Origin of the sequence: Vibrio nigripulchritudo ATCC 27043, from assembly GCF_000222685.1 — a bacterium.
Lineage (GTDB): Bacteria > Pseudomonadota > Gammaproteobacteria > Enterobacterales > Vibrionaceae > Vibrio > Vibrio nigripulchritudo.
The window spans coordinates 1-57,538 of sequence record NZ_AFWJ01000057.1 but is presented as its reverse complement, the minus strand read 5'-3'; the positions used below and the strand labels follow the sequence as shown (position 1 = coordinate 57,538).

56 protein-coding genes (1 of these 56 cut by a window edge) are annotated in these 57,538 nt (G+C 45.6%); 22 read left to right on the top strand and 34 right to left on the bottom strand.

Annotated elements, in window-relative coordinates:
* The 8 genes from sucD to sdhC all read right to left on the bottom strand — a co-directional run.
* Positions 1-530, bottom strand: the 5' portion of a protein-coding gene (gene sucD, locus RH89_RS06965) for a succinate--CoA ligase subunit alpha (protein ID WP_004400579.1). 343 nt of this gene lie to the left of the window's left edge; the window shows 530 of its 873 coding nt (coding positions 1-530); its start codon is at positions 528-530; its stop codon lies off the left edge, out of view.
* Positions 530-1,696: an ADP-forming succinate--CoA ligase subunit beta gene (gene sucC, locus RH89_RS06960; RefSeq protein WP_004400577.1), complete on the bottom strand. Its 1,167-nt coding sequence runs from the start codon at positions 1,694-1,696 to the stop codon at positions 530-532. The genes sucD and sucC overlap by 1 nt, the downstream gene beginning before the upstream one ends.
* A gap of 208 nt (positions 1,697-1,904) precedes the next feature.
* Positions 1,905-3,113, bottom strand: a complete 1,209-nt coding sequence (odhB, locus tag RH89_RS06955) for a 2-oxoglutarate dehydrogenase complex dihydrolipoyllysine-residue succinyltransferase (RefSeq protein ID WP_004400575.1) — start codon at positions 3,111-3,113, stop codon at positions 1,905-1,907.
* Between the two features lie 28 nt (positions 3,114-3,141).
* Positions 3,142-5,949 carry a 2-oxoglutarate dehydrogenase E1 component gene (gene sucA, locus RH89_RS06950; protein ID WP_004400574.1) on the bottom strand — a complete coding sequence of 936 codons (2,808 nt, stop codon included), beginning with the start codon at positions 5,947-5,949 and terminating at the stop codon, positions 3,142-3,144.
* A gap of 107 nt (positions 5,950-6,056) precedes the next feature.
* Positions 6,057-6,770, bottom strand: coding sequence for a succinate dehydrogenase iron-sulfur subunit (locus RH89_RS06945; RefSeq protein WP_004400572.1), 714 nt, complete (start codon positions 6,768-6,770; stop codon positions 6,057-6,059).
* A 15-nt stretch (positions 6,771-6,785) separates the two neighbouring features.
* The gene (gene sdhA, locus RH89_RS06940) at positions 6,786-8,552 is read right to left on the bottom strand and encodes a succinate dehydrogenase flavoprotein subunit (protein ID WP_004400570.1); all 1,767 of its coding nucleotides are present in this window, start codon (positions 8,550-8,552) and stop codon (positions 6,786-6,788) included.
* Positions 8,553-8,897: a succinate dehydrogenase, hydrophobic membrane anchor protein gene (sdhD, locus tag RH89_RS06935; RefSeq protein WP_004400569.1), complete on the bottom strand. Its 345-nt coding sequence runs from the start codon at positions 8,895-8,897 to the stop codon at positions 8,553-8,555.
* On the bottom strand, positions 8,891-9,283 hold the full coding sequence (sdhC, locus tag RH89_RS06930) for a succinate dehydrogenase cytochrome b556 subunit (protein ID WP_004400567.1): 393 nt from the start codon (positions 9,281-9,283) through the stop codon (positions 8,891-8,893). The genes sdhD and sdhC overlap by 7 nt, the downstream gene beginning before the upstream one ends.
* Positions 9,284-9,678: 395 nt before the next feature.
* Between sdhC and RH89_RS06925 the strand changes: the two genes are divergently transcribed.
* Complete coding sequence (locus RH89_RS06925; RefSeq protein WP_004400564.1) at positions 9,679-10,968, top strand: citrate synthase; 1,290 nt, start codon at positions 9,679-9,681, stop codon at positions 10,966-10,968.
* Between the two features lie 99 nt (positions 10,969-11,067).
* Here RH89_RS06925 and RH89_RS06920 read toward each other — a convergent pair whose 3' ends face one another.
* A complete protein-coding gene (locus tag RH89_RS06920; protein WP_004400563.1) occupies positions 11,068-11,826 on the bottom strand; it encodes a Nif3-like dinuclear metal center hexameric protein in 759 nt (252 codons plus the stop codon).
* A 79-nt stretch (positions 11,827-11,905) separates the two neighbouring features.
* Here RH89_RS06920 and RH89_RS06915 point away from each other — a divergent pair, with 79 nt between their 5' ends.
* Positions 11,906-12,670 (top strand): DUF1853 family protein, encoded by a 765-nt coding sequence (locus RH89_RS06915; protein WP_004400561.1) that lies wholly within the window; start codon positions 11,906-11,908, stop codon positions 12,668-12,670.
* 80 nt (positions 12,671-12,750) lie between these two features.
* On the opposite strand, the gene pgm is transcribed toward RH89_RS06915, so the two are convergent.
* Complete coding sequence (gene pgm, locus RH89_RS06910) at positions 12,751-14,397, bottom strand: phosphoglucomutase (alpha-D-glucose-1,6-bisphosphate-dependent) (protein WP_004400560.1); 1,647 nt, start codon at positions 14,395-14,397, stop codon at positions 12,751-12,753.
* Between the two features lie 91 nt (positions 14,398-14,488).
* Positions 14,489-15,022: a replication initiation negative regulator SeqA gene (gene seqA / locus RH89_RS06905; RefSeq protein ID WP_004400558.1), complete on the bottom strand. Its 534-nt coding sequence runs from the start codon at positions 15,020-15,022 to the stop codon at positions 14,489-14,491.
* Positions 15,023-15,114: 92 nt separating this feature from the next.
* Here seqA and RH89_RS06900 point away from each other — a divergent pair, with 92 nt between their 5' ends.
* The 3 genes from RH89_RS06900 to fldA all read left to right on the top strand — a co-directional run bounded on the left by RH89_RS06900 (position 15,115) and on the right by fldA (position 16,785).
* Positions 15,115-15,882 (top strand): alpha/beta fold hydrolase, encoded by a 768-nt coding sequence (locus RH89_RS06900; RefSeq protein WP_004400556.1) that lies wholly within the window; start codon positions 15,115-15,117, stop codon positions 15,880-15,882.
* Between the two features lie 94 nt (positions 15,883-15,976).
* Complete coding sequence (locus RH89_RS06895; protein ID WP_004400554.1) at positions 15,977-16,198, top strand: DUF2788 domain-containing protein; 222 nt, start codon at positions 15,977-15,979, stop codon at positions 16,196-16,198.
* A gap of 53 nt (positions 16,199-16,251) precedes the next feature.
* The gene (gene fldA, locus RH89_RS06890) at positions 16,252-16,785 is read left to right on the top strand and encodes a flavodoxin FldA (protein WP_004400552.1); all 534 of its coding nucleotides are present in this window, start codon (positions 16,252-16,254) and stop codon (positions 16,783-16,785) included.
* Between the two features lie 31 nt (positions 16,786-16,816).
* Here the strand turns inward: fldA and RH89_RS06885 are convergent, their stop codons facing one another.
* On the bottom strand, positions 16,817-17,299 hold the full coding sequence (locus RH89_RS06885) for a DUF4442 domain-containing protein (protein WP_004400550.1): 483 nt from the start codon (positions 17,297-17,299) through the stop codon (positions 16,817-16,819).
* A gap of 176 nt (positions 17,300-17,475) precedes the next feature.
* Here RH89_RS06885 and fcrX point away from each other — a divergent pair, with 176 nt between their 5' ends.
* Positions 17,476-17,928, top strand: a complete 453-nt coding sequence (fcrX, locus tag RH89_RS06880; protein ID WP_004400548.1) for a ferric iron uptake transcriptional regulator FcrX — start codon at positions 17,476-17,478, stop codon at positions 17,926-17,928.
* 140 nt (positions 17,929-18,068) lie between these two features.
* Here fcrX and glnS read toward each other — a convergent pair whose 3' ends face one another.
* Positions 18,069-19,739, bottom strand: coding sequence for a glutamine--tRNA ligase (gene glnS, locus RH89_RS06875; RefSeq protein WP_004400540.1), 1,671 nt, complete (start codon positions 19,737-19,739; stop codon positions 18,069-18,071).
* Positions 19,740-19,914: 175 nt separating this feature from the next.
* Positions 19,915-21,480, bottom strand: coding sequence for an N-acetylglucosamine-specific PTS transporter subunit IIBC (gene nagE, locus RH89_RS06870; RefSeq protein WP_038145181.1), 1,566 nt, complete (start codon positions 21,478-21,480; stop codon positions 19,915-19,917).
* Positions 21,481-21,736: 256 nt separating this feature from the next.
* On the opposite strand from nagE, the gene nagB reads away from it, so the two are divergent.
* From nagB to RH89_RS06850, 4 genes are all read left to right on the top strand, one after another.
* Positions 21,737-22,540, top strand: a complete 804-nt coding sequence (gene nagB / locus RH89_RS06865; RefSeq protein WP_004400538.1) for a glucosamine-6-phosphate deaminase — start codon at positions 21,737-21,739, stop codon at positions 22,538-22,540.
* 13 nt (positions 22,541-22,553) lie between these two features.
* On the top strand, positions 22,554-23,690 hold the full coding sequence (gene nagA, locus RH89_RS06860; RefSeq protein ID WP_004400537.1) for an N-acetylglucosamine-6-phosphate deacetylase: 1,137 nt from the start codon (positions 22,554-22,556) through the stop codon (positions 23,688-23,690).
* Between the two features lie 2 nt (positions 23,691-23,692).
* Positions 23,693-24,907: a DNA-binding transcriptional regulator NagC gene (gene nagC, locus RH89_RS06855; protein WP_004400536.1), complete on the top strand. Its 1,215-nt coding sequence runs from the start codon at positions 23,693-23,695 to the stop codon at positions 24,905-24,907.
* A gap of 272 nt (positions 24,908-25,179) precedes the next feature.
* Positions 25,180-26,763: a cation:proton antiporter family protein gene (locus RH89_RS06850; RefSeq protein WP_004400535.1), complete on the top strand. Its 1,584-nt coding sequence runs from the start codon at positions 25,180-25,182 to the stop codon at positions 26,761-26,763.
* Positions 26,764-26,802: 39 nt separating this feature from the next.
* Here the strand turns inward: RH89_RS06850 and RH89_RS06845 are convergent, their stop codons facing one another.
* The 10 genes from RH89_RS06845 to RH89_RS06800 form a co-directional block, all read right to left on the bottom strand.
* On the bottom strand, positions 26,803-28,254 hold the full coding sequence (locus tag RH89_RS06845; RefSeq protein ID WP_004400534.1) for a flavin-containing monooxygenase: 1,452 nt from the start codon (positions 28,252-28,254) through the stop codon (positions 26,803-26,805).
* 33 nt (positions 28,255-28,287) lie between these two features.
* Positions 28,288-29,046, bottom strand: coding sequence for an SDR family NAD(P)-dependent oxidoreductase (locus tag RH89_RS06840; protein WP_004400533.1), 759 nt, complete (start codon positions 29,044-29,046; stop codon positions 28,288-28,290).
* Between the two features lie 32 nt (positions 29,047-29,078).
* A complete protein-coding gene (locus RH89_RS06835) occupies positions 29,079-30,029 on the bottom strand; it encodes a carbohydrate kinase family protein (RefSeq protein ID WP_004400532.1) in 951 nt (316 codons plus the stop codon).
* A gap of 11 nt (positions 30,030-30,040) precedes the next feature.
* Positions 30,041-31,024, bottom strand: a complete 984-nt coding sequence (locus RH89_RS06830; RefSeq protein WP_004400531.1) for an ABC transporter permease — start codon at positions 31,022-31,024, stop codon at positions 30,041-30,043.
* Between the two features lie 10 nt (positions 31,025-31,034).
* The gene (locus tag RH89_RS06825) at positions 31,035-32,039 is read right to left on the bottom strand and encodes an ABC transporter permease (RefSeq protein ID WP_004400529.1); all 1,005 of its coding nucleotides are present in this window, start codon (positions 32,037-32,039) and stop codon (positions 31,035-31,037) included.
* Positions 32,036-33,550: a sugar ABC transporter ATP-binding protein gene (locus tag RH89_RS06820; protein WP_004400527.1), complete on the bottom strand. Its 1,515-nt coding sequence runs from the start codon at positions 33,548-33,550 to the stop codon at positions 32,036-32,038. The genes RH89_RS06825 and RH89_RS06820 overlap by 4 nt, the downstream gene beginning before the upstream one ends.
* Positions 33,551-33,625: 75 nt before the next feature.
* Positions 33,626-34,624: a sugar ABC transporter substrate-binding protein gene (locus tag RH89_RS06815; RefSeq protein WP_004400525.1), complete on the bottom strand. Its 999-nt coding sequence runs from the start codon at positions 34,622-34,624 to the stop codon at positions 33,626-33,628.
* 67 nt (positions 34,625-34,691) lie between these two features.
* Entirely contained in the window at positions 34,692-35,348 is a 657-nt protein-coding gene (locus RH89_RS06810) for an L-fuculose-phosphate aldolase (protein ID WP_022551343.1), read from the bottom strand.
* 7 nt (positions 35,349-35,355) lie between these two features.
* Positions 35,356-36,144, bottom strand: a complete 789-nt coding sequence (locus RH89_RS06805) for an SDR family NAD(P)-dependent oxidoreductase (protein WP_004400521.1) — start codon at positions 36,142-36,144, stop codon at positions 35,356-35,358.
* 367 nt (positions 36,145-36,511) lie between these two features.
* The gene (locus RH89_RS06800) at positions 36,512-37,372 is read right to left on the bottom strand and encodes a GntR family transcriptional regulator (RefSeq protein WP_004400519.1); all 861 of its coding nucleotides are present in this window, start codon (positions 37,370-37,372) and stop codon (positions 36,512-36,514) included.
* Positions 37,373-37,674: 302 nt separating this feature from the next.
* Between RH89_RS06800 and asnB the strand changes: the two genes are divergently transcribed.
* Entirely contained in the window at positions 37,675-39,339 is a 1,665-nt protein-coding gene (gene asnB, locus RH89_RS06795; RefSeq protein WP_004400517.1) for an asparagine synthase B, read from the top strand.
* Between the two features lie 36 nt (positions 39,340-39,375).
* On the opposite strand, the gene rfaH is transcribed toward asnB, so the two are convergent.
* Complete coding sequence (gene rfaH / locus RH89_RS06790) at positions 39,376-39,873, bottom strand: transcription/translation regulatory transformer protein RfaH (protein WP_004400515.1); 498 nt, start codon at positions 39,871-39,873, stop codon at positions 39,376-39,378.
* 297 nt (positions 39,874-40,170) lie between these two features.
* Here rfaH and RH89_RS06785 point away from each other — a divergent pair, with 297 nt between their 5' ends.
* A complete protein-coding gene (locus RH89_RS06785; protein ID WP_004400514.1) occupies positions 40,171-41,562 on the top strand; it encodes a peptide MFS transporter in 1,392 nt (463 codons plus the stop codon).
* Positions 41,563-41,611: 49 nt separating this feature from the next.
* Here the strand turns inward: RH89_RS06785 and hemH are convergent, their stop codons facing one another.
* The 3 genes from hemH to htpG all read right to left on the bottom strand — a co-directional run bounded on the left by hemH (position 41,612) and on the right by htpG (position 45,690).
* Positions 41,612-42,577 carry a ferrochelatase gene (gene hemH, locus RH89_RS06780; protein WP_004400513.1) on the bottom strand — a complete coding sequence of 322 codons (966 nt, stop codon included), beginning with the start codon at positions 42,575-42,577 and terminating at the stop codon, positions 41,612-41,614.
* A gap of 280 nt (positions 42,578-42,857) precedes the next feature.
* Complete coding sequence (adk, locus tag RH89_RS06775) at positions 42,858-43,502, bottom strand: adenylate kinase (RefSeq protein ID WP_004400512.1); 645 nt, start codon at positions 43,500-43,502, stop codon at positions 42,858-42,860.
* Positions 43,503-43,785: 283 nt separating this feature from the next.
* Entirely contained in the window at positions 43,786-45,690 is a 1,905-nt protein-coding gene (htpG, locus tag RH89_RS06770; RefSeq protein ID WP_004400511.1) for a molecular chaperone HtpG, read from the bottom strand.
* A gap of 270 nt (positions 45,691-45,960) precedes the next feature.
* Here htpG and RH89_RS06765 point away from each other — a divergent pair, with 270 nt between their 5' ends.
* The 4 genes from RH89_RS06765 to RH89_RS06750 are packed head-to-tail and all read left to right on the top strand — an operon-like array spanning position 45,961 to position 48,464.
* A complete protein-coding gene (locus RH89_RS06765; protein WP_004400510.1) occupies positions 45,961-46,824 on the top strand; it encodes a winged helix-turn-helix domain-containing protein in 864 nt (287 codons plus the stop codon).
* Positions 46,824-47,366 (top strand): regulatory protein ToxS, encoded by a 543-nt coding sequence (locus RH89_RS06760; protein WP_004400509.1) that lies wholly within the window; start codon positions 46,824-46,826, stop codon positions 47,364-47,366. Before RH89_RS06765 ends, RH89_RS06760 begins: the two co-directional genes overlap by 1 nt.
* 45 nt (positions 47,367-47,411) lie before the next feature.
* Positions 47,412-48,176: a sulfite exporter TauE/SafE family protein gene (locus RH89_RS06755; protein WP_004400508.1), complete on the top strand. Its 765-nt coding sequence runs from the start codon at positions 47,412-47,414 to the stop codon at positions 48,174-48,176.
* A gap of 9 nt (positions 48,177-48,185) precedes the next feature.
* The gene (locus tag RH89_RS06750; RefSeq protein WP_004400507.1) at positions 48,186-48,464 is read left to right on the top strand and encodes an Rdx family protein; all 279 of its coding nucleotides are present in this window, start codon (positions 48,186-48,188) and stop codon (positions 48,462-48,464) included.
* A 55-nt stretch (positions 48,465-48,519) separates the two neighbouring features.
* Here RH89_RS06750 and yfcE read toward each other — a convergent pair whose 3' ends face one another.
* The 5 genes from yfcE to RH89_RS06725 all read right to left on the bottom strand — a co-directional run bounded on the left by yfcE (position 48,520) and on the right by RH89_RS06725 (position 51,436).
* The gene (gene yfcE, locus RH89_RS06745) at positions 48,520-49,065 is read right to left on the bottom strand and encodes a phosphodiesterase (protein WP_004400502.1); all 546 of its coding nucleotides are present in this window, start codon (positions 49,063-49,065) and stop codon (positions 48,520-48,522) included.
* 104 nt (positions 49,066-49,169) lie between these two features.
* The gene (locus RH89_RS06740) at positions 49,170-49,574 is read right to left on the bottom strand and encodes a CBS domain-containing protein (RefSeq protein WP_004400500.1); all 405 of its coding nucleotides are present in this window, start codon (positions 49,572-49,574) and stop codon (positions 49,170-49,172) included.
* Positions 49,571-49,921, bottom strand: coding sequence for a P-II family nitrogen regulator (locus RH89_RS06735; protein WP_004400499.1), 351 nt, complete (start codon positions 49,919-49,921; stop codon positions 49,571-49,573). The genes RH89_RS06740 and RH89_RS06735 overlap by 4 nt, the downstream gene beginning before the upstream one ends.
* Positions 49,911-50,705, bottom strand: coding sequence for a DUF1538 domain-containing protein (locus tag RH89_RS06730; protein WP_004400498.1), 795 nt, complete (start codon positions 50,703-50,705; stop codon positions 49,911-49,913). Before RH89_RS06730 ends, RH89_RS06735 begins: the two co-directional genes overlap by 11 nt.
* Positions 50,702-51,436 (bottom strand): DUF1538 domain-containing protein, encoded by a 735-nt coding sequence (locus RH89_RS06725; protein ID WP_004400496.1) that lies wholly within the window; start codon positions 51,434-51,436, stop codon positions 50,702-50,704. The genes RH89_RS06730 and RH89_RS06725 overlap by 4 nt, the downstream gene beginning before the upstream one ends.
* 334 nt (positions 51,437-51,770) lie before the next feature.
* Here RH89_RS06725 and RH89_RS06720 point away from each other — a divergent pair, with 334 nt between their 5' ends.
* From RH89_RS06720 to RH89_RS06700, 5 genes are all read left to right on the top strand, one after another.
* Positions 51,771-52,685, top strand: a complete 915-nt coding sequence (locus RH89_RS06720; RefSeq protein WP_004400495.1) for a TIGR01777 family oxidoreductase — start codon at positions 51,771-51,773, stop codon at positions 52,683-52,685.
* A gap of 45 nt (positions 52,686-52,730) precedes the next feature.
* Complete coding sequence (locus RH89_RS06715; RefSeq protein ID WP_004400494.1) at positions 52,731-53,558, top strand: SDR family oxidoreductase; 828 nt, start codon at positions 52,731-52,733, stop codon at positions 53,556-53,558.
* Positions 53,559-53,880: 322 nt separating this feature from the next.
* Complete coding sequence (locus tag RH89_RS06710; RefSeq protein ID WP_004400493.1) at positions 53,881-54,735, top strand: co-chaperone YbbN; 855 nt, start codon at positions 53,881-53,883, stop codon at positions 54,733-54,735.
* Positions 54,736-54,883: 148 nt separating this feature from the next.
* Positions 54,884-55,801, top strand: coding sequence for an SPFH domain-containing protein (locus RH89_RS06705; protein WP_022591377.1), 918 nt, complete (start codon positions 54,884-54,886; stop codon positions 55,799-55,801).
* Between the two features lies 1 nt (position 55,802).
* Positions 55,803-56,255 (top strand): NfeD family protein, encoded by a 453-nt coding sequence (locus RH89_RS06700; protein WP_004400491.1) that lies wholly within the window; start codon positions 55,803-55,805, stop codon positions 56,253-56,255.
* Positions 56,256-56,290: 35 nt separating this feature from the next.
* Here RH89_RS06700 and cueR read toward each other — a convergent pair whose 3' ends face one another.
* Complete coding sequence (cueR, locus tag RH89_RS06695) at positions 56,291-56,686, bottom strand: Cu(I)-responsive transcriptional regulator (RefSeq protein WP_004400490.1); 396 nt, start codon at positions 56,684-56,686, stop codon at positions 56,291-56,293.
* A 152-nt stretch (positions 56,687-56,838) separates the two neighbouring features.
* Here cueR and RH89_RS06690 point away from each other — a divergent pair, with 152 nt between their 5' ends.
* Positions 56,839-57,495, top strand: a complete 657-nt coding sequence (locus tag RH89_RS06690; protein ID WP_004400489.1) for a YccT family protein — start codon at positions 56,839-56,841, stop codon at positions 57,493-57,495.
* Positions 57,496-57,538: the final 43 nt, after the last annotated feature.

Here is a 57,538-nt window from a genome sequence, read left to right as displayed (position 1 = left end):
CCAACACACGTTGATTGACCGAAGCCTTCATCGGTTGTTTGCTTAACTGCTTCGTAAGTTAGCGTACCTGAACGTGATACGATGCCCACTTTACCTTTCTTGTGAATGTGACCAGGCATGATACCAATCTTACATTCGTCAGGAGTGATAACACCCGGGCAGTTAGGACCGATCATGCGAACGCCAGTTTCTTCTAGCTTCACTTTCACATCGATCATGTCAGTAGTTGGAATGCCTTCAGTGATGGTCACGATTAGCTCGATACCTGCATCGATAGCTTCCAGAATCGCATCTTTACAGAAAGGTGCTGGTACGTAGATAACCGTTGCTGTTGCGCCAGTCGCTTCGACAGCTTCACGCACAGTGTTAAATACTGGAAGACCAAGGTGAGTTTGACCACCTTTACCCGGAGAAACACCGCCAACCATTTGCGTGCCATAAGCGATTGCTTGCTCAGAGTGGAACGTACCCTGACCACCAGTGAAACCTTGGCAGATTACTTTGGTGTCTTTATTAATTAGTACAGACATTATTTGCCCTCCACAGCAGCAACAACTTTCTGAGCAGCGTCAGTTAACGACTCAGCAGCAATGATATCAACATCAGAATTTGCAAGTACTTCACGACCTAGGTCAGCGTTAGTACCTTCAAGACGAACAACTACAGGTACGCTTACACCTACCTCTTTAACCGCACCGATAATACCTTCAGCGATCATGTCACAGCGAACAATACCACCGAAGATGTTTACCAATACCGCTTTCACGTTGTCATCAGACAAGATGATCTTGAATGCTTCTGCCACGCGTTCTTTTGTCGCACCGCCACCTACATCTAGGAAGTTAGCTGGCTTACCACCGTGCAAATTTACGATGTCCATCGTACCCATAGCCAGACCAGCACCGTTAACCATACAACCAACGTTGCCGTCTAGTGCTACGTAGTTCAGTTCCCACTGAGCTGCATGTGCTTCACGCTCATCTTCTTGAGATGGATCGTGCATTTCACGAAGCTTTGGCTGACGGTACATTGCGTTAGAATCAATGTTGATTTTGCCGTCAAGACACAGAAGGTCGCCTTCACCAGTCACTACTAGAGGGTTGATTTCCAGAAGCGCTAGGTCGTGCTTAGAGAACATAGAACCAAGACCCATGAAGATCTTAGTGAACTGTTTGATTTGGTTACCTTCAAGACCAAGTTTGAAAGCAAGCTCGCGACCTTGGTATGCTTGAGGACCTACAAGTGGATCGATAGCAGCTTTGTGAATCAACTCTGGCGTTTCTTCCGCTACTTTCTCGATTTCAACACCACCTTCAGTGGATGCCATGAATACGATTTTACGAGTCGCACGGTCTACAACCGCACCCAGGTAAAGTTCGTTAGCAATGTTAGACGCTTCTTCAACCAAAATCTTAGTAACTGGCTGACCGTTAGCATCTGTTTGGTATGTCACTAGGTTTTTACCTAGCCACTTTTGCGCAAATTCTTTTACGCCATCTTTTGTATCGTGCAGTTCAACACCGCCCGCTTTACCACGTCCACCAGCGTGAACCTGACACTTTACAACTTTCTTCTCAGTACTGATGCGACCTGCAGCTTCGAAAGCTTCCTGAGGTGTGTCACATGCGTAGCCTTCCGGCACAGGCAAACCGAATTCTGCAAACAGCTGTTTGGCTTGGTATTCATGCAAATTCATTGTGTTATTCCGTTTGTTTATCCCTTAGGGGATTTATTATTTCCATAACGCCGTCTATTAAACGGACGTCTGTAGGGTCTTCTCAAATAAATCTCGCTGTGCACTCAAGGCAAACGAGATTCAAGTGAAGGCCAGACAGTTGAGCCAGTCTAGCCTTGAAAACTAATACACGTCTAGCAACCGGAGGTCACTAGACGTTTTAGCGATATTAAACGTCTAACAGCAGACGTGCTGGATCTTCTAGCAACTCTTTAATTGTTACTAGGAAACCAACCGACTCACGACCATCAATCAGACGGTGATCGTAAGACAGCGCTAGATACATCATAGGCAAGATTTCAACTTTGCCATCCACTGCCATTGGACGTTCCTGGATTTTGTGCATACCAAGAATAGCAGATTGAGGCGGGTTGATGATTGGCGTAGACATAAGAGAACCAAACACACCACCGTTTGTGATAGTGAAGTTGCCACCCATTAATTCGTCAACTGTCAGCTTGCCATCACGACCTTTCACGGCCAGTTCTTTGATGCCTTTTTCAATTTCAGCAAAACCTAGCGTGTCACAGTCTTTCAGTACCGGAGTAACTAGACCACGAGGAGTCGATACTGCCATGCTGATATCGAAGTAGTTGTGGTAAACAATATCATCACCGTCGATAGACGCGTTCACTTCAGGGAAACGCTTCAGAGCTTCAGTTACTGCTTTCACATAGAAAGACATGAAGCCTAGGCGAGTACCGTGGCGCTCTTCGAACTGATCTTTGTACTGCTTACGAAGATCCATGATTGGTTTCATGTTAACTTCGTTAAACGTAGTCAGCATTGCTGTACTGTTCTTCGCTTCAAGCAGACGATTTGCCACCGTTTTACGCAGACGCGTCATAGGTACACGTTTTTGCGTACGAGCTGCTGCAGGCACTTCAACCTCTGGCTGTGCCGCTGCTGCCGGAGCAGATTTCGCTGCTGCCAGATGCGCATCAACATCTTCACGAGTGATACGACCACCAACACCTGTGCCCTTCACTTGGCTAGCTTCAAGATTGTGCTCAGCCAGAAGGCGACGAACCGCAGGGCTAAGTGCATCGTTAGATTCTTCGGTTAGTGAAGCCTTGTGACGTTTGTCAGGCGATGCTTCCGTACCGTCTGTGCTATCCGCTGTTGGCTCACCGGCAACAGCACCAGGTTTTAGTTTACCGATGATTTGACGACCAAGAACTGTCGCACCTTCTTCTTCAACAATAGCCTCAAGAACACCCGCTTCAGGAGCCGGTACTTCAAGTACTACTTTATCTGTTTCAATATCAACAATGACTTCGTCACGCTCAACAGCTTCACCAGGTTTTTTGTGCCACGTTGCAACCGTCGCATCAGCTACAGATTCAGGTAAGTCTGGAACCAGAATTTCAATTGTCATATCTGTTTCGTCCTTTTTCTTCTAGTTCTTAATCTAGGGTAAGTGCGTCGTTCACCAACGCTTTTTGTTGTTTCATGTGTACGGACATATAGCCTACTGCCGGTGATGCCGACGCCGGGCGACCTGCATATTTCAGATCAGCTCCTGCCGGAATCGCGGCACGGAAGTTGTGCTGGCTTGAATACCAGGCACCCTGGTTTTGAGGCTCTTCCTGACACCACACGAAGTCTTCAACGTACTTGTATTGAGAAATCGCAGCTTGTACTTCTTCCAGAGGGAACGGGTAAAGCTGTTCAATACGAACGATTGCAACATCGTCTTGCTCATTGTTGCGGCGTTGTTCCAGCAAATCGTAGTAAACCTTGCCCGAACAGAATACGACACGTTTCACTCTTGTCGGATTCAGTTTGTCAATTTCACCGATTGCAGCCTGGAATGTGCCTTCTGCCAGCTCTTCGAGTGTAGAAGTACACAGAGGATGACGCAGTAGCGACTTAGGTGACATAACCACCAATGGACGACGCATCGGACGCACAACCTGACGGCGAATCATGTGGTAAACCTGTGCGGGTGTAGATGGAACAACAACCTGCATATTTTGTTCAGCACACAACTGAAGGTAACGCTCTAGACGTGCAGAGGAGTGTTCAGGTCCTTGCCCTTCATAACCGTGTGGCAGAAGCATAGTCAAGCCACATAGACGCGCCCATTTCTGCTCACCAGAAGAAATGAACTGGTCGATTACAACCTGAGCACCGTTAGCGAAATCACCGAACTGCGCTTCCCAAAGAGTCAAACCGCCCGGCTCTGCTGTCGCGTAGCCATATTCAAAGGCAAGAACCGCCTCTTCAGATAGTACTGAGTCGAATACCTGGAAAGGACCTTGCTTATCGTGAATGTTCGCAAGAGGCACATAAGTGCTGGCATCGTTTTGGTTGTGCAACACAGAATGACGGTGGAAGAACGTACCACGACCTGAATCCTGACCGGAGATACGAATGCGCTTACCATCATCTACCAAGGTTGCGTATGCCAAGGTTTCTGCCATACCCCAGTCCAAGGCTTTCTCGCCATTGATCATGGACGTACGGTCATTGTATAGCTTGTTAACACGGCTATGCAGCTTGTGGCTTTCCGGGAACTGGCACAAACGCTGACCCAGCTCTGTAAGACGCTTGATATCAAACGTAGAGTCCCAATCTGTATCCCAGTCGTGACCGATATACGGAGACCAGTCCACAGAATGCAACGCCATCGGACGCCACTCTTTCACCACGACTTCACCGTGGTCAAGTGCATCACGGTATTCATTAATTTGAAGTGTTGCTGTTTCAATGTCTAACTCGCCACGCTCAATCAGCACATCAGCGTAAAGCTTACGCGGTGTTGGGTGCTTCTTGATTTTCTGATACATCAGCGGCTGAGTTGCATTCGGTTCATCTGCTTCGTTGTGACCATGACGGCGATAACAAACCAGATCAATCACAACATCACGTTTGAACGTGTTGCGGTAATCCACTGCAAGACGAGACACAAAAGCGACTGCTTCTGGGTCATCAGCATTCACGTGGAAAATTGGTGCCTGTACCATCTTCGCGATGTCTGTACAGTACATTGTGGATCGCGTATCGCGTGGGTTAGACGTTGTGAAACCAACCTGGTTGTTCACAACGATACGTACCGTACCGCCCACACAGAAACCACGAGCCTGAGACATGTTAAATGTCTCCTGCACCACACCTTGCCCAGCAATCGCTGAGTCACCATGAATGGTGATAGGCAGAACGCTACTGCCGTCTTTGTCGCCCAAACGATCCTGACGAGCACGTACAGAACCGATAACCACAGGGTTAACAATTTCAAGGTGAGATGGGTTGAACGCCAGCGCAAGGTGAACATCACCGCCTGGAGTTGCGAAATCAGCTGAGAAACCTTGGTGATACTTAACGTCACCGGTACCCCAAGTTTCATCGTGTTTGCCAGCAAACTCGTCGAACAAATCTTGAGGCTTCTTACCAAGAACGTTAACCAACATGTTCAGACGACCACGGTGGGCCATTCCGATTACCACTTCTCGAATGCCTTGAGAGCCCGCTGCACGAATAATTTCTTTCGTCATCGGAATCATGGCGTCACCACCTTCAAGGGAGAAACGCTTCGCACCAGGGAATTTCGCCCCTAGATAACGCTCAAGACCTTCAGCAGCAGTCAGTTCATGTAGGAATGTTTGCTTTTCTTCTGAACTGAAACTCGCTTGACCGGATACAGATTCCAGACGTTGTTGGATCCAACGTTTTTGCTCTGTATTGGTCATGTGCATGTATTCAGCACCGATAGAACCGCAGTAAGTTTGTTGTAGGGCTTTGTGAAGGTCTCTCAGAACCATGGTTTCTTGCCCAATAGCAAAAGAACCTACGTTGAAAGTTTCATCAAAATCATCTTCGGTAAGAGTATGGAAATCAGGATTCAGTTCAGCGACTGTATCTCGTTTCCAAAGACCTAGGGGGTCGAGGTTGGCAGCTTCATGACCGCGGAAGCGGTAAGCATTGATAAGCTGTAGTACTTTTACTTGTTTAGCATCGACATCAGGATCACTAACTTGGACATTGTAATGCTTTGTCTCTTTCGCTAATCGACGGAAGTAATCACGGACACGAGAATGCGGTTGTTCTGCCGCGTCAGATTGCTTGGGCAATCCTTCAAAAACTCGTTTCCACTCCTCACTTACCAGGTCGGGGTCACTAAGATACAGTTCGTAGAGTTCTTCTACATAAGTTGCATTGGCGCCAGCCAAGTGTGAAGACTCGAGCCATGCCTTCATCACGCCGTTGTGCATATTTTCCCTTAACCAGTAGTTTTCACGTTCGCTTCGGTCTTATGCCGAGCTATTAATAAAGCCGACCCTGGTACATTGCGCAACTTGGGTCGGCAATTTTTATTCAATTAAACCGAGCGGTTCAATAGCATGGTCTTAATATGACCGATTGCCTTCGTAGGATTTAATCCCTTAGGACAAACACTTACACAATTCATGATGCCATGGCAACGAAAAACGCTAAAAGCATCGTCAAGATTAGATAAACGTTCATCTGTAGCGGTATCGCGGCTATCAATCAGCCAACGATAAGCTGCAAGCAAGCCTGCCGGTCCAATGAATTTATCCGGGTTCCACCAGAATGACGGGCACGAAGTTGTGCAACATGCGCACATAATACATTCATACAGACCGTCCAGATGTGCGCGATCTTCCGGAGCCTGAAGATTTTCTCGCGCTGGCGGTAAGTTGCCGTCTGAAATCAAGAACGGCTTCACTTTCGCGTAGTTGTCATAGAACTGGGTCATATCAACAATCAAGTCACGAACAACTGGCAACCCCGGAAGCGGTCGGATAACAATCTTGTCTTTGCCAGACAGCGCCGACATCGGTGTAATACACGCCAGACCATTCTTACCGTTCATGTTCAAACCATCAGAACCACAAACACCTTCACGGCATGAGCGTCTGAAAGCGATTGACGGATCTTGCTCTTTCAGCAGAATAAGAGCATCCAGAACCATCATGTCTGAACCATCTTCCACTTCAAGGACATAGTCCTTCATGTAAGGCTTTTTGTCTGTATCCGGATTGTAGCGGTAAAGAGAGAAATTAAGTTTCATAGTATGTACCTCCCTTTAGTATGTACGTGCTTTCGGCGGAAATGCTTCACGATGAACTGGTGTCATGTTCACATCACGCTTAGTCATTGCTTCAGAATCCGGATTGTAGATGGAGTGGCATAGCCAGTTTTCATCATCACGGTCTGGGAAGTCAAAACGAGCATGCGCACCACGACTCTCTGTACGATAGTTTGCAGCTACCGCTGTCGAGAATGCAGTTTCCATCAGGTTGTCCAGTTCAAGACACTCGATTCGCTCTGTGTTGAATTCTGTTGACTTGTCAGCCAGGTGAGCATCCTTCAGGCGCTCACGAATAACTTTAAGCTCTTCAAGCCCTGTTGCCATTGCTTCACCTTCACGGAATACCGAGAAGCTGTTTTGCATGCATCTTTGCAGGTCTTTACGGATTTGAGCAGGATCTTCACCGCCGGTGCTGTTTTCCCAACGCATAGTACGAGACAGAGATGCTTCGATGTCAGAATCTGTTGCTGGGCGCGCTTCGGCTTGTGCTTCCAGAGTTTCACCAAGGTGAAGACCTGTTGCACGTCCGAATACCACTAAGTCGAGTAGCGAGTTACCACCCAGACGGTTAGCACCGTGTACCGATACAGATGCGATTTCGCCACAAGCAAACAAACCTTGGACTTCAACATCAGTGCCGTCGGCATTTTGTTTAAGCGCTTGACCAGATACCTGAGTCGGAACACCACCCATCATGTAGTGACAGGTTGGGATAACTGGAATTGGTTCTTTCACAGGATCGACGTGAGCAAAGGTACGAGAAAGCTCACAAATACCCGGCAGACGAGATTCCAGAACTTCTTGACCAAGGTGATCCATCTTCAGCTTGATGTGTGGACCCCATGGACCATCACAACCACGACCTTCACGGATTTCGATCATCATCGAACGAGCAACAACGTCACGGCCCGCAAGGTCCTTCGCGTTAGGAGCATAACGCTCCATGAAGCGCTCGCCATCTTTATTGAGAAGGTAACCACCTTCACCACGACAACCTTCGGTTACCAGCACACCCGCGCCTGCGATACCAGTCGGGTGGAACTGCCACATTTCCATGTCTTGCATTGGAACACCAGCACGCAATGCCATACCAACGCCATCACCCGTGTTGATGTGAGCGTTAGTTGTCGATGCGTAGATTCGGCCGGCACCACCAGTCGCAAGCACAGTCGCTTTCGACTTGAAGTAGCACATTTCGCCCGTTTCCATACAAATTGCTGTACAGCCAAGAATTGCACCATCTTGGTTTTTCACTAAATCAAGGGCATACCACTCAGAGAAGATGGTGGTTTTGTGTTTGATATTTTGCTGATAAAGCGTGTGAAGCAGTGCATGCCCGGTACGGTCAGCAGCAGCAGCAGTACGTGCCGCCTGCTCACCACCGAACTCTTTAGACTGTCCACCAAACGGACGCTGGTAGATGCTGCCGTTTTCAAAGCGAGAAAATGGTAAGCCCATTTTTTCAAGCTCGATAACAGATTCAGGACCGGTTTTACACATGTACTCGATCGCATTCTGGTCACCGATGTAATCAGAGCCTTTAACGGTGTCGTACATGTGCCACTGCCAGTTATCTTTATGGGAGTTGCCAAGTGCTACCGTAATACCGCCTTGAGCTGAAACAGTATGTGAGCGAGTAGGAAATACTTTAGAAAGCAGAGCACAAGACAGCCCCTGCTCAGAAATTTGTAGAGCAGCGCGCATGCCCGCGCCACCTGCGCCGATTACAACGGCATCGAATTCACGAACTGGAATAGTCACTTACGCACCCCACAATACAAACAAACCAGAGAAGAAATAGGCGATTAGAACGGCAATAATTGCGACTTGTAATACACCACGTAACATTATGTGTTTAATGTAGTCTGTTAATACTTGCCACAAGCCAATCCACGCGTGCACAAGCACACAGACTAATGCAAGCATAGTAAAGACTTTGGTAAAGGTGCCGCCAAAAAATGCCGTCCATGACATGTAAGTGATTTCATTGAAGGCACAAAAGCCAACAATGTAGATGGTGTAAAGCGTAAGGATGATCGCACTGGCGCGGATCAGTAGAAAGTCGTGAACGCCATTGCGCCCCAACGAGGAAACATGTTTTACCATACCAAAACCCCTGCTAGTAGAGACAATACTACTGTTACGGCAAATGAGACTTTTGCGCTCACTGCGCCAGTATCTAACTCTTCAAAATACCCCATATCCATGAATAAATGGCGAATACCGCCTACTATGTGATATGCGAGTGCAGTTAGAATGCCCCAAAGGATAAAAGAGACGATAAAGCTGTCTACTATGTCAGCGGCTTTAGCGAATCCTAGTGGGGAAGAGAGGGATATGGATAGTAACCAAATTAAAATTCCAATTGCTACAAACGTAATAACACCTGAAATTCGATGCAGGATGGATGCGATTGCAGAAATCGGAAAGTGGACTGTCTGTAAATCTAGATTAACAGGTCTTGACTTTCTTTCTTTCACGGGCTTGCTCACTCAGCTCCTTAGAGCATTTATAGTTATAAACCAAATTTTAGTAGGAACCCTACAAAAATTAACATTTATTTAACTTATTTCGCCCAATATTGGCGAGATAAATGTAAATGAATTGTTATCTTTTTCTTTTTTATTATAGGCCAATATTTGTTTCTAGCCTTGAATTTATAAGGATTCCACAAAAATTTTCAGCGCCACTATACGGGCGGTAACATATTAATACAATTGACGTAACAAATAATGCTACACAGAACAGATTTTTAACTTTTTTCATATGAAAAATCAAAACGAGTGCACACAAAAAGGGAGAAAAATTGACTTTACTTTAGATACTCAGTAAAAAAACGGCACACAAAATATCCTGGATGGATTAATAATAAACAAAGGAGAATGTTATGGCAGATAAGAAAGCGACCCTTCACATCGAAGGTAAAGCGCCAATCGAGCTGCCGATTATGGAGGGTACAGTTGGACCTGAAGTAATCGATGTTCGTAAACTCGGAGCCAATGGTTACTTTACTTTTGACCCCGGTTTTCTTGCCACTGCATCTTGTGAATCCCAAATCACTTATATTGACGGTGCGAAAGGCATCCTTCTTCACAGAGGATTCCCTATCGACCAACTTGCCAATAACGCAGATTACCTGGAAGTATGTTACATCCTACTGTATGGCGAAGCCCCAGATCGTAAGCAATATGAACAATTCAAAGAGACCGTAACGCGTCACACCATGGTCCATGAGCAAATCGCAAGTTTCTTCCACGGTTTCCGCCGTGATGCTCACCCAATGGCTGTTATGTGTGGTGTGGTTGGTGCATTAGCTGCCTTCTACCACGACTCTCTAGACATCAACAACGACGAACACCGTGAGATCGCAGCCTACCGTCTGCTTTCTAAAATGCCGACTCTGGCAGCAATGTGTTACAAGTACTCCATCGGTCAACCATTCATCTACCCTCGTAATGAATTGAGCTATGCAGAAAACTTCCTACACATGATGTTCGCAAACCCATGTGAGGAGTACAACGTTAACCCTGTTGTTGCTCGCGCAATGGACAAGATCTTTACGTTGCACGCAGACCACGAACAAAACGCTTCAACGTCTACGGTTCGTCTGTCTGGTTCTTCTGGTGCAAACCCATTCGCATGTATCGCAGCGGGTATCGCCTCTCTATGGGGTCCTGCACACGGTGGTGCAAACGAAGCTTGTTTACGTATGCTTGAAGAGATCGGCAGTGTTGACAACATCCCTGAATACATCGAACGTGCGAAAGACAAAGAAGACCCGTTCCGTCTTATGGGCTTCGGTCACCGCGTTTACAAAAACTACGACCCACGTGCAACAGTAATGCGCGAAGCATGTCACGAAGTACTAGAGGAATTGAACATCCAGGATCCTCTACTCGACGTGGCAATGGAGCTTGAGCGTATTGCGTTGTCTGACGAGTACTTCGTAGAGAAGAAACTGTACCCGAACGTAGACTTCTACTCAGGTATTATCCTGAAAGCGATTGGTATCCCAATCTCTATGTTCACAGTAATCTTCGCGATGTCTCGTACCATTGGTTGGATTGCTCACTGGAATGAAATGCACAGTGATCCAAACAACCGAATTGGTCGTCCACGCCAGCTATACACTGGTCAGAAATCACGCGACTTCCAACCTCTTCACGAAAGAGAGTGATGATCAATATTCTGACTATTGGTTACTGAGTAGTAAAAAGGTCGAAGCATTCGCTTCGACCTTTTTCTATGCGTTTAATCTAAAAATTGTAGCTTTCGACTAAACCGGGTTATCGATATCAATAAAGGTCACGTCAAAGCCATGCTCTGCTTCCAGCCATTCGCCAAGTGCCTTAACACCATAACGCTCCGTTGCATGGTGACCTGCTGAAAAGTAATGGATGTCCTGTTCACGAGCCGAATACGTAGTGCGCTCTGAAATTTCACCGGAAATAAAAGCATCCAAACCTTTTGCCGCTGCAAGCTCGATGAAATCCTGACCGCCACCAGTACACCAACCCACAGTTTCAATCAATTTGTCACTATTTTCCGGAGCAATATGAAGTGGAGTTCGATTCAAAGCAGTTTCGATTCTCTTGGCAAATTCAACACCCGAAACGGGTTTAACAAGCTTGCCATACATAGAAACCGACTGAGGGTGCCCTTCCAAGCCACCATCAATTTCAATATCCAGCAACTCAGCCAGCTTAGCGTTGTTACCAAGTTCCGGGTGAATATCCAGAGGTAAGTGGTAACCATAGAGATTAATGTCGGCTTTAATCAGACTGCGAATTCGCTTGCCTTTCATTCCCTTGATAGGTTCTGGCTCACCTTTCCAAAAGTAACCATGGTGTACCAACAGAGCATCTGCGTTAAGCTCGATCGCTTTTTCAATTAGGGCTTGAGATGCCGTAACCCCTGTCACGATACGCTGAACTTCGGGCTTACCCTCTACCTGCATACCATTTGGGCTGTAATCTTTAATCAGTTGTGGCGACAGCTTGTCATTGAGGATCGACTCGAGCTGAAAGTTATTCATCATGCGTATCCGTGTTATCTCTTTTAGCGCGTTTATAACAATTTAAAGGTAGAATGTCGAAACCAAATGGAGAATTTCAATGCAATCAAAACAAGAACTAAATAAACTTTTGAAATGGGTCATACAAACCCCCGCTCTGTTTAAGCAGGCTGATCCTATTGTTGAAATTCCCCCTTTTTCAGCCTCAATCACGAAAAATATTGAAGAATATGAAGGAAATGCTCGATTAGGCTTTGTTTATCAATACCTTTGCCAGCAGCTTTTTGAAAATAACCCACAGTACTTAGTCAAAGATGAGGAAATTCAGCTAAACCAAAATGGTAGAACTCTCGGCGCGATAGACTTCATCATTCAAAACCAGCTTAAAGACGAAATCGAACACTGGGAAGTAGCGATCAAGTTCTACCTTTTCCACAACGGGCTGTGGTTTGGTCCTAACGCAAAAGACCGGCTGGATATTAAGTTAGAGCACATGCTCACGCATCAGCTAAAAATGTCATCCTCTGAAGCTTTCAAATGTCAATTTCCTCAATCGCAACACCTTCAGGAACGTTTGCTTATGCAGGGCAGGCTTTACATCAATCCATTTTTAGATAATGAAGTACCCACTCACTGTTGTGAGAAAGAAATCAATAAAGAACGTATAAAAGGCTACTGGTGTTATGAGAATCAAAAACACCGCATTGAAGAGCCATTGTATGTATTAGAAAAGAAAAACTGGATAACGGGCAGAACGAGCACTTCTTCATTGCTTGAAGAAGAGACGAATATTGGAAAGTTCATTCATTGCCAATCTGAAAGTGGACAATACTGGTTTATCGTGAATCAAGGTTGGCCAAACTAGTCATTCGGCGGGCGAAAGAGTAAGGACAAAAGGTAAAAAGGCGGCAAGCGCCGCCTTTATCCACTAAAAACCGTTAGGCATTAAAAACCGGCATTCTTGAACACCTGATTAACGATTTCCTGAGCTTCTGCTTCAATAGCTTTCAAATGTTCTTCACCTTTGAAGCTCTCACAGTAAATCTTATAGATGTCTTCTGTGCCAGACGGACGAGCAGCAAACCAACCATTCGCTGTGGTCACTTTAAGGCCGCCGATTGCCGCGCCATTGCCTGGAGCATGTGTCAGGCGCGCCGTGATTTCGTCACCTGCCAATGTCGTTGCCGATACCATTTCAGGAGAAAGCTTCTTAAGCACATCTTTCTGTTCACTGTTTGCGACAGCCTGAATACGGTTGTATTTTGATTCGCCGTGCTTGGCAGCCAGTTCTTCGTAATATTCCTGAGGATTTTTACCCGTCACGGCTGTAATTTCTGCCGCCAACAGACACAAAATAATGCCGTCTTTATCCGTTGACCATGGTGTGCCGTCTTTACGAAGGAAGGAAGCACCTGCGCTCTCTTCACCACCGAAGCCAAACTGACCAGAATACAAGCCATCTACGAACCATTTGAAACCAACCGGAACTTCACAAAGCTCACGACCAAGATCAGCCACAACACGGTCAATCAGCGCACTGGATACCAGAGTCTTCCCAACCGCTACGTTTTTGTTCCATCCTTCACGGTGACGGTAAAGGTAATCGATACATACCGCCAGGAAATGGTTAGGGTTCATGAGCCCTTTTGGCGTCACAATACCATGGCGGTCGTAATCCGGGTCGTTACCAAACGCCAGATCATAATCGTCTTTTAGTGCCAATAGGCTTGCCATGGCGTAAGGCGAAGAACAGTCCATTCGAATCACACCGTCTTTGTCCAATGACATAAACTGGAAAGACGGATTGATGGATTCACTGACCAAAGTAAGGTCAAGTTGATATGTTTTAGCGATTTGACGCCAGTAATCGATGCCTGAACCACCCAGTGGATCCACACCAATATTCAAGTTGGCTTTTTGAATCGCCTCGATATCAATCACATTCACTAAGTCATCAATGTAAGGTTTTACCAGATCAACTTGCTTGAATAATTCGGACTCTTTTGCCTGAGTGATTGGTGTGCGCTTCACACCTTGCAAGCCTTCTGAGATCAGAACATTGGCTCTGTCTTCAATCGCCTGAGTCAACTCAGCTTCAGCCGGACCACCATGAGGCGGATTGTACTTGATACCACCGTCTTGTGGCGGGTTATGCGAAGGCGTAATTACAATGCCGTCTGCTTTCGCATCATGCGTTTGATTGTAAGTCAGAATTGCATGGGAGATACCAGGAGTTGGAGTAAAGCCATTATCTTCCTGAACAATCACTTCTACACCATTTGCAATCAGCACTTCTACAACGCTTGTAAAAGCGGGCTCTGACAATGCATGTGTGTCTTTACCTAAAAACAGAGGACCAGTAACGCCCTGCTCTTTACGCACTTCTGCCACAGCCTGAGCAATAGCTAAGATATGGTGCTCATTGAAGGTGTGTTTGTCAGACGTGCCACGATGACCGGACGTTCCAAACTGAACGCGATGTGCATCATTAGAAGATTCTGGTTGAAGTAAGAAGTAATTAGCAACTAACGAAGGGATGTTATGCAAATCTTCTTGCAAGGCTTGCTGCCCCGCTCGAGGATGGATAGCCATTTTTATTTCCTTATTTATTTACTTACCCATAAAAAAACAAACCTCATAATAACGATTCAATATGTCATTATGAGGTTCGAATCAGGTGCTTTTAAATTGCGTTACACACCTTTTCAATTAAATCGCCCTGGAAGCCCATGCGCGTCATTAATTGATCCACCATTTGGCGTTTCCGGTTGGTATTATTGTTCGTGATTACCCAGAAAGGTGTGTTAGGAATCTGACGTGGTTTCGTTGTTTTACCGCTGGCTAACAGAGTGTCTTCATTATCAGCGAAGTAAACACGTGTGCGACCTTTTACTTGAGTCGCCTCTGCAAATTTATCGTTGTGAACACTGTGAAGAGTCGACAATACCAGCATAAAACGATCAATGGCTTTGTCTTTGCCTGCAAACTCGTCAGAAATCAATAAAGAGCGAAGCACTTTTACGCCATCAATAGCGGTGTCCTTACCTGCGTCCTTACTTACGACGATACCATTCACTGCTGGAGCGGGAGGCTCAACAACTGGCTTTTGTTCGCCCATTAACAATCGACGAAGAATGTCTGATGCACTCTCTCCGATGTGTTGTGTTTGGCTGGCTATGTAACGGTATAGATCCTCATCAACCTCTATTGTTTTCATTCGCTTTTCACAATCTCTATGTTTAAACTCTGTGTGATTATAACCAGTTCTGCCATGATACTCTACGGCAAACCCAACAAGATAAAGAGAAAATGTCATCACTTTTGAATTATAAGTTGCAAGGCGAAGGACAGACGATCGTCTTGCTGCATGGATTGTTTGGCAATCTGGATAACCTAGGATTATTGGCCAGAGATTTGGTTCAGGATCATCAGGTTCTGTCTGTCGATCTTCGCAATCATGGTCTTTCTTTTCACAGTGAAAGCCATACCTATGAAGAAATGGCAGAAGACGTAAAAGCACTCCTTGAACATCTGAACTTAAGTAATGTGATTCTTGTCGGTCATTCCATGGGCGGAAAAGTTGCCATGAAACTCGCATCGCTTATTGAAGACAAAGTGAAAAAGCTTGTTGTTTTGGACATGTCACCAGTCGCGTACACTGAATCACGTCACGACAACGTTTTTGCCGGGCTTCATGCAGTTGAAAATGCAAAACCCTCAAGTCGCTCAGAAGCGATGAAAGTCATGGCAGAACATATCGAAATGGAAGGCGTGCGTCAGTTTCTTGGTAAGTCGCTCTACAAAGAGAGAGATCACCTTGGCTGGCGTTTTAATGTTGAGTCGTTATTCTCTAACTACAGAAACATCATAAGTTGGGAAGAAGCGAAAGCCGTGCAGACGCCCGCATTACTTATTAAAGGTGGAAACTCAGATTATCTTACTGAAGCACACCAGCCAGCAGTAATGCGACAGTTCCCAAATGCCAAAGCACACGTTATCGCGAATACGGGGCACTGGTTACATGCGGAAAAGCCGAACGACGTGCTGAGAGTGATGCGCCGATTCATAGCCGCATAGGTAACATTTTGCGCCTATTGGAGAATCCTTCTCATTAACTTTGGGTCGCAACAGTGATATAGTGCGCCCAGCAAATTTGACTACAAGGAACGTCATGCTCTACGACTACATCAATATGCTAGAGTCCATAGGCTTGGACCTTTTGTTTGCATCGATCTTCTTTTTTATCGGAATGGCAATCAAAGACGTATTGAAACAAGGTAATGTCCCACCGTTTGGGCGTCGTATTGTATGGCTAGTTCTTTTCTTAGGTTGCGCCGGATTCATCGCAAAAGGGCTTATCCAGCTGAGCTGGGAAGGCACTGGTTTGGGTTAACCAGGCGACCTCAGATTTAATTTAAAAACCGTCACTATATAGGTACTGATTCTATGGCAAGTGTAGGACTCTTCTTTGGTAGCGACACAGGTAACACTGAAGCCGTTGCTAAGATGATTCAGAAACAACTAGGTAAAAAGTTGGTTCACGTACAAGACATCGCGAAAAGCAGCAAAGAAGACATCGACAACTTTGATCTTCTTCTACTAGGTATTCCAACTTGGTATTACGGTGAAGCACAATGTGACTGGGATGATTTCTTCCCAGAGCTTGAGCAAATCGACTTCTCGACGAAACTCGTGGCTATCTTTGGTTGTGGCGATCAGGAAGACTACGCAGAGTACTTCTGTGATGCTATGGGCATGGTTCGCGATATCGTTGAAGCGAAAGGCGGAACAATTTTGGGTCACACTTCAACTGAAGGCTACGAATTCGAAGCATCCAAAGGGTTGGTAGAAGGTGACGACTCTCTGTTTGTAGGTTTGTGTATTGATGAAGATCGCCAACCAGAACTGACAGACGATCGAGTAAAAAATTGGGTTGAGCAGATACACGAAGAAATGTGTCTTGCTGAACTAGAAGACTAAAAGTAAATACCTCCCAATTGGGAGGTATTTTTTATTCTGAACGATATTCCGGACGCTTCCTCACATACAGTGTCCTCTGTACTTCAGACACGACATCCCCTGCTTCATCTTTAACGTAAACCATAAACTCAGGAAAACACTTTTCACCATTTGCGGTTTTACTGTAAATGTCATCAAGCATGTTTTGAGAAATTTGAAAGTCCGCATAAAGCGCACTTTTCCCAGGAGCAATAAAATTGATGCTGGCTTCCTTATCCCAAACAAAATACTCTTCACCCAAGATACCTATCAACATCAGCGAATACACAGGATCGGTCAGAGAAAAAATCGAACCTCCATATTGAGTTCGGTTTGCGTTCTTATTCCACCACCTCAATTTAAGTTTCACTTTTACTGTGCGGAAATCTTTGCTGATAGATAGTATTCTGATTCCAGCTCCCCAGAATGGCGGCCACAGATTCAGCGCAAATTTAACAACGCCGGGTTTGTACACTCGGCTCAAGCTTTTATGCATAAGTATTGTTATAAAGTTGTAACTGGTCGGATCTCAATATCCGTGATTTGAGGCAGATTTACAAGTTTTCTTTATTAACCGTTTGAACTTCGTGGTTTATTGTTACGTTTTACTATCCTATAATGCTATTAACTACGACTTCTGTATTTTGCTGCAGATCATCTACAGGAAAGAATATGCCAGATAATAACCAAGCTCTAAAAGAAGCTGGACTAAAGGTTACGTTACCGCGATTAAAGATCTTAGAGGTACTTCAACAACCTGACTGCTCTCACATCAGTGCAGAGGAACTGTACAAGAAGCTGATCGATCTCGGTGAAGAGATTGGGCTAGCGACTGTATATCGAGTTCTTAACCAATTCGATGATGCTGGCATTGTAACCCGACACCACTTCGAAGGCGGTAAGTCTGTTTTTGAATTGTCCACTCAACACCACCACGACCACTTGGTCTGTCTTGATTGCGGTGAAGTGATTGAGTTTTCTGACGAAGTGATTGAAGAAAGACAAAGAGAAATAGCAGCCAAGTACAACGTCGAACTGACGAATCACAGCCTGTACCTTTACGGTAAGTGTGGTGACCGCTCTTGCAAAGACGATCCAAACGCGCACAAGCCGAAGAAAAAGTAAGGCAAAAGCACCGAAAAAGCCGAAGGTTTTAACGCCTTCGGCTTTTTTATTGCTCAATTTTCATACTCAAGCCTGGTTTGTTACAGAAAAAAGGGCGCAAAATGCGCCCTCTTATTTTTTATCTTGAATTAAGTTAAGTCTTATTTAGACTCTATCTTAGCCCAAGTATCTCTCAACCCAACCGTTCGGTTGAATACTGGGCTTTCTGCTGTTGAATCTTTTGAATCTGCACAGAAATAACCGGTACGTTCGAACTGGTAGCCCGCTTCTGGCTTGGCATTCGCTAGACTAGGCTCAACCACCCCCTGCATTACCGTGAGTGATTCAGGGTTGATAGTAGAAGCAAAATCGTCCGCTGCAGCAGGGTTTGCGACTGAGAATAAGCGATCGTAAAGGCGAATTTCTGCTGAAACGCCTTTCTCCGCTGAAACCCAATGAATCACCCCTTTGACTTTACGACCATCAGCTGGGTTCTTACCCAACGTTTCATTGTCGTAAGTACAGAAGATAGTAGTGATATTACCTTGCTCATCCTTTTCAATGCGCTCGGCTTTAATCACATATGCGCCGCGTAAGCGTACCTCTTTACCCAGTACTAAACGCTTGTACTTCTTGTTTGCTTCTTCGCGAAAGTCCTCTTTCTCGATATATATTTCACGAGTAAATGGCACTTCACGTTCACCCATTTCTGGTTTGTTAGGGTGATTAGCCACAGTCAGAGTCTCAACTTCACCTTCAGCGAAGTTTTCAATCACCAGCTTCACTGGATCCAAAACCGCCATAGCACGAGGAGCATTTTCATTAAGGTCATCGCGAATACAAGATTCCAAAGAACTAAACTCGATCATGTTCTCTTGCTTAGTCACACCAATGCGTTTGCAGAACTCACGAATAGAAGCAGGAGTAAAGCCTCGGCGACGCAATCCGGAAACCGTTGGCATTCGCGGGTCATCCCACCCATTCACTAGGTTTTCGGAAACCAGCTGGCTCAGCTTACGCTTGGACATAACCGTGTATTCAAGGTTCAGACGGCTGAACTCGTACTGGCGTGGCTGACATTCGATTGAAATGTTATCTAGCACCCAGTCGTACAAACGTCGGTTATCTTGGAATTCCAGTGTACAAAGCGAGTGCGTAATACCTTCCAACGCATCCGAGATACAATGCGTAAAATCATACATCGGGTAGATGCACCACTTGTCACCAGTTTGATGGTGTGTGGCAAAGCGTACGCGGTATAGCACTGGATCACGCATAACCATAAAGGAGGAAGACATGTCGATTTTCGCACGTAGACATGCTTTCCCTTCTTCAAAACCGCCATCGCGCATTTTTTCAAACAGCGCTAAGTTTTCCTCAACGCTGCGGTCGCGATAAGGGCTAGGCTTACCCGGTTCTTTCAGAGTACCTCGGTACTCGCGGATCTGCTCAGGACTTAGCTCTTCGACATACGCTAAGCCTTTGTTAATTAATTCAACTGCATAACCGTAAAGTTTGTCGAAGTAGTTTGAGGAGTAACAGATATCCCCATTCCACTCAAAGCCTAACCAGTTAACATCATTCTTAATCGACTCGACGTATTCGATATCTTCTTTTTCAGGGTTAGTGTCATCAAAACGAAGATTACACTGTCCCTGATAGTCCTGAGCAATACCAAAGTTAAGGCAGATAGATTTAGCGTGACCGATGTGCAGATAACCGTTAGGTTCTGGCGGGAAACGGGTGTGCACGCTGTTATGTTTGCCTTCCGCTAAATCCTTATCAATGATTTGACGGATAAAGTTCGATGGACGAGCCTCAGCTTCACTCATCTATAACACCTCTATGTATTTAAGTATTGTCAGAATGGTTAATCGCTAATGATCCACCATTCTCACGAGATACACAACTGCCTCAAACACTTTATTGCCAAATTTCGTTTTGAATGGTTAAAAAAAATGCCTCCCGATGGGAGGCATTTCTTGAACTTGATTTCTTAATCTGAGATTAAGGAAGTTTTACATCAGATAGGTCTTCACCTGGACCGATGTTTTTCATTTCACCAGCAACGATTTCTGCTAGAGGACCTAGGATAACCTGAAGGTTGTTTTCACCTAGTTTAACCACACCTTTCGCGCCAAGCTTCTTAAGAACAGCTTCATCAGCTAGAGAGCGGTCTTTAAGAGTTAGACGTAGACGAGTGATACAAGCGTCGATAGTTGTTAGGTTTTCGTGACCGCCTAGAGCTTTCAGGTATTGACGAGCTAGGTCACCTTTAGGTGCTTCACCACCTGCAGCAACTGCTTCTTCTTCGTCTTCACGACCTGGAGTCTTCAGGTTGAATGCGCGGATTGCGAACGAGAAGGTTACGAAGTATAGAGCGAACCATGCTAGACCAAGAGCTAGTAGAACTAGAGGCTTAGTTGCGATACCGAAGTTCAGGATGAAGTCGATAGCACCACCAGAGAATGTGAATCCGTGTAGAGTACCGAACATGTTCGCTACTACTAGAGCTAGACCAGTGAATGCTGCGTGTACTGCGTATAGAGCAGGAGCTAGGAATACGAACATGAATTCCATTGGCTCGGTAACACCTGTTAGGAATGCACAGAAACCTACAGAGAACAGAGCACCAGAAACTTGAGCACGTTTCTCAGCAGGAGCTGCTAGGTACATTGCTAGTGCTGCACCTGGAAGACCGAACATCATTACCATGAAGAAGCCGTTCATGAATACGCCAGCGCCTTTATCGCCTGCGAAGAAGCGGAATAGGTCACCAGACGCTACTGTTTCAGTTACTTCTTTAACAGTTGCAACGATTTCTGGAGTTACAGAGTTAGCGAATTCAAACGTGTGCTGTTGACCAACTACTAGTGTTTTAGCAACTTCAGGAGTTACACACACTTTAGTTAGGTCTAGAGCTTGACCAGCAGCCTGAGCACCAGTGATTAGGATTTCCTGACAAGAACCTAGGTTGAACCAGAAAATGTTGTTCACAATGTGGTGTAGACCGATTGGAATCAGAAGACGGTTTAGGAAACCGTAAGCAAACTGACCAAAGCCACCAGAAGAAGATACGCCTTGTGCTAGTGCGTCAAGACCACCCTGGATTGCAGGCCATACGTAACCTAGAACCGCACCTAGTACTAGAGCGAAAAGACCAGCCATGATTGGAACTAAACGTTTGCCAGAGAAGAAAGCCAACCATTCTGGTAGACGCGTTGCATTGAATGCATTGTATGCGTGACCAGCTACGATACCCGCTAGGATACCACCGAATGCCTGAGTGTTGATGTCGGCATTGATTGTTGTTGCAGTTGCGTTAGAAACGAAGTAAGCCACTGCACCAGCTAGACCAGCTGCACCGTGACCGTCTTTAGAAAGACCGATTGCGATACCGATTGCAAAGATAACTGGTAGGTTACCGAAAACCGCACCACCTGCTTGCGCCATGAAAGCGATATCAAGCACGTCACCTTGTCCCAAACGCAGTAAAAGACCTGCTATTGGAAGCACTGCAATAGGAAGCATCAAAGCTTTACCTAATCTCTGCGCATATCCAAGTATATTCACCTTAAGTTCCCCCTATAGGATTTTTTTGTATTAGATTTGAGACACTTTTTTTAGTGGCTCAATTTAGTCGTAGTCAGTTTATGACATTAATTTTGCTCCGCAAATTAAAACCTTTTCATTTGTGATCCTAATCACCCGTTTCGGGTAAGGGCAAAGGATTTTGCTAGCGAGATCATAAAACTTATTTTATCATTCAAAACAAATGCCCCAGGGCGCCAAGTTTTAATCATTTACTGTATAAATTTGAGGTATCACCGTGAGATTAATTCCACTAAATACAGCTACTGATGTTGGCCTATGGTCTGCACGTCATATTGTTAACCGAATCAATGCCTTCCAGCCAACTGCGGACCGTCCATTTGTACTAGGATTGCCTACCGGTGGTACTCCTCTGAACACTTACAAGCGTCTAATTGAACTTCATAAAGCTGGCGAAGTAAGCTTCAAACACGTCGTTACTTTCAACATGGATGAGTATGTTGGTCTTCCATCTGACCACCCTGAGTCTTACCGCTCTTTCATGTACAGCAACTTCTTCAATCACATTGATATTCAAGAAGAAAACATCAATCTTCTTAACGGCAATGCTGAAGATCAGGAAGCTGAGTGCCAACGTTACGAAGATAAGATTAAATCGTACGGCAGAATCAACCTGTTTATGGGTGGTGTTGGTAACGATGGTCACATCGCTTTTAACGAGCCAGCATCCTCACTTTCTTCGCGTACTCGTATCAAAACTCTGACTGAAGATACACGTATTGCGAATTCTCGTTTCTTCGATGGCGACATCAGCCAGGTACCAAAATACTCACTGACCATTGGTGTAGGTACTCTGCTTGACGCTGAAGAAATCATGATCCTAATTACAGGTCATAACAAAGCACTAGCACTAGAAGCAGCAGTAGAGGGTTCTGTTAACCATCTGTGGACTGTATCTGCACTTCAACTTCACCCTAAGTCAGTGATCGTTTGTGACGAGCCTGCAACTCAAGAATTAAAAGTGAAGACGGTGAAATACTTCCAAGAGCTTGAAGCAGAAAATACTAAAGATCTTAAATAAGGGTTATTACACTATGTATGCGCTAACCAACTGTAAAATTTATACTGGTAGCGATGTGCTGGACAATCATGCCGTTGTTGTTAACGGAGCAAACATTGAATCTGTTTGTCCAGTAGCTGAGCTTCCTGCAGACATTAAAACCATTGATCTGGACGGTGCAAACGTCAGCCCTGGTTTTATCGACCTACAGCTAAATGGCTGTGGTGGTGTGATGTTAAACGATGAGATCACTGCTGAAACCATGCAAATCATGCATGAGGCAAACCTGAAATCAGGCTGCACAAGCTTTCTGCCAACTCTGATCACTTCTTCAGACGAAAACATGCGCCAAGCTGTTGCAGCAGCTCGTGACTACCACGCGAAGTATGAAAACCAGTCTTTGGGTCTTCACCTTGAAGGTCCTTACCTGAATGTCATGAAGAAAGGCATTCACAGTGTTGACTACATTCGTCGCTCCGACAGTGACATGATTGACTTCATCTGTGAAAACGCAGATGTAGTGACTAAAGTGACACTGGCTCCTGAGCAAAACGATCCTGCGCACATTGAAAAGCTAAGCGAAGCGGGTGTTGTTGTGGCTATTGGTCACAGTAACGGTACGTATGCAGAAGCTCGTCAGGGTTTTGAAGCTGGTATCACTTTCGCTACTCACCTATTCAACGCAATGACGCCAATGGCGGGTCGTGAACCAGGTGTTGTTGGCGCAATTTACGATACGCCAGAAGTATACGCGGGCATCATCGCTGATGGTTTCCACGTAGACTACGCCAACATCCGAATTGCTCACAAAATTAAGGGCGAAAAGCTCGTATTAGTGACCGATGCCACAGCTCCGGCAGGCGCAGATATGGATCACTTTATTTTTGTAGGCAAGAAAGTATATTACCGAGATGGCAAGTGTGTTGATGAAAATGGCACACTCGGCGGCTCAGCACTAACAATGATAGAAGCAGTACAAAATACAGTTGAGCACGTTGGGATCGCTTTGGATGAAGCTCTACGTATGGCCACTCTGTATGCTGCACGCGCTATCGGTGTAGAAGACAAACTTGGCCGAGTTAAAAAAGGTATGGTTGCTAACCTTGCTGTATTTGACCGTGACTTCAATGTCAAAGCGACAGTAGTTAACGGACAATACGAGCAAAATTAAGCATGAATGGCGGACAAATAGGTAACGTAGACTTAGTCAAACAACTCAACAGTGCAGCGGTTTACCGCTTGATTGATCAGCAAGGTCCTATTTCACGGATTCAAGTCGCTGATGTAAGTCAGCTTGCTCCGGCAAGTGTTACTAAAATAACCCGCCAGCTATTGGAGCGCGGCCTGATTAAAGAGGTCGCGCAACAAGCCTCCACAGGTGGTCGAAGAGCCATCTCCCTCACGACAGAAGTCGAACCTTTTCACTCTATCGCGATCCGTGTTGGTCGTGATTACATCCATTTCAGTCTGTACAACCTTGGTGGCAAAGAACTGGTGAATCATTATGCACCGTTCATCTACCACAACCAGACCGAGTTAATGGAAGGTCTGCTGGAGCAGATTCGAAATTTTATTGAAGAACACAAAGAGCGTATCGAACAGTTAATCGCTATTGGCATTTCATTACCGGGGTTGGTCAATCCTGAAACTGGTGTGATCGAATACATGCCGAATACCGACATCGATAACCTGGCTCTGGGTGATGTCGTCCGCGATACGTTCAATGTTGAATGCTTCGTTGGAAATGACGTTCGTGGCATGGCACTGGCTGAACATTATTTTGGCGCAAGCCGAGATTGCCAGGACTCCATTCTGGTCAGTGTCCATCGCGGTACTGGTTCTGGAATTATTGTCAACGGACAAGTGTTTCTGGGTTTTAACCGAAATGTCGGAGAAATCGGTCACATTCAGATCGATCCATTAGGCGAACAATGCCAGTGCGGAAATTTTGGTTGCCTTGAAACTGTCGCTTCTAACCCTGCTATTTTAGAGCGAGTCAGAACTCTATTGAGCAAAGGTTACCAGTCTAGCTTGAGCAATATATCGAATCCAACCATGGACGATGTATGTCAGCACGCCCTAAAGGGTGATGAGCTCGCTAGCCAAAGCCTGATAAAGGTAGGTAACCAGTTGGGTAAAGCGATTGCGATTACCATCAACTTGTTTAACCCGCAGAAAATCATCATTGCGGGCGACATTACGAAAGCACAAGACATTGTATTCCCGGCGATCCGTAAAAACGTGGAAACACAATCGCTTAAAACCTTCCACACCGATTTGCCAATTGTTGCTTCGGAACTTGACCACCAACCAGCCATGGGTGCTTTTGCAATGATTAAGCGTGCTATGCTGAATGGTGTTTTGTTACAAAAATTACTTGAAGAATAAAAGTTTGGTGGAAAAATAGCGTTCAGGCGCTAAACAAATGGGTCGTCTAGCGCGACCCTTTTTTGTATCTGCTCTATATTAATACCAATCGTAGCAAGTAATTGCTCATTCTAGCTTGTTGAAACACTCGATAACTACGTTAAAAAATTTGATTGTAGAATGGCTACTTATCGAAATTTTTTGCTTTGTTCTCAAGCGTTTTTCCTACGCTATTTCTGAACACCTACTTACTGTGATTGGTATAACAACAACTCAAATTAGCTGGCTTTTCAATGGAACTCATTTTTATTTCGGTTGCGTTCATTGCAGGTTTCGCCGCTCTGAAGTGTAACCTTCCACCTTTGGTTGGTTTTTTGCTCGCGGGGTTTGCTCTTAATGCTTATGGCTTTGAAAGCAACGACACAATCACCACTCTGGCAGACCTGGGTGTCACTCTTCTACTGTTCACCATCGGGTTGAAACTCGATGTTAAAACCTTACTCGCCAAAGAGATATGGCTAGGGGCAACGGTTCACAATCTTATCTCGACCGCTTTTTTCACCGTTGCGCTGATTTTATTGAAGACTCTTGGCGTGGGTACGCTTGCCGGCATCGGTATCGAACAGCTTGTTCTGCTTGGCTTTGCCCTATCGTTCTCCAGTACCGTATTTGCGGTGAAGAGCCTTCAGGAGAAAGGTGAAATGAATGCCACTTATGGCACGCTTGCCATTGGTATTCTGGTTATGCAGGACATTTTTGCGGTGGTTTTCTTAACCGCTTCTACAGGAAAGATTCCTGAGTGGTATGCCATTTCTCTCTTTATTCTGCCGTTCCTAAGACCGCTATTCTATAAGTTGCTCGACTGGGTAGGTCATGGTGAGATGCTGGTGTTATTTGGCATCTTCTTCGCTCTGGTCGTTGGCGCAGGGCTATTCCATATAGTTGGAATGAAAGCTGACCTGGGTGCACTGATCCTTGGAATGATTCTGGCTGGGCACAAGAAGGCTTCTGAACTGTCCAAATCCCTTCTTAATCTGAAAGAGCTCTTTCTCGTCTGCTTCTTCCTGAACATTGGTTTAGCAGAAGAACCGACGTTGACCGGTCTGTCTTTAGCTGTGCTCTTTATGCTGCTTCTTCCGGTGAAAGGGATTCTTTATTTCTTCACTATCAACTTCTTCAAATTCCGAGTCCGTACCTCTTTGCTGGCGTCACTGACGCTATTCAACTACTCAGAATTCGGGCTTATTGTCGGAGGTCTGGCATATAAGATGGGGTGGCTTCCTGGTGACATTCTTGTCTCAATTGCCATTGCAGTGTCCATTTCATTCGTCCTGGCTGCGCCACTAACCCGTGCTGGTCATGAAATTTATCAGCGTAGTGCTAAATGGCTAAAAGAAGCCGCCGCAGAAAAACTTCATGCAAGAGACCAACTGATAAACCCAGGACATGCACAAGTACTGATATTAGGCATGGGTCGTATTGGCACTGGTGCTTACGATGAAATAAGAACACGCTATGGAAAGGTGAGCCTTGGCGTCGAAGTCCGCGCTGATGCAGCTGCCACCCATCGTAGTCATGGCAGGAACGTGATTGAGGGCGATGCAACCGACCCGGATTTTTGGGAACGCATTCTAGATACAGCAAATGTTAAGTTGGTCTTGTTAGCCATGCCTCACCATTTGGGTAATCAGCTCGCGTTAGAGCAATTACAACGCAAAGACTTCAAGGGGCAAATTGCAGCGATCGCAGAATATTCTGATCAGCTCAATGAGTTGACTGAATTGGGTGTCGACGCCGCTTTCAACATCTATAGCGAAGCAGGTAGTGGTTTTGCACGCCATGTGTGCGACCAGCTCAAACCTGAATTTAAGCTGTAAAAAAACCGAGTGCCCAAGTGATGAACTTGGGCACTCGGTTTAATCATTTCTTAGAGACGTGGGCTTAACACCATACAGGCGAGACTCTTCTAGTAATTGCTCATACGCGTTATCAAGAGCATCAGTACCAGCAAGTCTGAATGTCAGTCCCGTTACCGCATGCTTGCTCAGCAATTCCTCAACCAAAGGCGTTACACTCCCGGTGGGATCGCTTTTGTTCAGACGGGCAAATTTAATCGCCATTAAGTGCTGATACAAAGTTTCACCTTTCTTTTCCTTGCATACCTGACAAGCTTTCATCAATGCTTGCTCCTCTGGAATTGGAACCGTTTTTCCCCAAGAGTAGGCTATGTACCTGGCTTGCTGTTCTAACACGGGGAAGTAAGGCCCTATTTGCCCCCACTGCCCCATAAATGCCATTCCGGGAAGCTTGGGTGAGAAAGTATGATCAGCCAGAGTGATATGCATTCCGTCGACTTCTAGGTCTCTTTTCAACTCGTCAGAGAAAAAGTCGAGATTCAGGCGGTACCCAGTACCAAAAATAACACCGTCTATTTCTTCATGGCTACCATCCAGAAAATGCACCTGATTATCACCGAATTTCTCAATCCAGGGTTTACAAGTGATTCTCCCTTCAGCGACTAAGTTCAGGTAATTCTGGCTCCCCGTTGTACCTGCAATTCTGACGTCTTGGTCTGGCTCGGGTGCGCCATACCAAGCAGGGTTTCCTGAGTACGTTAAGATGAATTCTCTGGTTGCCTGTGCCCATTCTTCTGAGCTCGCCTGCTCTTGAAAAAGTGCACCACCTCTCGTAAATGCATAGCTTTCTACAGGAACGCCTGCAACAAGCTTTGGCATAATGTAGCGCTGTCTTCTCATCGTAGTAATGACTTTGCTGGCGCCCAGCATGGCAAGATCAGACGCAATCTCAAGAGAGGAGATATTGCCACCAGCAATTAAGACACGCTTCCCCCGATAGAATTCGGGATCCTTGTAGTGAAAGGCATGAACTGAACCGCACTCTCCACTGAATGTGTCCAGCCCCTTAATTACTGGAATATTTGGTCGGTTAAACGCTCCGGTAGCGATAACAACTTTATCGAATTGTTTGGAAAATACTCCCTGATCTCCTTCGAAAGTGAGCTTCCACCCATTATCCAAACAATCTACAGACCGCAAGCTGGTATTCAGTGAAACGAAGCCAGAAAGCCCAAAGTATTCGAGATAGCAGGTCAGGTATTGTTTGATTTGATCGTTTCTGGGGAAAATAGGTACATCCACGTCATGATCCAAGTCGGAAAAGCGGGTGACCATGCGAGCCGTATTTGTGCGCATTGTCGACCAGACACCAGATTTGGGGTTATCTGCCGCCCACTGACCACCGATGCGGCTGTGGCTTTCATAAATTTCTGGCTTAAAGCCCTGAGACTGTAAATAACGGGCGGCGACAATCCCACTTGGACCGCCTCCAATGATTGCAACAGCTTCCATCTGTCTATCTCCTAAAACGCAGGCTCTGTTGCCCTAGTGGAAGTAAATACCACCACAAACGTTTAACGCTTGTCCGGTGACAAAATTGCTGAGTTCTGAAGCGAAAAACACAGCAGGGCCGACCACATCTTCAGGCGCACCAAGCCGTTTAAGTGCTGCCACCTCCTGCCAGTGTTTTATGGCTTCATCGGATCCCAGATTATTTTTCCCCATCTCTGTCAGGATGATTCCTGGGCAAATTGCATTGACTGTAATGCCAAATTCCCCCACTTCCTGCGCATAGACCCGGGTTAGGGTAATGACCGTTGATTTGGTGGCGGCATAATGCCCCTGAGTCGCTACTCCCTGACGACCCGCAATGGACGCAATATTGATTATTCGCCCGAAGTTACGTTGCTTCATATGAGAAAGAATGGCATTGGTCATTAAAAGCACCCCTTTACCATTCACATCAAAGTGAGCGTCCCAGTCTGCCTCATCGAGGTCTTCTAGTTTTGAAGGCTTTAGAATCCCTGCGTTGTTAACAAGAATGTCGATTTCTCCAAATTCTTGTAGAGCCTCACCGATAACATCTTCCACTTGCTTTTTATTCGTCACATCCAGACTGTAGGCAACGCACTTACGCCCCGTTTCTAGAATTTGTTTCTGAGTCTGCTCTAACTCAACCTGTTGAGATGGAAGATCCGCGATGACGATATCCGCTCCGCTCTTTGCCATCCCAACGGCCAGTGCCCGTCCAATCCCTCTGCTGGCACCTGTTATCAATGCGACTTTGTTTGTTAACTCTGACATTCTGTTCATCCTTGCCTGTCGAGCTGAACGCTCTAATGGTTTTTCAGTGACCACTGGTTCATGGCATTCAACGTATCGTCAAACGAAACTAGCTTGCCGTCTGACCCTAGCCCCATTGCCACTTTGGCAGCCACTGCATTGGCGAAACGCGCACATTCTTTAATGCCCCACCCCTTGGACAAACCAACTATGATGCCCGCCGTGAAGCTGTCGCCACACCCTGTGGTATCCACTACCTTAATATCGTGGGCAGGCAGTGAAAAAGGGGCTCCCTGTTCAGGTAATACATAAACCCCATCGCCCCCCATGGTTAAGATGACGTTTTTAACCCCTTTTTCTTTAAACCACTTTGCAACCAAAATGTGATCATCCATGTTCGCCATTTCTGACGCTTCTTCTAGTGAAGGCACAAAGTAGTCAATGTAGGGCAAAAGTGGCTCCACCAAAGCTGTTGTTTCAGGAGTCGCCTGAATCAAATCAAAAGTAGTGATTCGACCAAGCTCTTTGGCTTTTTTGATAAAATTCAGCGTCTTCTCGCCATCAAAGTTTTTTAGAAGACCAGTCCCACCAATATGAATAATCTGCGCATCGAGAGCAACGTCCAGATCTTGCTCATGGACATCAAACCTTGTTGCGCTGCCGGGCACATGCAATGCAGGGCGTTCCCCATTCGGTCGAATTGGCAGGATAGTAGCAGAGGTCTGGGTGCTACTATCGACCCTGACCAGTTCCGTATCCAATCCAAACCTTTTCATTTTGTTTATCAGAAAGTCACCCAGATCGTCGTTCCCAACTGTGGTCACCATACGAGTTTTTAATCCCAAAATGGCGCAATCAACCGCTGTCGCTGCCGCCGTTCCTGCGACTGTCATGCGGATCTCCTCAATAAAATCAGCTCTTCCTCCCTCTGGGATATGAGTGACCGGACGCCCCAAAATATCGAGGACAGCAAACCCTACCGCACTTACATCAAACTTCGTCATGCTTTATTTCCTTATTCAGCTTGTTTTCGAAGCCCAAACGACATGCCTAAAACCACAAATACCAGCACACCTATTCCGACCTGTTGCCAGAAAAAATTCCATCCCATCAGGAGTAATCCATTGCGAAGTACTGCCAGAAGCAACACACCCAGAATCGTGCCGAGAACAGTCGGCTTTCGCTCGGCACTGATAGCCGTTCCGATAAAGGTGGCGCCTATGGCATCCAGAAGAAACGCGTCACCAGCTAACGGAACGTAAGAACGCACAGTCGACGACAGTAAGATTCCGGCAATTCCGCACAGAACGGCACTGGAAACAAACACCATGGTGAGTTGAAAAGGCACTCGAATCCCTGAATATTTCGCCACGCCAGGCTGAGCGCCCAGAGCACTTAAATAACGTCCAAACTTCGAACGGTGAAGGGCGATGTAAACGGCTACAACACAGACAATCAGAACGATAACAGGTGTTGGCACTCCCAAAAGTGAAGTGCGGGAGATGGCTTCAAATGGGGCGGAATATTCTTCTCTGGTCAGATAGATGGGCACTCCGCCCTGTGTTGCCAGTTGCTGAATGGATTTACCAATAAAAAGCACGCCCAAAGTGGCCAGAAACGGGTCAATTTTCAATCTGTTAATGAGAACTGCGTTTAGCAAACCTACCGCTATCGCCGCACAAATCGCCACTAAAACGCCATTAATTCCAGAGAAACCCGCGGCAATCATCATGATGAATGCCATGGAAGAAAGGTCGATTGAGACCCCTACGGATAAATCAATCCCCCCAGATGCGATCACTATCGTCATGCCAAGAGAAACGATAGCCAGAAGAACAACTTTATTGACCACCAGATTGGTCAGATTCTCGAAATTTAAAAACCCCTCTGCAAACACCGAAAAGCCGACTATTACCAAACCAAATGCCACAATGACAAAGTAGTTGGAAAGCCTTTCTAGAGTAAATGGTCGGTCCGCGTGGTTAGATTGAGCTGTCATTTTCATCTCCTCAAGACTTTTTGGCGAATGATGTAAAGGCAACCACGATTAGAATCAACGCGCCCTGCACACCGCTTACCCAGTAGGAGGAAATACCCAACAACTGGAACCCATTTGAAAGTGACCCAATAAACAGAACGGCAATCAACGTTCCACCAATGGTAGGTACAAATCGCCTTGAAAATACCGCGCCTAACAGTGCTGCTGCCAATACGGGAAGAAGCAGAAGGCTGGTCCCCGGAGTTGACGCGCTAAGGCGAGCTACAATCAGAATGGAAGTCACGCCCGCAGCAAAGCCAGAGAACAGATAGCTGCCATAGATGTACCGCCCAGTGTTAATACCCGCGGCTTTTGCAGCTTCAATGTTGCCTCCAACGGCATACATTCGAAGCCCCAAAGGACTAAAGTGCATGACAGCTGAAACCAGCACAGCCCCGGCAATAAGGCACCATGACAAACTGCTGATACCAAGAAAGCTGCCAAAAGTGAGAAGATCCAGCAGTGGAGACTCTGCGCCAACGACGCTATTTTGAGTAACCACCAGCTCCAGACCAGCGGCTATATTCATGACTGCCAACGTACTGAGCAAAGGCAAAATTTTTAGAGTAACCACCGCAAAACCATTAAGCAGCCCGACAAGTAAACCCGTCGTTATAGTCAGAGGGATCGCCTGAATATCGGTATAACCATTTTTCAGCATAACGGCGTAAACGGCAGAGCAAAGACCCGCATTAGCAGCAACAGAAAGGTCGATCCCCCCTTTTTGTACGTCGGTACCCGTCGCGACAAATACGACCGTCATGGCAAAGGCAAGAAAGCCGAGAATGGCAGACTGCTCAACAATGTTTTGTAGGTTATATGCAGACGTGAACCCCCGAGCAGAAAGAGCGAAGTAGATCATAATCCCTAGCAATGCGACGAAGGCACCCAGGCGTATTGCCAGCTTCTGGACTGAGAATACTTTTTGTGGTGTGGTCTGAGCCTTAATTTGAGAAACGGTGGTACTGCTGCTCATGCATGACTCCTTTCACTGTTGGTGAGCTGCCCTGATGCCGCTGCAAGCAATTCTTCGGCGTTGATTTCTCCCTTGCGATATTCGGCGATCATCTCTCCTTTGTAGATAACCAAAATTCGATCGCACATCTGGGTGACTTCTTCAAAATCAGAGGAAACAAACAAGATTGATTTCCCCTCTCCTGCCAGTCGGTTAATCAAATTGTATATTTCGACTTTTGAGCCAACATCAACCGCTACAGTAGGCTCATCGAGCAGATAAACCCGGCTGTCTCTTGAAAGCCATTTAGCCACCACAACTTTCTGTTGGTTGCCTCCTGATAAATCCCTCACCGGGGTCTGGCTGCTGGGAGTTTTAATATCCAGTTCAGAAATCGACTGGTTAACAGCATTCAGTTCAGCGGCTCGATTGACTAACCCGTTTGTACTGAAATTGCTGACCGATGCCAGAGAGATGTTTTCACTAAGAGGCAAACTGACGGCAACCCCATGGGCACGCCGATCTTCTGGAAGCATCGCTATGCCTTTCTCCACGGCGTTAACTGGGCTGGAAAAATGTTGTTTTTGACCGTCTAAACGAATTTCCCCACTGTCGGGAGACTGCAAACCAAAAAGTGTCTGAAGCAGTTCTTTATCACCAGAACCAAGGAGACCAGCAATCGCGACTACCTCCCCAGCGTGCACGTTAAAAGAGATGTCATGATAGTGATCTTTGAGAGACAGGTTTTCGACTTCCAATACTGATTGCCCCAAAGTTACATCCCGGGGAGGATACATTTCGGAGGTATCGCGATTGGTCATCATTTCGACTATTTTTTCAATCCCTACCTCTTTAGGTGTTACTTCCCCAACATTCTCCCCATTACGTAAAATGGTAACTGAGTCGCAAATCTCCATGATTTCAGACATATAGTGAGAAATAAAAATAATGGTAATCCCGTCATTTTTCAGGCGACGAAGCACCTTGAACAGGCTGTCGACTTCTTTGGTGACCAACGCCGCAGTAGGCTCGTCCAATACCAGAATCTTGGCTTTCTGAGCCAGCGAACGCGTGATTTGAACAATTTTTTGTTGCGCTGTAGAGAGGTCTGAAATTAAAGTGGATGGTTCAAGATTCAGATCGAAATATTGTTTAAGCAATAAGCCAGCATCAGCATTCATCTTTCTATGATTGATAAAAGGACCAAATCTGGGTTCATTTCGAAGAAAGATGGCTTCAGCGACTGTCGCGGTGTTAACCAGCAAACGATCCTGATGAATAAAGTGAACACCCACTTCTTCGATCAGCTTTGGAGTTATGGCTGCTAACCTTTGACCTTCAACGATGATGTCTCCTTCATCTCGTTTGTACATACCTGCCAGAATCTTTATTACAGTGGACTTCCCTGCTCCATTTTGCCCCACTAAGCCATGAATTGTGCTTTTGGCTATTTTCATAGACACATCACTGAGCGCCTTGACTGGACCGAATGTCTTAGAAACCCCATTCATTTCTATTGCGATAGAGCTCATATTGTTCTCCCGAATCACCAATCAGAAACATACTGCTGCCTCAGGAGCAGCCAGTATGTTTCTGAACAGTCTGGCTTACTGCGCAGATTCCTGTTCCTTTTTCGCCTTCAAGAATTTTTCTGCCGTGACGTCAGCATTAAGTTTGTTGATTAATACTGCTGGCACCATAGTGAAGGATGGCACTTCTTTGCCATTCAAATAGGCAGCCACTGTACGAGCAGCCTGGCGACCAATTTCATAAGGTTGCTGAGCTACCACTGCTCCCGCTGCAGAATCTGGGTTTGCAACCATCTCAATAAACTCAGGGCTACCATCTACACCATAGGTACGAATGCCTTTACGTTTTGCCGCTTCAATCGCCTGAGTCGCTCCTATCATTGGCACATCCCAACATGCCACGACAGATTTAAGCCCAGAGTCAGGACCATATTTGGTCAGCATGTCTGTCATATCAGAATAGGCTTGCTGAACCGTGTTAGGGATAACATCGCGGAGCTCAGGAGAAATGATCTCGATATCGGGGAAGGACTGGAAAACATATTTGATCTGATCGATACGGATTTTACAGACCGGAACCGAAGCAAACCCATTAAAGATGATCACTTTGCCTTTGGCTTTCATATCGGTAACCATCTGCAAAGCCAGATCTGCACCGATATTGTAGTTGTTAGATGAAGTGTTGTTGATTGAGTGCGCACTAACAGTATCCACCGTGAACAAAGGGATACCGGCTTTGCGTACTCGTTTCAGCCAGGGATCAAGAACATCAATATTCCCTAGCTGTTCTATAATCGCGTCTGGTCGCTGTGCAATTAAGGTTTGAATCTGACTGACCTGAGTCTGATCATTTCGACCAGCATCCAGAGCAATAACTTCCGCTCCAAGAGCTTCTAATTCATCGACCTGCCCCTGATAGGCTTTCAGATCCCAATCGTGGTCAGTCCCAATTACTGTGACACCTACCGTTTTCCCCTTAAGGGGAAGCGCTTCCTTGGCCACACCCAGTGTACTGGCAGACATTGCTGCAACTAGGATAGTGGCGCTTATCATAGTGCTGATTTTATCTGTTAGCATTTTAATCATCCTAATCAATGCTCATGTATGCTGAAAACCGTTTTGGTTTCAGCCCGTTAAACCATCCTCAATCGCCATGCCCATAATTGGTCATTCGATTGATGACGTTTTGAATTTCTTCCTTTGAAAGTAGCGGCGGCTCACCCATAGGTAAGCAACCTAAGTACTGTTTCGCCAGCGCTTCCACTTCAATCGCCAGCCACATCGCTTTATCCAGAGATTGTGCAGTAGCAATCATTCCGTGGTGAGCCAACAGGCAGGCTTTACGCCCTTCCAGAGCTTTAAGTGCATTGTTTGAAAGCGCTTTTACACCGAATGTTGCGTACTCTGCGCAGCGGATATCGTATCCACCTGCTACCGCTACCATGTAATGAATGGGTGGAATATCGCGATTCATAATCGACAGTGTTGTACAAGCTGTCGGGTGAGCGTGGACTATCGCGTTCACATCCTTCTTTTGTCTCATAATATCGATGTGAAAACGCCACTCTGTGGAGGGGACACGATCCCCTTCTATCACGCCATCAAACCCCATCCATACGATGTCCTCGGCGCTCATTTCGTCGTAGGGCAACGACGTTGGAGTGATAAGAATTCCATCCTGATACCGGACTGAGATATTGCCTGATGTCCCTTGATTCAGCCCATTTGAATTCATGGAAATACACGCATCGATAATCGACTGGCGCAATGCCCGCTCATTTTTCGCAATCATATTGGTCATTTTCTACTTATAAACATGTGTACCCACCATCGATAGCAACGATGGCTCCCGTCATGTAACTCGATACATCGGACGCGAGAAATAAAATCAGAGCCGCCACCTCAGACGGTGTCCCACACCGTCCCATGGGCGTCATTTCTATCCATTTATTGAAAAGCTCTGGGCGCGAACGCATCTCAAGGGTCATTTCCGTTGCGATGTATCCAGGTGCCAGCGCGTTTACGCGGATCCCCTTCTGAGCCCATTCCACGGCAAGGGCTTTGGTTAACTGGTGAACCCCTCCTTTGGAAGCCATATAGCTGGACGCAAACTGAGGGGTATTGATGATATTGCCGGACATAGAGCCCATATTGACAATCGCACTGCTTTGGCGCTTTAACATGTGTGTGGCAAAAGCGCGGCAAGCCCAGAATGTCCCGTTCATGTTGACGTCCATTACCCGCTTCCAATTGCGCTCTGCAATCTCGTCAGCTTCATGAAGCTCAGCAATACCAGCGGAATTCACTAAAACGTCAACCTGACCAAACTCATCTGCCACTGCCTCAGCAGCAGACACCACCGCTTGTTCATCAGTAACATCCAGTGCCTGAATAAAAACGCTCCGTTCTGATGAGATGTAGCCCATAGAGGTCAAAGCAGATCGCGCACGTTTCAGAGCCTCGGCATTTAAATCGAGCAGTGCTAAATCTGCGCCGCATGAAGCAAAAGCTTTTGCGGCTTCAAGACCAATGCCACTCCCCGCTCCGACAATGGCAACGACCTTTCCTGAAAAATCAAATGCTCTTTGGTAGTCCATCCGTGACCTCAAATGTAAATATTGAGTTAACCAAAAGATCTTTTATGGTTAATTTTTAACCACTATAAGTGACAGATTAAAAACTTGTCAATCTGGTAAGTACCAGAAATAGAAAAAATCTGAGTATGATCAGAAATAAGATATTTTTGTGATCTTGATCGTTTGGATAAATACAGAAATGATGAAATGGATATCACATGAATGGAGTTGCGTTAGAGCACGCTACTTATTAAAAAGGTTAAGTTATGAAATAAAAATCAATAAGATAGATAAGAAATTGAATTTAAAAGCTATACAAGATGTTGAAAAACAAAAGAGCAGGTCTATTGAATTGGCTCAGATCTACCCATCATTAAGCAGAGGTAGATCAAAGGTGTACATTGCTGGTCGCAACGTGAATTCTGGCGATAGCAGAATTGTAGTAGGCGCGGTAAAACTCTAAAGGCATGTCACTGGAATCATAAGCTATCGATTCGATGGCAATGACAGGTTGTCCATTCTCAACCCTTAGTTTTTTGCAGATGTCTTCGCTTGGTATGACAGCGTTAAGCCAGCGCTCTGCCCGACGTGATACCAACCCATATCTTTCTTTAAGCAATTGGAAAATGGACTGGTCTTCAATATCGATATTTTCAAAGCCCGGCACTTTGTGAGACGGCAGAGAAATGATGGTATGGGTAATCGGTGTATCTTCGAAACTGTATATGCGCTCGATTCTTACGACTTTGCCATCTTTGGGAAGATTAAACACTTTTGATTCGGCTTCATCAGCATTCACTTTTCTGAACTCAAAAGTTTGTGACGTGACCTTATAGCCTCTGGCTTCCAAATCGGAATGCACAGACATGTTCGAAGTAAGAAAATCCGTTTCCATTTTAGGCGGAGCGACAAAAATCCCCGTCCGGGCAACTTTATTCAATAGCCCCTCTGAAGACAGGCTACCCAAAGCAGAACGTATAACGGAGCGAGATACTCCGAGTATTTCACACATTGTCTGTTCTGATGGAAGGCGAGTATTTACAGGAAGTTCCTGACGGTGAATGCTGTCTGCAAGAGCATTTTTAACAGCAAGCCACAAGGGTACGGAAGATTTGCGGTTTGGGAGTAATCCCGCAGCAATCTGATTTAACACTGTAATTGCCTGACTGTTGTTTGCGTCATTCTTTGGTCTTCCCCGACCACGGCTGCCAACGGAAGCAGATTTGTCCTGTTTGTTTACATAACTCATTGACGGCAGTAACTCTCTTGTTTGCGCTCACTTCCTTAAAATTACCCTATCACGCTTTTTCAAGATCCAAAAATACCAACCCCTCGGTTCTTAAACTTACAAAGAGTTATCTCCTTACTTTTCAAAATCTGTCCAAAAAACCATCGAATATAAAACTTCATTCACTTTTATAGGCATAAAAATAGAAAATATTTAATAAGACCACGTAAGAGTAAATTATTTTATTCCTAAGAGTTGCAATTTGTAATGATAGTGGCAGATTAAATGGAAAAGATTAAAACGGATTTACTTGAGGAATTGGTATGTGTTCAGTATTCGGCATCCTAGACATAAAAAGTGATGCAGCAGCGTTAAGACCAGTCGCACTGGAAATGTCAAAGAAACTGCGTCACCGCGGACCTGATTGGTCTGGTATTTATTCATCAGATCGAGCGATCTTAGCACACGAACGTCTTGCTATTGTTGGTCTGAACAGTGGTGCCCAACCTTTGTACAGTCAGGACAAAAAACACATACTCGCGGTTAATGGTGAAATCTATAACCACAAAGAACTCCGTGCTCGCTACTCCGATAAGTTTGATTTCCAGACAGACTCTGACTGTGAAGTTATCTTAGCGCTTTATCAGGAAATGGGCGCAGACCTGCTTGAAGAACTGAACGGTATCTTTGCATTCGTACTATATGATGAAGAGAAAGACACCTACCTGGTTGGTCGCGACCACATCGGCATCATCCCTCTTTACCAAGGTTACGACGAACACGGCAACTACTATGTAGCTTCAGAAATGAAAGCTCTGGTTCCTGTTTGTAAAACCATCAGTGAATTCCCTCCGGGTTGTTACTACGGCAGCGGTGATGCTGAACCTCAGCGCTACTACGTTCGTGACTGGAACGAGTACGCCGCTGTACAAGGTAACTCCACAAGCAAAGAAGAACTGACTCAGGCACTGGAAGATGCGGTTAAACGTCAGTTGATGACGGATGTTCCTTACGGTGTACTTCTGTCTGGTGGTCTGGACTCTTCAATTACTTCTGCGGTTGCTAAGCGCTTTGCAGCAATGCGAATTGAAGACGATGAAAAATCGGAAGCTTGGTGGCCTCAACTTCACTCATTTGCAGTAGGTCTTGAGGGTGCACCAGACTTAAAAGCTGCACGTGAAGTAGCAGACAAGATCGGGACTGTTCACCACGAGATGACTTACACCGTTCAGGAAGGCCTGGACGCTATCCGTGATGTGATTTATCACATTGAAACCTACGATGTCACAACCATTCGCGCATCGACTCCAATGTTCCTGATGGGTCGTAAGATCAAAGCCATGGGCATCAAGATGGTACTTTCTGGAGAAGGTGCGGATGAAATCTTTGGCGGCTACTTGTATTTCCACAAAGCGCCTAACGCGAAAGAATTCCACGAAGAGACCGTTCGTAAGCTGCTGGCTCTGAACATGTTTGACTGTGCTCGTGCCAACAAATCTCTTGCAGCATGGGGTGTAGAAGGTCGAGTACCGTTCCTGGATAAAGAGTTTATTGACGTGGCTATGCGCCTTAACCCTGAAGACAAGATGTGTGGCAACGGCAAGATGGAGAAACACATTCTGCGTGAGTGTTTCGAACACTACCTACCAGATTCAATCGCATGGCGCCAGAAAGAACAGTTCTCTGATGGCGTAGGCTACAGCTGGATTGATTCGTTGAAAGAAGTCGCGGAAGCTAAGGTCACCGATCAGCAAATGGAAACTGCCGCTTACCGTTTCCCTTACAACACCCCAAGTACCAAAGAAGGTTACGTTTACCGTGAAATCTTTGAAGAGCTATTCCCGCTAGAGTCTGCAGCGAAATGTGTACCGGGTGGTCCTTCGGTTGCCTGTTCTTCTGCTAAAGCCATTGAGTGGGATGAGTCGTTCCAAAACTGCATTGACCCATCAGGTCGCGCAGTACAAACCGTTCACAACGACGCATACTAAACCAAAAGAGAAAGGCGCTAATTAAGCGCCTTTCGTTTATTCCCAGGAGAGAGAAGAGTTGTCAACGCTGACCTTGACGGGCTTATTTATCATTTCAACCAGTAAGAACGAGCGTTTATCGCCATCGGGTTCCTGATAAATCGCCGTGATACCAGCAAACTGCCCTTCTTCAATTTGTACCGTCTGACCTTTTTCTGGTTCAGACATCTTAATGACGGTTTCATCTTCTTTTTCAAGAAGTTTTAGCTCGTATATCAAGTCCCCTTGCAGCTCATGTGGGTGTGCCCCACATCGGATAAAGTCCACAACCCCACGAGTAGAGCGCACGGTTGTAAAGCTCGGTCCGGCTTCGTAGTCGAAGCGAATAAACACATAACACGGAAACAACGGCTCTTTTACTGTCTGTTTCTTGTTGCGAAGCACTTTTTCGACTTCCACCTCAGGGTAATAACATTCCACACCCTGATTCTCGAGATTCAACTTTGCCCGAGCCTGTTCACCACGCTTGCAATATAAAAGATACCAACGTTTCATTGCTCAATATCGGTCTTAATTTTTAGCCCATAATACCATCTTCATTAACTAGTCTAAATGCAATAATGCAAACAAAGATTACAGCAAACCGTGGCTTTCATTCAGGCGTATATTGGTGAAGATTTTGGTAACAAGACAAGCCTGATAACGCTTATCGTCATGGACGATCAATGATAACCGTCGCTCATCCGTTTCTTTCCTTCTATTAGGTCAGGATGTCAGCAGCAAGATCGCAGGATCATCTTGCCTTTCATTTTTGTTCTTTCGATTCCAACAGACTTCAAATAAGAACAGACAATGCAAAAACAACATTCCGAATTTATGGGGCACCCAAAAGGGTTGTTCCTTCTTTTCAGTACCGAATTGTGGGAACGCTTCTCCTACTATGCGATGCGCGCCATTCTGGTACTTTTTCTCACCGATACCACTATAAATGGCGGGCTTGGCTGGACGAATCAGCAAGCCTTGCAACTCTACGGCGCATATACGGGGTTGGTTTACATTACCCCTCTTATTGGAGGATGGCTTGCAGACAACTATCTGGGCCAACGCCGTTCACTGTTAATGGGCGGCGTTTTGATGGCGCTGGGGCAATTTGCATTAGCGCTTCCTGACAATGCCCTGCTGCTTTCTGAAACTCATGCTTTATATTTGGGTCTCGCTTTAATCATCGCAGGTAATGGGCTATTCAAACCCAATATCTCAACCATGGTAGGTGACCTGTATCAGGAAGGTGATAACCGACGTGACGGCGCTTTCACAATTTTCTATATGGGCATCAATATCGGCGGTCTTCTGGCAGGTTTAGTATCTGGTTCAGTTACAGGTACATACGGTTGGAAAGCAGGCTTTTTAGCTGCCGGTATCGGCATGGTTATTAGCCTGTTACTGCAGATGGGGTTTGCTCACCGCTGGCTCGGTAATATTGGCATAGAGCCTGCTGCAAAGAAACACGCCGCGGCAACTCAGTCCAGACAACCATTAACCAAAGAAGAAAAAGATCGCATGAAAGTGATTATGGTGATGGGGCTGTTTGTAGTGGTATTTTGGGCAGGATTTGAGCAGGCTGGTGGTTTGATGAATGTCTACTCCCAGCAATACACCGACAGAATGGTCGGCGGATTTGAAGTTCCTGCCGCCTGGTTCCAGTCGCTCAATCCTTTCTTCATTATTACTCTTGCCCCTATGTTGGCGGCGCTGTGGATCAGAATGGGAAAGAACGAGCCCAACTCACCGATAAAGTTTGCGCTGGCGCTTTTCTTTCTTGCGCTCGGTTTTCTTTGCATGGTGGGAGCAGCGCTTGAGCAAGGTGGAGATCCGTCAGCCAAAACTTCAATGCTTTGGCTTATCGGTGCGTTTTTCTTCCATACACTGGGAGAGCTTTGTCTTTCGCCAATCGGGTTATCGATGGTAACTAAACTCGCTCCTCTACGGTTAGCGTCTTTGATGATGGGAGTCTGGTTCGGATTCAACGCCATTGCTAACTATGTTGCGGGTTACATAGGTTCTCACGTCGGCGACTTTGGTGCTTTAGCCATTTTCGGAGGCATCGCGGTAACTGCAACTCTTTCTGGTTTGCTGCTGATTTTATGTTCCAATCAGTTGATAATCTGGATGCATGGTGCGGAAGACAAACCCGAGCTTGAAGACGAAGATGAACACGCCTCTTTGGCATTGAACGAAACATAAAAACTGAAGGCTGCCATTTGGCAGCCTTCTTTCGATCTATAGTCAATCTCTAGCGTAGATACGGATTTATCACTGCTTTCATCATCTCGATATGACTAGGGCCTGCATTAAGACAAGGAATGTACTGGTAATCTTCTCCACCAGCCTCCATAAATATTTCCTTGTTTTCCTCGGCTATTTCTTCAAGCGTTTCCAGGCAATCGACTGAAAATGCAGGCGTAATTACTTGAAGCTTTTTGGTTCCACGAGAAGGCAGCGCTTCCATGGTTTCGTCGGTATAGGGTTGCAGCCATTCTTCTCTGCCGAATCGTGACTGATAAGTCATACCAATCTGCTTCTCATCAAGTTCTAGCTCTTGGGCAAGTAATCGAGTTGTAACCTCACAGTGCTGAGGATAAATGTCTCCGTTATCGGCATAACGCTTAGGTATACCATGGTAAGAGCACAACAAATACTCTGATTGCCCGTGCTTTTCCCAATGAGCACGGACGCTGTCTGCCAGTGCTTTGATGTACATCGGGTGGTCATGGTAGTCGCGGATAACTGTGTAACCCGGTATCTCTGGCATTTTTTTGAAGGCATCGGTTAAGCCATCCGACACAGCCGCGGTTGTTGTTGACGAATATTGAGGGAACAGAGGCAAAACAATGATTTCTTTACAGCCCTGCTCCATTAAACGTTCAATCCCGGATTGTAGGCTCGGGTTACCGTAGGTCATCCCCAGCTCTACAGGCACATCCAGCAACTCTTTTAATGCCTGAGCCTGAAGTTTGGAATAGACCATCAAAGGAGAGCCATCATCCATCCATACTGTCTTGTAGAGCTTGGCAACTCTTGGAGAACGGGTCGGTAAAATAATGCCGTGCAATAACGGGCACCATAACCAACGAGTCAAATCAACGACACGTTTATCCATCAGGAACTGAGCGAGAAATCTTTTGACAGCAGGCGCGGTTGGCTCGTCAGGGGTACCCAGGTTAGCCAACAAAATGCCTTGTTTTGGCATATTTTCCATATTTATCCAATTTCAGATTGAAACGTATATCCAAGTAACCTTCTCTGAGGAGAAACGCACTAAGGACACTTGGGTATACCCTTTCTATCTCAAGGGGTTATTTCAGGTCTGTTGACCCAAATCAACAGTCTAGATATTTACGAACTCTTTTACCATTTGGATTCATTTCAAATTGGAAAAGTTTGTTCAAATATCTGTGTTTCCAAAAAGTCTTCAAAAACGAAAAAAGCGGTCTTTAAGACCGCTTTAACTATATCAAATCATTAAAAAGATTGTCTGATTAAGACAACGCTTTTTCGATGTCTGCACTCACTTCAGCAACTTGCTTAGTACCGTCAAACTTAAGGTACTTCGTGTTGCCAGCTTCAGCTTCTTTACCGTAGTACTGAATCAGTGGCGCAGTTTGCTCATGGTATACACCCAGACGAGCGCGCACTGTCTCTTCTTTGTCGTCATCACGAACAACCAGATCTTCACCAGTCACGTCGTCTTTGCCTTCTACTTTAGGCGGGTTGTACACAACGTGGTAAGTACGACCGGATGCCAGGTGAGCACGACGACCCGCCATACGCTCAACAATCACATCATCAGCAACATCAAATTCGATCACGTAATCAACGTCTACACCCATTTCTTTCAGACCATCAGCCTGAGGAATTGTGCGAGGGAAACCATCTAGTAGGAAACCTTTTTCACAATCGTTTTCAGCGATACGCTCTTTGATCAAACCAAGAATGATGTCGTCAGAAACAAGTTGACCTGCATCGATCACTGCTTTCGCTTGTTTACCAAGCTCAGTGCCCGCTTTGATAGCTGCACGTAGCATGTCACCAGTAGAAATTTGTGGAATACCATATTTTTCCATGATGAATTGAGCTTGCGTGCCTTTACCTGCACCTGGAGCACCTAGAAGAATGATGCGCATGTTGGATCCTCTTAATATTTTGAATTTATACCGAAGCTCACAGCGTGAACGGTAAGTTTCGGTATAACTGCTTTACGAGGCGCTGAGCCCCAATGAAATCGGGCGTGAATATACCATATATAAATGACTATTTTCGACCCTTGCCAGTTTGGCTACTCAAAAAGTGACCATTATCTCCAAGTAACCTGACACCTACTCCGCATAAGATACGTCGCTAAGGTAATAAGCCCCACTCTAAAAGTGGGGCTTGATACAGTGTTACCTAGGGAATTCGATTCGCCTATTACACCTTAGTCAAAAGCTGGTTGACCGCACCAACGTACTGCGTTGGATCTTCCAGCGCACCGCGTTCTGCCAACATTGCCTGACCAAGTAATACTTCAACCCAGCGACCAAAGATTTCTTCGTCGGCTTCATCCGCCATACGCTTGACCATGTCGTGTTCTGGGTTCAGTTCAAAAATGTACTTCACCTCAGGAACAGCCTGACCAGCTGCTTCCAGAAGCTTCGCCATTTGCGTACCCATTTCAAAGTCATCAGTCACAACAACTGCAGGGGTAGACGCCAGTTTGAAGGTTGTGCGAACCTCTTTCACTCGGTCTCCCAAGTAAGTTTGCGTGCGCTCAACCACCGATTTGAACTCTTCTTCGGTTTCTTTCTGCTTCTCTTTTTCTGCTTCGTCTTCAAACTTGCTCAGATCCAGACCCGCTTTAGTGATTGACTGGAACTGCTTGCCATCGAACTCGGTCAGGTAGTTCATTAGCCACTCATCAATGCGGTCAAACATCAGAACAACTTCAATGCCTTTCGACTTGAACTGCTCAAGGTGCGGGCTGTTCTTCGCTGCGGCGTAGCTGTCGGCTGTCAGGTAGTAAATCTTGTCCTGACCTTCTTTCATGCGCTCTACGTAAGACGCAAGAGAAACAGTTTGCTCAGAGTTATCAACTTCAGAAGAAGCAAAACGCATCAGCCCTGCAATTTTCTCTTTGTTTGAGAAGTCTTCTGCCGGGCCTTCTTTCAGAACCAGACCAAACTCTTTCCAGAAAGACAGGTATTGTTCTTCATCTTTCTTCGCCATTTTCTCAAGCATACCAAGCACACGCTTAGTACAGGCACTACGAAGTGACTGAGTCACCTTGTTATCCTGAAGAATTTCACGAGAAACGTTCAGAGGCAGGTCGTTGGAATCTATCAAACCGCGAACAAAACGCAGGTAGCTTGGCATAAACTGTTCAGCGTCATCCATGATGAATACGCGCTGCACATACAGCTTCAGACCACTCTTGTGATCGCGGTTCATCATATCCCAAGGTGCTTTCGCAGGGATGTACAACAAGCTGGTGTAGTCGCTTTTACCTTCGACTTTGTTGTGGCTCCACGTGAGTGGATCTGCAAAATCGTTTGCTACGTGCTTGTAGAATTCTTTGTATTCGTCTTCAGAAATGTCTGACTTACCACGAGTCCAAAGCGCCTGAGCCTTGTTGATTTGCTCCCACTTGGTTTCTTCTGTTTCTTTGCCCTCTTCATCCTTCACTTTGGTCAGGATGGAAACAGGAATACCAATGTGGTCAGAATACTTGCTGATTACATCACGCAAACGGTACTCAGACAGGAATTCTTTACCTTCGTCACGCATGTGAAGGATGATGTCTGTACCACGCGATTCTTTGGTGATGCTCTCAATGGTGTATTCACCTTCACCCGCCGAATGCCACTGCACTGCTTCATCGCTTGCCAGGCCAGCTGCACGCGTACGCACTGTTACTGCGTCGGCAACAATGAATGCAGAGTAGAAACCTACACCAAACTGACCAATAAGCTGCGAGTCTTTGCTTTGATCTTCAGAAAGCTTCGCGAAGAAATCCGCTGTACCGGATTTTGCGATGGTACCCAGATGCTCGATCACGTCATCACGGCTCATACCGATACCGTTATCAGAAATCGTTAGGGTGTTTGCCTCTGCATCAAACGACAGCTTAACACCTAGGTCGGCGTCACCTTGATACAGGTCTGCGTTTGATAGCGCTTGAAAACGGAGCTTGTCTGATGCGTCAGACGCGTTAGAAATAAGCTCGCGTAGGAAAATTTCTTTATTCGAGTATAGAGAATGAATCATCAAATGAAGTAACTGTTTTACTTCTGATTGAAAGCCTCGAGTTTCTTTGTTGTTTGTGATTGTCTCGCTCATCTTCACTCCAAAACTAGACATTTAGATGCACAAATTTGAAAACCTGGAACTTTCTTGAGAGTTGGTTTTCAAACTAAATTCCAAGATGCTAGTTAGATGTGGCTGGCAAATGTAAATTCAAGGTCAAAAGAGATAAAAACAATGTTTTTTTGATCGTTTTTGATTATTCTATGGTGCGTAAAAATTCTCAAAGAAGATAAAGTGTGAATTAAATCACACTCACACACCTTCGGTTTCACAGAACTCTAATCAAGACTAAGTGCTTCAATAATGACTAATATCGGTACTAAATTCATTCTCGCGCAACGGTTTATTTTTGATCCTAACAGCAACTCGTTAGTAGACCAGCACAGCGACAATGAAGTTATTCGTCTGGGAAGTAATGAAAGCCGTATTTTGCTTATGTTGTCGGAACGCCCAAATGAGGTGATCACCCGCCAGCAGTTGCACGAATTCGTTTGGCGCGACCAGGGATTTCAGGTCGATGACTCCAGTCTGACTCAGGCTATTTCTACCCTCAGAAAGATGCTGAAAGACTCCACTAAATCTCCACAGTTTGTAAAAACCGTCCCTAAGCGTGGGTACCAACTCATCTCTTCGGTTGAACGCAATACACCTAACTCTAATGAAGAAATTGCCGACCTTCCTGAAGTAGCAGAACCCGCTGTAGACACTAAAGAGTTGGTAGAAAAAGAGCCGTCCTCTTCAGCCGTTACCACGCCAGTTCAAGATGATGCTGTCACCATCCCATCTGAACCGGTACAACCTGCATCAAAAGACAGCAAATGGGTCTGGCTTGCCGTCATTCTGGCATTTGCTCTGCCATTCTTAACCTATTTAGGCTCTCAGCAAAAACCGGCCAAATTCACGACCATTGCAGAAGTCGCTGGAATTCCGGTTCGCATGCCTGAAAACCACCCTAGTATGCAGCAGTCTCTGCCGAATATAGAAAAGTGTATCGAGCACTACGCGTCGCAACATGAAGGCGATCTCGCGCCTGTTCAAGTGATAGCAACGGGTGGTCAAAACGGACAGATCATTTTGAATTACATCCACTCTATTCACTACTCAAGTGAAAACGTGACTTTGCGGCTCTTCTCAACTCAACCAGACTTTGCACAGGTATGTAACTAATGACTATGACGAAAAACTTGAAAAGAGCGTTAATTTTTCTGGTTGTGTCAGCGCTCGCCAGTGCATGGCTCTATACACAAACAAGCGCAAAAGTTGAGAATGTTCTGACCTCACGCGAGTGGCAGTCTCGTATGGTGACTCGTCTTTTCATTGAGTCCGATTCTGAGCAGGATGAGGTTATTGGTCCTTTGAGAAAAGCGACCATAGATTCGAATGTAAAGTACCTGCCAAACGGCACTTATCTGCGGGTATCACGCATTAACCTTTACACCGGAACACACGAGAAAAACACCTCGTCGACCATTAATGTATCGGAAAACGGTGCCTGGGAATTGAGCGATAACTACCTTTTGATTGAACCTAAAGAGTTTAAAGATATCTCATCCAATCAGGGAGCAGACTTTACCGACAAGCAACTCAAAGTCATTACCCAGATTTTCAAAATGGATGCACAGCAAAGCCGTCGGGTTGAAATCATCAATGCAAAAGCGCTGTTGATGACCAGCTTGGATCACGGCTCGACCGTTTTGTATTCTCACTAACAACACAAAGGGAGGTAGGATTGCCTCCCTCTTTTCAGAAAGACTATGGACTGGCTTCAAAGCACTTATCTCTTTATTGGTTCCTTAACCGCAAGCACCCTCTCTTCTATAGCTGGAGGAGGAGCGGGGTTACTCCAGTTCCCTTTGCTTATTTTTCTCGGGCTGAGTTTTCAGACAGCACTCGCGACACACAAAATCGCCACGGTCGCTATGGGGCTGGGAGCGGCAATTTCACACCTTCGTGCCAAACAGTTTGATCTTAAGCTGGCAGTCTACCTTATTATCACTGGTTGCTTGGGAGTGGTTGCAGGGGCTTATGTCGTATTGATCTTACCGGGAAAAATTGGTGAGTTATTACTTGGTTTTATTATCTTGTCTCTGGGTATCTACTCCCGATTCAAAAAAGAGCTAGGACAGCAGGAACGCCCCAGCCACCGAGATCCTCTCGGATGGGTTATCGGTGGCGTTGTACTTTTTCTTCTTGGTATCTTCAATGGTTCACTGACCGCCGGTTCTGGCTTAGTTGTTACTCTGTTCTTAGTTCGCTGGTTTGGTTTCAGTTACAAACAGGCGGTTGCACTTACTCTGGTTTGCGTAGGGCTGTTCTGGAACGGCATGGGAGCGATAGCCATAGTGAATGTCGGCATCGACCCTCACTGGACCTGGGTGCCCATTCTACTTGTCAGCTCCTTTCTTGGTGGCTGGCTTGGTGCAATTGCAACCCACCGTTTACCAAATTCTGTTATAAAAATTGCTTTTGAAGTGCTGACCATTATGGTGAGCATTAAACTTATTTATTCTGCCTGGTAAGAGGGTTCTATGGAAAAAGCCATTATTGATATTTACTATTGCCGCCAATGCAATTGGATGCTCCGCTCTGCCTGGCTAAGCCAAGAATTGCTTCACACGTTCAGCGAAGAAATTGAAACCGTGTCTTTGCACCCTGATACTGGTGGACGTTTCGAAATACACTGTAATGGTGCATTAATCTGGGAGAGAAAACGCGATGGCGGGTTCCCGGAAGCAAAAGTGCTCAAGCAGAAGGTTCGTGATGTGATTGACCCAGAGCGAGATCTGGGTCATTCGGATTCTAAGTAACCTAAAGTCTGTTGAATTGATAAAGCCTGGCTCTCAATTTATATGAGTGCTGGGCTTACATCTCCCCCGCGACAATAACCTCCCCGGAAAAACTCTGAACGACAAATCGCCCATTTTCATAAAGCCCATAGCTGGCTTGATACCCGTCTCTTGGGAATGTGGTGCTTCCAGGATTAAAGATGAACACGCCGTCTACTTCACCTGCGACAGGAATATGAGTATGTCCGTGACATATAACATCCCCCGCCTTTAGGTTAGGGCGCTTGTTTGAATTGTAGATGTGGCCGTGGGTTAAAAAGAGACGTCTGCCGTTTTCTAGCAATACCCATGTGTAATCAGACAGTGTTGGAAAGTTGAGAAGCATTTGATCCACTTCACTGTCACAATTGCCACGGACAGCAATGATTCTATCGGATAACTCGTTCAACATTGCAGCCACTTCTGGCGGGTTATAGCCATCAGGAACCGGATTTCGTGGTCCGTGATTTAGGGTATCGCCAAGCAATAGAAAGTGTTCGCATCCCGATTGTTGGAAAGCCTCAATCACTTTCTTCGTCGCATGCGCACAGCCGTGTAAGTCTGAAGAAAAAAACAGTCTCATAAGATCCTCATCAGATGAAAAGTCGAGCAAGATTCGGACTCTACACCAATCTTATCCGCTTGTGCTTTGATTTCACACCAATGAGGAACCAGTCCTGAGAAATTTCAAACGTCTTTTGCCATGCCATTGATGACTATGTTGTTGTAACTCACCATGCCGATGACTTTACCGTCCTCAACCACTGGGGCACGGCTGATGCCGAAACGCTCAAACAGTCGAGCACAATATTTAACGTTCATATTGGGCTGCACAGAAAGCGCGGGCTTGGTCATGATTTCATAGATATTGGTTCGCTCTGGAGAACGGTTCTGCGCCAGTACTCTTTTGGCAATATCATTCATAAGCACAATGCCGTATTCGTCGTCTTCATAACGTTTGTCCACCAGCAATGCTTTCACCTGATGCTCTTTTGCCAAATGAATGGCTTCCTGAACGGTTGTCAGACCATCGACAATTACGTAGGAGTCTGACATGACATTTCTGACCTGTATCATCATCTGCATACTCATAATTTTTCTTCTACTACTCTGGTTAAAGTTTCAACTTGATGGGCTACGCCCACGGCGTCTTCTACATCAATTTGCACCGCAATTCCCTGCCCTGATGCTTCATCAAATTCGCCTACCTCACCAATTTTTTCGAGAATATGGCGAGAAAGATGCTCTTCTACCACAAACAGCAATACGTCTTTCTGAACTTCTAGCGTCAGCCCTAAGAAGGTTGTTTTCTTATTGAGACCTTCTCCACGAGCGTGGTTGATTACTGTCGCTCCGGTTGCCCCGGCACTGCGTGCGGCATCCAGAACCAAATCCGTTTTACTTTCTTCAACAAAAGCAATGATGAGTTTAAAGCGCATTTTCTTTCTCCTTTGACGAAGATCGCTGGTTCAGCCATTGAGTTAGCTGTGCGTAACCCATGACGGAAATCATTGGAAATAAACTGGCGAACGCGATCAGTCCAAAGCCATCGATAACCGGGTTTCTCCCCGGTACTGTGGAAGCCAATCCCAACCCCAGAGCCGTGACTAACGGAACGGTAACGGTTGAGGTCGTTACACCACCGGAATCGTACGCCAGAGGCACAATGAGTTTGGGAGCAAAAAAGGTTTGAATCACCACCACGATGTAACCGCTGATGATGTAATAATGGATAGGGTCTCCGACCACGATGCGATAACTACCAAGTGAGATGCCCACGGCAACACCAAGTGCGACTGCAAATCGCAATCCATTGACGCTGATTGAACCGCCAGACACCTGGTTCGCTTTAATCGCAACGGCAATCAGTGACGGTTCCGCCACTGTGGTACTGAAGCCGATAAAGAAGGCAAACAAATACACCCAGTAATAATCTATCCATTCCAGAGACTGACCGAGCGATATTTTAAATTCTTGCAGAAATTCAGGCTCTGTCAGCTGCGTTGCCATGGTTTCACCAAGGGGAAACAGTGCCAGTTCCAGACCTATAAGGAAAAGCGATAAACCGAGCAGAACATACACAAATCCAAGAACCACTTTCCCCAAATTAACGATTGGCTTACGCAACACCGCAAACTGAAAACCAAAGATAATCGACGCGATTGGAATCACGTCACGAACCGTTCCAACAAAGGTATCAATAAAAAGAGACGGGCTAATCATGACAGCACCATCCCGTAGATCATCACAAACATCATTGGCAACAACGAGGCAAATGCGATCAGACCGAAACCATCAATCATTGGATTTCGTCCTTTAATCGCTGAAGCAAGCCCAACCCCCAGAGCCGTAACCAGAGGCACCGTAATGGTCGAGGTTGTAACGCCACCCGAATCATAAGCAATACCGATAATGGTATCTGGGGCGAACCCAGTCAGTATCACGATCCCCAGATAGCCACCAATAATCATGATGTGAATCGGCCATCCTTTTAAAATTCGGATCACACCAATCACAATCGCCACTCCAACAGACAGAGCAACGGTTAATCTCAAGCCATCGGCGTAGCTTTCCATTGCTTCTTCGGTATGGTCGATGACTCCCCCTTCCGCTGCGACTTCTGAGGCTTCCTGTGCGACTGCCGTTAACGCGGGCTCTGCGATGGTAGTACCAAACCCTAAGCTAAAAGCAAAAATAATGAGCCAGACGACACTCCCCTTTCTGGCAAAGGCTTGTGCCATGGATTCGCCGATAGGAAACAAACCCATTTCAAGTCCAAAAATGAAAAAAGTAAGACCCAGAACAACAAGGAGTAAGCCAAAAAGAATGGAGAGTAAGTTAGGAAGAGGTTCTTGTAGAACAACAAGCTGAAAGAATCCGATAACCAGTATTATCGGCATAAGATCTCTAAAGCTGGAAAGCATAGACTTAGCTAGCGCAAGAATGGCTGACATTCCACCCCCTGTGATTTCTGGTCAGCAATGAGTCGCTCTATGGAACTCGCTATTAAGCGCTTTTATTGTTTTTCCTGTTCAATGAACGACATACCCAAGCGACGCTTCATGTTCATCAATCGCTTATATATACAGCATGGCACATAAAGTTGTAAGAAAATGTGACAATAGCGCTATCGTTCAATTCTTGGGGGGAATTATTTTACAAATTTGTTGTCAACGTATTGCTCGATAATCCGAATTGCCCAGGTCGTGACCACTCAGTCTTTCACTCTGATCTAACTCGACCTCCAACGTCTATAATGAACAACGGTAAAAGACAATGAGGAATAATATGAAAGTGTTGTTAACCGGAGGAACCGGTTTTATTGGAAAGGAACTCGTTAAACACTTAGCTGGTAATCAACTTGTTATTCTCACTCGTTGCGAAAATTCCGCCAGAAACACATTGACCCATGCCGATTTCGGTAACATCGAGTACATCACCTCACTGGATTCTTTTTCTGAACTCAATGATTTCGATGCAGTGATTAATCTCGCCGGTGAACCTATTGCCGACAAACGCTGGACAGATGATCAGAAACGAATTATCTGCGACAGCCGCTGGAACGTAACCGAGCAGATCGTTTCACTTATTCACGCCAGCACTCAGCCACCAAACGTGTTTATTAGCGGTTCCGCTGTCGGTTACTATGGCGATCAGCAAGCCCACCCTTTTGATGAAAACCTTCACGTCCACCAGGAGCAGTTCGCTCATCAAGTTTGCGCTCAGTGGGAAGCCATCGCTAAAAGAGCCGATTCTGACCTTACACGAGTCTGTATTCTTCGAACGGGGATCGTATTAGGATCTCATGGCGGTGCCCTTGGAAAAATGTTGCCTCCTTACAAGCTGGGGTTAGGCGGTCCAATAGGCAGTGGTAAACAATACATGCCCTGGATACATCTTCAGGACATGGTAAGAGCCATTATGTACCTGTTGGAGACTGAACACGCCCGAGGGGCGTTCAATCTATGTGCTCCTCATCCCGTTCAAAATCAGATGTTCAGCAAAACACTCGCCAAGGTGCTTAACCGCCCGCACGTTTTATTCACACCAAAATGGGTAATGCAAGCAGCACTTGGCGAAGCGTCTTCCCTTTTGTTCGATAGCATTCGAGCCAAACCAAAGCACCTGACCGAGCTTGGATTCAATTTCACTTTTTCCCGGCTGGAGCCCGCGCTTAAAAACATTCTTCAGCATCAGGATTAGGGTCTGTTACACTGCCCGAACTTTAGGTTTTTACAGGGAAAATTCATGACAAAGTCCATTCTGATTACGGGCTGTTCGACAGGTATTGGCTACGTATGTGCTCACGAACTACATAAGAAAGGCTATCTGGTCGTCGCCTCTTGCCGACGCGAAGAAGACGTAGCTCGACTTCGTTCAGAAGGACTGAATTGTGTATTGCTGGATGTCAGTGACACCGACAGCATCACGAGCGGACTGGAGGAAGCGTTAGCCATTACCGATGGAAAACTGGATGCCCTGTTTAATAACGGCGCTTACGGACAAGCTGGTGCGCTTGAAGACTTGCCTACCGACGCTCTGAGAGAACAGTTTGAGACCAATGTATTTGGCTGGCATGAACTGGTGAAGCAGGTCCTTCCTATGATGAGAGCGCAAGGCTATGGTCGCATCATTCAAAACAGTTCTGTATTGGGTTTTGCAGCGATGAAATACCGCGGTGCCTACAATGCTTCGAAGTTTGCACTCGAAGGGTGGACGGACACGATCAGACTTGAACTGGCGAACAGCGGAATACATATTTCTTTGATTGAACCGGGACCTATCGAAACCCAGTTCAGAGCCAACGCACTCAAACATTTTCAAAAATGGATCAACGTAGAGTCCAGTGTTCATCGCTCCGAATACGAGCTGCAGCTTCAGCGACTGGGCAACGATAAGTCAGGTAACGCTTTCACTCTTCCTCCTGAATCTATGGTTTCCCCGCTTATCCATGCGATAGAAGCCAACAAACCCAAGATTCGCTATCGAGTCACTACACCAACCAAAGTTTTTGCTGTATTCAAACGCATATTACCGACAACATGGCTAGACAAGATCTTGTCCAAAGCGGCTTAGGCTAGAAAGCTCTCAAGCTATTGCTATGAGTCAATCTTCATAAATAAGCCGTATGAGTGTCATAAAAAGTTAACAAACCTCCAATACACTTGAGGCTGGAAAACATTCCTGTTTTTACTTGCCCCTGCGTTACCTGTTGAGGAAACAATGACACTAAACCAGCTAAACTGGCTGAGCTTAGGCGTAGCGCTTATTATTCTAATTCTGTGACTTTACACCTTTGCTTGCTTTCACACGAATGCCACCTTGTGTGGCATTTCCCCTTGATTTCTCTCTCGTTTACCCTTACCTAATAGACAGTGCTCATTTATAAGGAAAGACCATGTCGTCTGAATTTACCGTTGAAATCAATGAACAGAACTTTCGTCAAGTGCTTGAGGGCTCTGCGCAGACTCCAGTACTGATCCATTTTTGGGCTCCAATGAGCCAGGAAAGTGTGCAAATCATTCCGGAGTTGAGGACACTCGCTTCACAGTATCAAGGCGCATTCACTCTGGCGACCATCAACTGTGAAGAGCAGCAAATGATCGCGAGTCAATTTGGTGTCCAGGCGCTACCAACGATTGCATTGTTCGTGAATGGTCAGCCTACCGACGGTTTGGGTGGTCCTCAACCTATTGAAGCCATCAAGTCTATGCTTGAAAAGCACCTTCCAAGTCAGGATGAACTGGCGCTCAAATCCATTCAGGAAAAACTTCAAGCTCAACAATTCACCGAAGCGCTTGCAGAAATTTCGACACTGTCGGAGGAATTCAAACAACGCGGTGACGTTAAACTAGTAACCGTAGACTGTTTGCTTGAAACCAATCAATTTGAAACTGCTGAGCAACTCCTTTCCGCTATTCCTTTAGAATATCAGGATAACTACTACAAAAGTCTGGTAGCCAAACTTGACCTTCATAAGCAGGCAGCCGATAGCCCTGAAATTCAAGCTTTGGAAGCTCAGTTTCAAAGCGAGCCAGAGAATATTCAGTTCGCCAGTGACTTGGCTCTTCAATATCACCAGGTGGGGAGAGATGAAGAAGCCCTTGAACTCATGTGGCAATTCTTATCAAAAGATTTGAATGCACTTGATGGCGATTTGAAGAAATCCTTCATGGATATTCTTTCTGCTCTTGGGCAAGGTCATGCACTTGCGGGTCAGTACCGCCGTAAACTTTACTCTCTTCTTTACTAAACCTTTTCTCATCAAAGGCAGCCCAAACGGGCTGCTTTTTATATGTGCAAAGCGTAACGCAAAAACTCTCACGTTTTCATAAATTAAGTACCCTGTTAACGAAGTTCCTTGTATCCTGAAGTCTCCAATATGCATTAAGGATACAGTCATGGAACTCGACATGCTCATCACCATTGGCGTACTGCTTTTTGTCGCCATCATATTTATCGTTGCAGGCGTTAAAACCGTTCCTCAGGGCAACAATTGGACAGTAGAGCGTTTTGGACGCTATACCCAAACGCTTAAGCCAGGCTTAAACCTCATTATCCCTTTCATTGATTCCATCGGTCACAGAGTGAATATGATGGAACGCGTTCTGGATATTCCAGCACAGGAAGTCATTTCTAAAGACAACGCAAACGTCACCATAGACGCTGTCTGTTTTGTGCAGGTTGTCGATGCGGCAAAAGCCGCGTATGAAGTGAACGATCTGGAACACGCAATCCGAAACCTAACCCTGACAAATATTCGTACTGTTTTGGGCTCTCTTGAACTTGATGAAATGCTCAGCCAACGTGACATGATCAATACGCGTTTATTGTCTATCGTTGATGAAGCAACTAACCCTTGGGGAGTTAAAGTCACCCGTATCGAAATTAAAGATGTGCAGCCTCCTTCAGATCTTACTGCGGCGATGAATGCCCAAATGAAAGCAGAGCGTAATAAGCGTGCAGAAGTGCTAGAGGCAGAAGGCGTTCGTCAAGCGGAGATCCTACGAGCTGAAGGTCAGAAACAAGCTGAAATTTTAAAAGCGGAAGGTGACAAACAAGCGGCCATTCTTCAGGCAGAAGCAAGGGAACGCGCGGCGGAAGCGGAAGCTCGAGCAACAGAGATGGTATCTAATGCCATTGCTCAAGGTGACATGCAAGCCGTTAACTACTTTATCGCGCAAGGTTATACCGAAGCGATCAAGTCGATTGGACAGGCAGAAAACGGTAAGATAATCATGCTGCCACTTGAAGCAACAGGTCTAATGGGCTCAGTCGCTGGCATTGCCGAAATGTTTAAAGAATCGAAAGAGAAGTAATATGTTTGAACTGCTTGACCAAATGAATCACTGGCACTGGATAGCCCTTGGGCTGGTGCTTTTATGCGGCGAGCTATTAGGCACCGCAGGGTATCTACTGTGGATTGGCATTTCCGCCATTTTAGTGGGTATCGTAAAACTCCTTCTGCCAATGAGCTGGGAGTTACAATGGGTCTGCTTTGCGGTTTTCTCTCTAGTCACTACCTGGCTTTGGTGGCGGTATCAGCACAAAAAAGACGTGCTAGACGACAAAGCCACCGACCTAAACCAGAAAGACAAACAGCTTGTCGGTCAAATTACTCGACTCGAAGAGGATATTCAGGCAGGGAGATGTCGAATTCGAGTTGGTGATACAACCTGGTCTGCCATCAGCGAAAAAGCACTCACCGCAGGAACCACGGTAAAAGTCACTTCAGTAAACGGCATCATCCTCACCATCGAAGCTGTGGATTAAGATGGATTCAAACTAAAAATAGGCTCTTAATGAGCCTATTTTTTATGTCCGCACAAATTATCGATAATGGGGCATTCTTGCCCTTCATCCCCTGGGCATTCTTCAATCCAAGCTTCTAACTGAGATTTCATTAAAGTCAGATCTGAAATTTTGGCTTCAACTTCCGCCAGTTTCTCGCGTGTTTTTTGTTTTACTTCAGCACTGGTACGAGAAGGATTGAAGGCGAGTTCCAGCAAAGATTTACACTCATCTAGGTTAAACCCAGCAGCTCTCGCTCGCGCTACAAGCTGCAACTCTTCAATGTGCTTTTCTGAATAAGTCCGATATCCATTGGCACTACGAAGTGCTGGAGAAGTAATCTTCTTTGATTCATAAAATCGAATTGATTTGGTGGTGAGACCGGTCAACTCTGCAACTTTAGAAATATTCATAATAATTCAATCCAACATTATGTCCGCTATTAATATAACGTCAAATTACTACGAGCGTAAGATCGCAAAGCAGAGATTATTTAATACTTTCTTTGCGGAACAAATAATAAAATGAATAGTAGACTTGTTTCTCATTTTGCAGGGAGAGAACTATGAAATTAAGTCATAAGCTATTGCTCACTTCAGCACTGGTTCCATTTGCATCACTAGCTGATGTTGAGATTTCTATACCTAAAGATGTTCAGCTTATGATCGTCAACGGAGAGGATATTGGTTACTCAAGTTTTGGCTTTGATTATAAAGAAACATTAACCATTCCTAACGGGACTAATCAGATTGTGTTTCGAGTAGCAAAAGTTGTAACTGAAGCTGGTAGTAAAAACACTAAATTTAAGTCTCAGCCTTTAGTGGCAACTTTTACAAGTTCTGATAGTGAGATTGCTCTGACTATCCCAAGAATAAATACATTAAGCCAGGGGGAACGGTTTAATAAAGATCCCAAATTTTACCTTAAAGATTCAAATGGTGATCTTAAGTCTTTAAAAACAGGACAAATTAAAGTTGGTTTTACTTTCATGCCAGACATGGTTCAGGAAGTGAAGAACTTTAATGAAAGCTCGGAGCCAGCAAGTATTGCTGCCTATGCAGGTAAAGCGGTCGAAGTTAACTCAGCGAGAATAGAAAAGAAAAGTGTCTCTGTAAAAAAGGCGACGACTACCGACTTGGAAACGCTACAGCAGCTGTTTAATCAAGCGTCTCAAGACGATAGAAAAGCTTTTCTAACTTGGGCTATTTCAAATATGAATTAATATTTTAATTCCAGATAAAACAAAAGCCACTTATCGTGGCTTT

Bases quoted from the DNA above. Each gene is read 5' to 3' on its own strand.
- RH89_RS06800 (WP_004400519.1), bottom strand. From the start codon at position 37,372: ATGAGTTATGTAAACAAACAGGACAAATCTGCTTCCGTTGGCAGCCGT.
- seqA (WP_004400558.1), bottom strand. From the start codon at position 15,022: ATGAAAACAATAGAGGTTGATGAGGATCTATACCGTTACATAGCCAGC.
- RH89_RS06720 (WP_004400495.1), top strand. From the start codon at position 51,771: ATGAAAGTGTTGTTAACCGGAGGAACCGGTTTTATTGGAAAGGAACTC.
- RH89_RS06825 (WP_004400529.1), bottom strand. From the start codon at position 32,039: ATGAGCAGCAGTACCACCGTTTCTCAAATTAAGGCTCAGACCACACCA.
- RH89_RS06725 (WP_004400496.1), bottom strand. From the start codon at position 51,436: ATGTCAGCCATTCTTGCGCTAGCTAAGTCTATGCTTTCCAGCTTTAGA.
- hemH (WP_004400513.1), bottom strand. From the start codon at position 42,577: ATGGAAAATATGCCAAAACAAGGCATTTTGTTGGCTAACCTGGGTACC.
- RH89_RS06840 (WP_004400533.1), bottom strand. From the start codon at position 29,046: ATGTCAGAGTTAACAAACAAAGTCGCATTGATAACAGGTGCCAGCAGA.
- RH89_RS06700 (WP_004400491.1), top strand. From the start codon at position 55,803: ATGTTTGAACTGCTTGACCAAATGAATCACTGGCACTGGATAGCCCTT.
- fcrX (WP_004400548.1), top strand. From the start codon at position 17,476: ATGCCAGATAATAACCAAGCTCTAAAAGAAGCTGGACTAAAGGTTACG.
- adk (WP_004400512.1), bottom strand. From the start codon at position 43,502: ATGCGCATCATTCTTCTAGGTGCTCCAGGTGCAGGTAAAGGCACGCAA.
- pgm (WP_004400560.1), bottom strand. From the start codon at position 14,397: ATGGCTATCCATCCTCGAGCGGGGCAGCAAGCCTTGCAAGAAGATTTG.
- glnS (WP_004400540.1), bottom strand. From the start codon at position 19,739: ATGAGTGAAGCTGAGGCTCGTCCATCGAACTTTATCCGTCAAATCATT.
- RH89_RS06760 (WP_004400509.1), top strand. From the start codon at position 46,824: ATGACTATGACGAAAAACTTGAAAAGAGCGTTAATTTTTCTGGTTGTG.
- RH89_RS06705 (WP_022591377.1), top strand. From the start codon at position 54,884: ATGGAACTCGACATGCTCATCACCATTGGCGTACTGCTTTTTGTCGCC.
- RH89_RS06810 (WP_022551343.1), bottom strand. From the start codon at position 35,348: ATGACCAATATGATTGCGAAAAATGAGCGGGCATTGCGCCAGTCGATT.
- cueR (WP_004400490.1), bottom strand. From the start codon at position 56,686: ATGAATATTTCTAAAGTTGCAGAGTTGACCGGTCTCACCACCAAATCA.
- RH89_RS06805 (WP_004400521.1), bottom strand. From the start codon at position 36,144: ATGGACTACCAAAGAGCATTTGATTTTTCAGGAAAGGTCGTTGCCATT.
- RH89_RS06835 (WP_004400532.1), bottom strand. From the start codon at position 30,029: ATGACGAAGTTTGATGTAAGTGCGGTAGGGTTTGCTGTCCTCGATATT.
- RH89_RS06900 (WP_004400556.1), top strand. From the start codon at position 15,115: ATGTCATCACTTTTGAATTATAAGTTGCAAGGCGAAGGACAGACGATC.
- RH89_RS06945 (WP_004400572.1), bottom strand. From the start codon at position 6,770: ATGAAACTTAATTTCTCTCTTTACCGCTACAATCCGGATACAGACAAA.
- RH89_RS06850 (WP_004400535.1), top strand. From the start codon at position 25,180: ATGGAACTCATTTTTATTTCGGTTGCGTTCATTGCAGGTTTCGCCGCT.
- RH89_RS06710 (WP_004400493.1), top strand. From the start codon at position 53,881: ATGTCGTCTGAATTTACCGTTGAAATCAATGAACAGAACTTTCGTCAA.
- fldA (WP_004400552.1), top strand. From the start codon at position 16,252: ATGGCAAGTGTAGGACTCTTCTTTGGTAGCGACACAGGTAACACTGAA.
- odhB (WP_004400575.1), bottom strand. From the start codon at position 3,113: ATGACAATTGAAATTCTGGTTCCAGACTTACCTGAATCTGTAGCTGAT.
- RH89_RS06820 (WP_004400527.1), bottom strand. From the start codon at position 33,550: ATGAGCTCTATCGCAATAGAAATGAATGGGGTTTCTAAGACATTCGGT.
- RH89_RS06765 (WP_004400510.1), top strand. From the start codon at position 45,961: ATGACTAATATCGGTACTAAATTCATTCTCGCGCAACGGTTTATTTTT.
- nagA (WP_004400537.1), top strand. From the start codon at position 22,554: ATGTATGCGCTAACCAACTGTAAAATTTATACTGGTAGCGATGTGCTG.
- RH89_RS06755 (WP_004400508.1), top strand. From the start codon at position 47,412: ATGGACTGGCTTCAAAGCACTTATCTCTTTATTGGTTCCTTAACCGCA.
- sucC (WP_004400577.1), bottom strand. From the start codon at position 1,696: ATGAATTTGCATGAATACCAAGCCAAACAGCTGTTTGCAGAATTCGGT.
- RH89_RS06915 (WP_004400561.1), top strand. From the start codon at position 11,906: ATGCAATCAAAACAAGAACTAAATAAACTTTTGAAATGGGTCATACAA.
- RH89_RS06735 (WP_004400499.1), bottom strand. From the start codon at position 49,921: ATGCGCTTTAAACTCATCATTGCTTTTGTTGAAGAAAGTAAAACGGAT.
- RH89_RS06895 (WP_004400554.1), top strand. From the start codon at position 15,977: ATGCTCTACGACTACATCAATATGCTAGAGTCCATAGGCTTGGACCTT.
- RH89_RS06715 (WP_004400494.1), top strand. From the start codon at position 52,731: ATGACAAAGTCCATTCTGATTACGGGCTGTTCGACAGGTATTGGCTAC.
- RH89_RS06690 (WP_004400489.1), top strand. From the start codon at position 56,839: ATGAAATTAAGTCATAAGCTATTGCTCACTTCAGCACTGGTTCCATTT.
- yfcE (WP_004400502.1), bottom strand. From the start codon at position 49,065: ATGAGACTGTTTTTTTCTTCAGACTTACACGGCTGTGCGCATGCGACG.
- sdhD (WP_004400569.1), bottom strand. From the start codon at position 8,897: ATGGTAAAACATGTTTCCTCGTTGGGGCGCAATGGCGTTCACGACTTT.
- RH89_RS06785 (WP_004400514.1), top strand. From the start codon at position 40,171: ATGCAAAAACAACATTCCGAATTTATGGGGCACCCAAAAGGGTTGTTC.
- RH89_RS06885 (WP_004400550.1), bottom strand. From the start codon at position 17,299: ATGCATAAAAGCTTGAGCCGAGTGTACAAACCCGGCGTTGTTAAATTT.
- htpG (WP_004400511.1), bottom strand. From the start codon at position 45,690: ATGAGCGAGACAATCACAAACAACAAAGAAACTCGAGGCTTTCAATCA.
- RH89_RS06845 (WP_004400534.1), bottom strand. From the start codon at position 28,254: ATGGAAGCTGTTGCAATCATTGGAGGCGGTCCAAGTGGGATTGTCGCC.
- RH89_RS06830 (WP_004400531.1), bottom strand. From the start codon at position 31,024: ATGACAGCTCAATCTAACCACGCGGACCGACCATTTACTCTAGAAAGG.
- nagC (WP_004400536.1), top strand. From the start codon at position 23,693: ATGAATGGCGGACAAATAGGTAACGTAGACTTAGTCAAACAACTCAAC.
- RH89_RS06920 (WP_004400563.1), bottom strand. From the start codon at position 11,826: ATGAATAACTTTCAGCTCGAGTCGATCCTCAATGACAAGCTGTCGCCA.
- RH89_RS06925 (WP_004400564.1), top strand. From the start codon at position 9,679: ATGGCAGATAAGAAAGCGACCCTTCACATCGAAGGTAAAGCGCCAATC.
- RH89_RS06730 (WP_004400498.1), bottom strand. From the start codon at position 50,705: ATGATTAGCCCGTCTCTTTTTATTGATACCTTTGTTGGAACGGTTCGT.
- RH89_RS06740 (WP_004400500.1), bottom strand. From the start codon at position 49,574: ATGAGTATGCAGATGATGATACAGGTCAGAAATGTCATGTCAGACTCC.
- asnB (WP_004400517.1), top strand. From the start codon at position 37,675: ATGTGTTCAGTATTCGGCATCCTAGACATAAAAAGTGATGCAGCAGCG.
- RH89_RS06815 (WP_004400525.1), bottom strand. From the start codon at position 34,624: ATGCTAACAGATAAAATCAGCACTATGATAAGCGCCACTATCCTAGTT.
- rfaH (WP_004400515.1), bottom strand. From the start codon at position 39,873: ATGAAACGTTGGTATCTTTTATATTGCAAGCGTGGTGAACAGGCTCGG.
- RH89_RS06750 (WP_004400507.1), top strand. From the start codon at position 48,186: ATGGAAAAAGCCATTATTGATATTTACTATTGCCGCCAATGCAATTGG.
- sucA (WP_004400574.1), bottom strand. From the start codon at position 5,949: ATGCACAACGGCGTGATGAAGGCATGGCTCGAGTCTTCACACTTGGCT.